This window comes from Paenibacillus sp. YIM B09110, from assembly GCF_037167145.1.
In the GTDB taxonomy this organism is placed as follows: Bacteria; Bacillota; Bacilli; order Paenibacillales; family Paenibacillaceae; genus Pristimantibacillus.
Window position 1 is genome coordinate 57,672 of sequence record NZ_JBANSP010000012.1, and the last position, 57,671, is coordinate 115,342.

General features: G+C 46.9%; 38 protein-coding genes and 1 pseudogene (1 of these 39 only partly in view). 30 read left to right on the forward strand and 9 right to left on the reverse strand.

Features of this window, described 5'->3' with window-relative positions:
• From V8F51_RS18460 to V8F51_RS18480, 5 genes are all read left to right on the forward strand, one after another.
• Positions 1-913: the 3' portion of a hypothetical protein gene (locus V8F51_RS18460; protein ID WP_337101836.1), read on the forward strand. The gene continues 176 nt to the left of window position 1, outside the view; 913 of the gene's 1,089 nt are visible here — the last part of the coding sequence; the start codon falls outside the window, past its left edge; its stop codon occupies positions 911-913.
• A gap of 15 nt (positions 914-928) precedes the next feature.
• On the forward strand, positions 929-4,129 hold the full coding sequence (locus V8F51_RS18465) for a glycoside hydrolase family 2 TIM barrel-domain containing protein (protein WP_337101837.1): 3,201 nt from the start codon (positions 929-931) through the stop codon (positions 4,127-4,129).
• A 161-nt stretch (positions 4,130-4,290) separates the two neighbouring features.
• Complete coding sequence (locus tag V8F51_RS18470) at positions 4,291-4,707, forward strand: MarR family winged helix-turn-helix transcriptional regulator (RefSeq protein WP_337101838.1); 417 nt, start codon at positions 4,291-4,293, stop codon at positions 4,705-4,707.
• Between the two features lie 43 nt (positions 4,708-4,750).
• On the forward strand, positions 4,751-6,967 hold the full coding sequence (locus tag V8F51_RS18475; protein WP_337101839.1) for an ABC transporter ATP-binding protein: 2,217 nt from the start codon (positions 4,751-4,753) through the stop codon (positions 6,965-6,967).
• The gene (locus V8F51_RS18480; RefSeq protein ID WP_337101840.1) at positions 6,964-8,778 is read left to right on the forward strand and encodes an ABC transporter ATP-binding protein; all 1,815 of its coding nucleotides are present in this window, start codon (positions 6,964-6,966) and stop codon (positions 8,776-8,778) included. The genes V8F51_RS18475 and V8F51_RS18480 overlap by 4 nt, the downstream gene beginning before the upstream one ends.
• A 14-nt stretch (positions 8,779-8,792) precedes the next feature.
• Here the strand turns inward: V8F51_RS18480 and V8F51_RS18485 are convergent, their stop codons facing one another.
• Positions 8,793-9,308 (reverse strand): TetR/AcrR family transcriptional regulator, encoded by a 516-nt coding sequence (locus tag V8F51_RS18485; RefSeq protein WP_337101841.1) that lies wholly within the window; start codon positions 9,306-9,308, stop codon positions 8,793-8,795.
• A gap of 158 nt (positions 9,309-9,466) precedes the next feature.
• On the opposite strand from V8F51_RS18485, the gene V8F51_RS18490 reads away from it, so the two are divergent.
• A complete protein-coding gene (locus V8F51_RS18490; protein WP_337101842.1) occupies positions 9,467-10,963 on the forward strand; it encodes a carboxylesterase/lipase family protein in 1,497 nt (498 codons plus the stop codon).
• A gap of 68 nt (positions 10,964-11,031) precedes the next feature.
• On the opposite strand, the gene V8F51_RS18495 is transcribed toward V8F51_RS18490, so the two are convergent.
• On the reverse strand, positions 11,032-13,116 hold the full coding sequence (locus V8F51_RS18495; RefSeq protein ID WP_337101843.1) for a glycoside hydrolase family 65: 2,085 nt from the start codon (positions 13,114-13,116) through the stop codon (positions 11,032-11,034).
• 268 nt (positions 13,117-13,384) lie between these two features.
• Between V8F51_RS18495 and V8F51_RS18500 the strand changes: the two are divergent.
• From V8F51_RS18500 to V8F51_RS18525, 6 genes and pseudogenes are all read left to right on the forward strand, one after another.
• A pseudogene (locus tag V8F51_RS18500) lies at positions 13,385-15,193 on the forward strand (beta-galactosidase); the annotation flags it as partial.
• Between the two features lie 357 nt (positions 15,194-15,550).
• The gene (locus V8F51_RS18505; protein WP_337101845.1) at positions 15,551-17,140 is read left to right on the forward strand and encodes an ABC transporter substrate-binding protein; all 1,590 of its coding nucleotides are present in this window, start codon (positions 15,551-15,553) and stop codon (positions 17,138-17,140) included.
• 91 nt (positions 17,141-17,231) lie between these two features.
• Positions 17,232-18,152 carry an ABC transporter permease gene (locus V8F51_RS18510; protein WP_337101846.1) on the forward strand — a complete coding sequence of 307 codons (921 nt, stop codon included), beginning with the start codon at positions 17,232-17,234 and terminating at the stop codon, positions 18,150-18,152.
• A 28-nt stretch (positions 18,153-18,180) separates the two neighbouring features.
• Complete coding sequence (locus V8F51_RS18515; protein WP_337101847.1) at positions 18,181-19,023, forward strand: carbohydrate ABC transporter permease; 843 nt, start codon at positions 18,181-18,183, stop codon at positions 19,021-19,023.
• Positions 19,024-19,196: 173 nt separating this feature from the next.
• Positions 19,197-20,930 (forward strand): sensor histidine kinase, encoded by a 1,734-nt coding sequence (locus tag V8F51_RS18520; RefSeq protein WP_337101848.1) that lies wholly within the window; start codon positions 19,197-19,199, stop codon positions 20,928-20,930.
• Between the two features lie 29 nt (positions 20,931-20,959).
• Entirely contained in the window at positions 20,960-21,739 is a 780-nt protein-coding gene (locus tag V8F51_RS18525) for a response regulator transcription factor (protein ID WP_337101849.1), read from the forward strand.
• Positions 21,740-21,835: 96 nt separating this feature from the next.
• Here the strand turns inward: V8F51_RS18525 and V8F51_RS18530 are convergent, their stop codons facing one another.
• A complete protein-coding gene (locus V8F51_RS18530; protein WP_337101850.1) occupies positions 21,836-23,506 on the reverse strand; it encodes a hypothetical protein in 1,671 nt (556 codons plus the stop codon).
• A gap of 332 nt (positions 23,507-23,838) precedes the next feature.
• Here V8F51_RS18530 and V8F51_RS18535 point away from each other — a divergent pair, with 332 nt between their 5' ends.
• The 12 genes from V8F51_RS18535 to V8F51_RS18590 all read left to right on the forward strand — a co-directional run bounded on the left by V8F51_RS18535 (position 23,839) and on the right by V8F51_RS18590 (position 42,932).
• On the forward strand, positions 23,839-26,286 hold the full coding sequence (locus V8F51_RS18535; RefSeq protein WP_337101851.1) for a glycoside hydrolase family 2 TIM barrel-domain containing protein: 2,448 nt from the start codon (positions 23,839-23,841) through the stop codon (positions 26,284-26,286).
• A 73-nt stretch (positions 26,287-26,359) separates the two neighbouring features.
• Positions 26,360-29,233 (forward strand): family 78 glycoside hydrolase catalytic domain, encoded by a 2,874-nt coding sequence (locus V8F51_RS18540; protein WP_442956454.1) that lies wholly within the window; start codon positions 26,360-26,362, stop codon positions 29,231-29,233.
• Between the two features lie 120 nt (positions 29,234-29,353).
• The gene (locus V8F51_RS18545; RefSeq protein WP_337101853.1) at positions 29,354-30,910 is read left to right on the forward strand and encodes an ABC transporter substrate-binding protein; all 1,557 of its coding nucleotides are present in this window, start codon (positions 29,354-29,356) and stop codon (positions 30,908-30,910) included.
• A gap of 202 nt (positions 30,911-31,112) precedes the next feature.
• Positions 31,113-32,078, forward strand: coding sequence for an ABC transporter permease (locus tag V8F51_RS18550; RefSeq protein ID WP_337101854.1), 966 nt, complete (start codon positions 31,113-31,115; stop codon positions 32,076-32,078).
• Positions 32,079-32,090: 12 nt separating this feature from the next.
• Complete coding sequence (locus V8F51_RS18555) at positions 32,091-32,975, forward strand: carbohydrate ABC transporter permease (RefSeq protein WP_442956455.1); 885 nt, start codon at positions 32,091-32,093, stop codon at positions 32,973-32,975.
• Between the two features lie 106 nt (positions 32,976-33,081).
• Entirely contained in the window at positions 33,082-34,839 is a 1,758-nt protein-coding gene (locus V8F51_RS18560; protein WP_337101856.1) for a sensor histidine kinase, read from the forward strand.
• Entirely contained in the window at positions 34,836-36,440 is a 1,605-nt protein-coding gene (locus V8F51_RS18565; RefSeq protein WP_337101857.1) for a response regulator transcription factor, read from the forward strand. Before V8F51_RS18560 ends, V8F51_RS18565 begins: the two co-directional genes overlap by 4 nt.
• Before the next feature lie 180 nt (positions 36,441-36,620).
• Positions 36,621-37,175 carry a GDSL-type esterase/lipase family protein gene (locus V8F51_RS18570; protein WP_337101858.1) on the forward strand — a complete coding sequence of 185 codons (555 nt, stop codon included), beginning with the start codon at positions 36,621-36,623 and terminating at the stop codon, positions 37,173-37,175.
• Between the two features lie 185 nt (positions 37,176-37,360).
• Positions 37,361-38,647: a glycoside hydrolase family 1 protein gene (locus tag V8F51_RS18575; RefSeq protein ID WP_337101859.1), complete on the forward strand. Its 1,287-nt coding sequence runs from the start codon at positions 37,361-37,363 to the stop codon at positions 38,645-38,647.
• A 2-nt stretch (positions 38,648-38,649) separates the two neighbouring features.
• The gene (gene uidA, locus V8F51_RS18580) at positions 38,650-40,452 is read left to right on the forward strand and encodes a beta-glucuronidase (RefSeq protein WP_337101860.1); all 1,803 of its coding nucleotides are present in this window, start codon (positions 38,650-38,652) and stop codon (positions 40,450-40,452) included.
• Positions 40,453-40,478: 26 nt separating this feature from the next.
• The gene (locus V8F51_RS18585) at positions 40,479-41,240 is read left to right on the forward strand and encodes an SDR family oxidoreductase (protein ID WP_337101861.1); all 762 of its coding nucleotides are present in this window, start codon (positions 40,479-40,481) and stop codon (positions 41,238-41,240) included.
• 237 nt (positions 41,241-41,477) lie between these two features.
• Positions 41,478-42,932: a DHA2 family efflux MFS transporter permease subunit gene (locus V8F51_RS18590; protein ID WP_442956458.1), complete on the forward strand. Its 1,455-nt coding sequence runs from the start codon at positions 41,478-41,480 to the stop codon at positions 42,930-42,932.
• Positions 42,933-43,020: 88 nt separating this feature from the next.
• Here the strand turns inward: V8F51_RS18590 and V8F51_RS18595 are convergent, their stop codons facing one another.
• Entirely contained in the window at positions 43,021-43,683 is a 663-nt protein-coding gene (locus V8F51_RS18595; RefSeq protein WP_337101864.1) for a response regulator transcription factor, read from the reverse strand.
• Complete coding sequence (locus V8F51_RS18600) at positions 43,680-44,876, reverse strand: sensor histidine kinase (RefSeq protein ID WP_337101865.1); 1,197 nt, start codon at positions 44,874-44,876, stop codon at positions 43,680-43,682. The genes V8F51_RS18595 and V8F51_RS18600 overlap by 4 nt, the downstream gene beginning before the upstream one ends.
• A 176-nt stretch (positions 44,877-45,052) precedes the next feature.
• Here V8F51_RS18600 and V8F51_RS18605 point away from each other — a divergent pair, with 176 nt between their 5' ends.
• The gene (locus V8F51_RS18605) at positions 45,053-47,278 is read left to right on the forward strand and encodes an MMPL family transporter (protein ID WP_337101866.1); all 2,226 of its coding nucleotides are present in this window, start codon (positions 45,053-45,055) and stop codon (positions 47,276-47,278) included.
• Positions 47,279-47,330: 52 nt separating this feature from the next.
• Here the strand turns inward: V8F51_RS18605 and V8F51_RS18610 are convergent, their stop codons facing one another.
• The gene (locus V8F51_RS18610) at positions 47,331-48,056 is read right to left on the reverse strand and encodes a helix-turn-helix domain-containing protein (RefSeq protein WP_337101867.1); all 726 of its coding nucleotides are present in this window, start codon (positions 48,054-48,056) and stop codon (positions 47,331-47,333) included.
• A 121-nt stretch (positions 48,057-48,177) separates the two neighbouring features.
• Between V8F51_RS18610 and V8F51_RS18615 the strand changes: the two genes are divergently transcribed.
• The gene (locus tag V8F51_RS18615; protein WP_337101868.1) at positions 48,178-50,646 is read left to right on the forward strand and encodes a glycoside hydrolase family 3 N-terminal domain-containing protein; all 2,469 of its coding nucleotides are present in this window, start codon (positions 48,178-48,180) and stop codon (positions 50,644-50,646) included.
• Between the two features lie 271 nt (positions 50,647-50,917).
• Positions 50,918-52,369, forward strand: coding sequence for a DHA2 family efflux MFS transporter permease subunit (locus V8F51_RS18620; protein ID WP_442956459.1), 1,452 nt, complete (start codon positions 50,918-50,920; stop codon positions 52,367-52,369).
• Positions 52,370-52,440: 71 nt separating this feature from the next.
• On the opposite strand, the gene V8F51_RS18625 is transcribed toward V8F51_RS18620, so the two are convergent.
• Together V8F51_RS18625 and V8F51_RS18630 are read right to left on the reverse strand one after the other, a co-directional pair.
• On the reverse strand, positions 52,441-53,217 hold the full coding sequence (locus V8F51_RS18625) for an AraC family transcriptional regulator (RefSeq protein ID WP_337101870.1): 777 nt from the start codon (positions 53,215-53,217) through the stop codon (positions 52,441-52,443).
• A 28-nt stretch (positions 53,218-53,245) separates the two neighbouring features.
• Entirely contained in the window at positions 53,246-53,821 is a 576-nt protein-coding gene (locus V8F51_RS18630) for a LysE family translocator (RefSeq protein ID WP_337101871.1), read from the reverse strand.
• A 255-nt stretch (positions 53,822-54,076) separates the two neighbouring features.
• Here V8F51_RS18630 and V8F51_RS18635 point away from each other — a divergent pair, with 255 nt between their 5' ends.
• Both V8F51_RS18635 and V8F51_RS18640 read left to right on the forward strand, forming a co-directional pair.
• Positions 54,077-54,853: a DeoR/GlpR family DNA-binding transcription regulator gene (locus V8F51_RS18635; RefSeq protein ID WP_337101873.1), complete on the forward strand. Its 777-nt coding sequence runs from the start codon at positions 54,077-54,079 to the stop codon at positions 54,851-54,853.
• Positions 54,846-55,685, forward strand: a complete 840-nt coding sequence (locus V8F51_RS18640) for an HAD family hydrolase (protein WP_337101874.1) — start codon at positions 54,846-54,848, stop codon at positions 55,683-55,685. Before V8F51_RS18635 ends, V8F51_RS18640 begins: the two co-directional genes overlap by 8 nt.
• 17 nt (positions 55,686-55,702) lie before the next feature.
• Here the strand turns inward: V8F51_RS18640 and V8F51_RS18645 are convergent, their stop codons facing one another.
• The gene (locus V8F51_RS18645) at positions 55,703-56,851 is read right to left on the reverse strand and encodes a hypothetical protein (protein ID WP_337101876.1); all 1,149 of its coding nucleotides are present in this window, start codon (positions 56,849-56,851) and stop codon (positions 55,703-55,705) included.
• 117 nt (positions 56,852-56,968) lie between these two features.
• Here V8F51_RS18645 and V8F51_RS18650 point away from each other — a divergent pair, with 117 nt between their 5' ends.
• Positions 56,969-57,619 (forward strand): M48 family metallopeptidase, encoded by a 651-nt coding sequence (locus V8F51_RS18650; protein WP_337101877.1) that lies wholly within the window; start codon positions 56,969-56,971, stop codon positions 57,617-57,619.
• The last annotated feature ends 52 nt before the right edge of the window (positions 57,620-57,671 follow it).

Here is a 57,671-nt window from a genome sequence, read left to right on the forward strand (position 1 = left end):
AAGGCAGGGAATGTCCATTTTTTCGGATGATTGTTCATTGGCCGGGGATATTGATTTCGCGGTCGCCGAGTTCAATGCTTTTAAAATGATTGGAGGAAAGGCTGTCGTCGATGCATCTCCAATAGGAATGAGAGCTCCTGCTGAACAGTTAAAAGAAGCCGCCCAAAAAAGCGGAATTCACCTTATTACCTGTACCGGTATTTATTACGCTGCCGCCCGTCCGGATGAATATATCGGAAGAGACGACAGGTTTATGTATGAGGTATTCAAAAAAGAAGTGGAAGAAGGAATCGATGGCAGCGATGTGTTGCCTGGTTTCTTAAAATGTGCGGTGAATACCATTCACGATGACGGTTCCATCGATAAGAGTGAGTTAGATGCGCTTCGCGCACAAGCAAGACTTTCGAATGAGACAGGTCTCTCTGTTCATGTTCATTCCGGCTACCCTATGACGAATGACCATATTTATGAGGTTGTAGACGTGGCTCTAAAAGAATGCGGTATGAATCCTGATCGATTGTTAATGATGCACCAGGATCAGTTTTTACGCAGAGGCTGCGAGAATCAAGCTTACCTTTACAATCCGGAAATCGGAAGAAACGTGAATACGGATTATATCGAGAAGATTTTGGACCAAGGTGTGTACGTCGGTTTCGATTCCTGGGGTTCATTGGTCTCAACACTTCCGGATGACTACGATAGATTGAAAGGTCTAGTTGCTTTATTGAAAAAAGGGTATGGATCACAGATTGTATGTGGCCATGATAGCACATCGAAGGCACATGGAAAGACGGCTGGCTCATATGGATATACTCGTTTCCCAGAAATGTTGGGACAGTTGCAGCAGTTCGGTCTTGGCGAGGAAATTGTGAAGCTTACTGTCGAGAATCCTGCAAAACTTCTAGCCTATTGATTGAAGGAGGACAACATGGGGATATTGGAATGGGAAAACCTTGAAGTATTGCATGTCAACAAAGAAGACGGATCCGCAACATCGATACCATACGATAACGAACGCGGTGCCCTGCTGGGTGAACCGTCCAAGTGGAAGCTTTGTTTAAACGGAGAATGGAAATTTCATTTTTCGAAAAATCCGAAAGAACGTCCCACAGATTTTTATCGAGACGATTATCCTACGGATCATTGGAGCACCTTGGTTGTGCCATCCTGTTGGGAGATCAAAGGATATGGTTTCCCGATATACACTAACGTTGCTTATCCGAATCCGGTAAAAACAGATTCGCTGGAAGCGATCCCGAGCATTGATCATGACGATAATCCGGTTGGAAGCTACAAACGTGATTTCGAGCTGCCGTATTGGTACGACAAGGAAGTATTTATTCATTTTGCGGGCGTAAAGTCGGCATTTTACTTATGGATAAACGGGGAAAAGGTCGGATATAGTCAGGGTTCTATGACACCGGCGGAATTCAACATCACGCCTTATGTCAAGAGCGGCAAAAATAACGTGGCAGTAGAAGTCTATAAATATTCAGATGGAAGTTATTTGGAAGATCAAGACATGTGGCGTCTTGCCGGTATTTTCAGGGACGTCTTCGTGACTGGGAAGCCGAAGGTGGATATTCGCGATCATTTTATTTATTGTGACTTCGACGATAACTATGAAGATGCCTTTTTGAATGTCAGGGCAAAAATTACCAATTATCACGGTACGGATGTCAGCGGATATCGGATTATCGTTGGATTAACCGATGAAAATGGCGTTCCTGTCGGAGAGAGGGAGCTTGCGTCCAAGGAGATTTCTATCGGTGCAAGACAGGAAACGACCGTCAAACTGGAACATCAGATTCTGAATCCGCGAAAATGGTCTGCGGAAACGCCGAATCTATATAAAGTTCTATTGACGCTAATGGACGACAATCAGGAAGTCGTGGAAGTTCGTGCGACGAGTTTCGGATTCAGAAAAGTAGAAATAAAGGATGCTCAGTTGTTCGTGAACGGCAAACCGATCATGATTCGCGGAGTAAACAGACATGAGTTCGGTCCCGAGTATGGGCATTCGATTTCGGTAGAACTGATGGAGAAAGACGTACGATTAATGAAAGCCTACAACATGAACGCGGTTCGGACAAGCCATTATCCGAATGCGACGGCATTTTACGATCTGTGCGACCGGTACGGCATATACGTGATGGACGAAGCGGATGTGGAGACTCACGGACTGCGGGAGAGCATACCTGGCAGCGATGCGAGATGGACGAAGCCTTGCGTGGACAGAGTCGTACGAATGGTGGAAAGGGACAAGAATCATCCGTCCATTATCATATGGTCGCTTGCGAATGAATCGGGCGACGGCGATAACTTTAAGCTCATGAAGCAAGCCGCGCTCGACTTGGACCGTACTAGACCGATTATTTATGAAGGAGATCGACACGTAGCCTATTCGGACATGTTTGCGCAGATGTATGCGCCGCCTGAGAGAGTAGAAGCCGTGGGGCGCGGAGAAAGAGTGCTTTCGGAAGGCGATCCGACGTATAAGGAGAAGGAAATTTATGTGACGGAGACGGAATACGGTGACAAACCGTATCTGCTTGTGGAATATGCCCATATCGTAGGGAATAGCTTGGGGAATTTCCAAAAATATATGGATGCTTTCGAAAAATATCCAAGAAACATCGGCGGCTATATTTGGGATTTCGTTGACCAAAGCATCCTGAGAAAAACAGAAACGGGCGAAGATTTTTGGACCTACGGAGGCGATTTCGGAGATGAACCAAATGACGGTAACTTCTGCGGAAACGGTGTGTTTGCAGCCGATCGCACCCCTCGTCCCGCTGCTTATGAAGTGAAAAAAGTGTATCAGGAAATTAAGGTCCACGATTTGGATGTGGCCAATGGCCGAATCGCCGTCGAAAACAAGTACCGCTTCCTGTCGCTGGACTTTGTGGAATTGAATTGGACCTTGCTGGAAGAAGGCTTGCCTATTGCACACAATACAATAAGCCATATTTCCGTGGATCCTATGGATACGTCAGAGGTTACTCTTCCTTATTTGAATGTTGAATATAAGGCCAATAAGGAATATCATCTTTCCGTTGAATTTGTCCTGAAGGAGTCTCTGCCTTGGGCGCCCAAAGGTCACATTGTCGCGTGGGATCAGTTTGAATTGCCATTATCTCTCCGGGTTATGCCTGAAGCCTACGAGGGGAGAGGGCAGCTGGCGGTTATCGAAAATGAGGGTGAAATCGAGATTGCGTCCGATAACTTCTCTATCACCATCAGCAAGGAAAGAGGCGTCATTGAGAAGTACGTATATAAAGGCATTCCAATGCTTAGCGCTCCCATCGCGCCTAACTTTTACCGCCCGACCATCGACAATGATAACGGCGTTGTTCGCATCGTTACGAAAATGATTCAAAGGCTGGAGAAACAGAACGACCCGGCGAACCAGGGCCAACTGGAACATATGAGGAATGCACTGCATGGGGTTAGTGACCGGGTGTGGAAGGAAGCTGAAGCGACTCGTAACGTACAAGAAGTTCATTGGAGCAAAGAACATGAAGCGAAAGTAATCGTCCATGTTACGTCCGAGGTCAATATCGGTCAAGAACCTCTTGAACTGGAGTACACGATTTATGGCAATGGGGAAATCGATGTGCAGCAGACGTTGACGCCAAACAAAGAACTCATTCGCTTCGGAATGCAAATGCAGATCCCAAGCCGGTTCGATCAGATGACATGGTTTGGCAAAGGTCCGCACGAAACGATGTTGGACCGACAAACCGGGGCAGCCGTTGGCCAGTACTCGTTGAAAGTTTGCGATTCGATTCATACGTATTTAAAGCCGCAGGAAAACGGTAACCGGACGGATGTGAGATGGGTCTCTTTTACTGATTATGGGGGGCAAGGATTGCGGTTCATGGATATGACCGGTACCCTGCTGTACGTAAGTGCGTGGCCCTATACGATGGAAGAACTCGATAAGGCCACTCATGTTCATGAATTGCCGATTCGAGACGATATCATTACGTTGAACATCGATTACAGACAACGCGGGGTAGGCGGCGATTTGCCTGGAATCGCCAGCACGCATGAGGAGTTTACGTTAAAGGAAAATAGGCTATATCGATATGCTTACAGAATTACCCCTTTGATCAAGGGTTATTAAGCAGGGGTGAAGGAGCTGTTCCTTATGGGACGGCTTCTTTTTGTTTTCCTGGAAACCAATAAAGTCGTAAAAGTGCTACTTCCAAGGTCGGCAAAGTGTTAGTTAGCTTTTGTAGGAAGGATTATTATGATGTTAGCATCCTAACATTGAGAGGTGAGAGTATGAAACTGCCCAGTGCGATCAGCTTTGAAATTAAAATACTGGCCAATATGATCAAGCGGAAGTTGGACGACGGCGAAAAAGGGCTGACGGGTATGCAGGGCTGGGTGATTGGCTACCTCCGGTCAAATGCGGACCGCGCGGTGTTCCAGCGCGATTTGGAACGAGATTTCAATATCCGCCGCGCAACGGTAACGGGCGTTCTGCAGCTGATGGAACGGGACGGCCTTATCGTGAGGGAAGCCGTAGAACACGATGCCAGACTGAAGAAGATTACCCTGACGCCGAAAGCAATTACGCTCCATGAGCAAGTCATCAGGCGGTTCAATGCGTTCGAGATTGATCTGCGCAGCGGATTAACGGAAGAAGAGATCGCAACGTTCTTCACGATCTCGGAGAAGCTAAAGAAAAACTTTTAAGCGTGCCGTTATGGTTAGGACGCTGATAGTAAGGGGGGTTGTTATGAAATTGATTTTTCGTTATTTAAAACCGTTTGCGCTATCGATTGCGGCATGCATCGTATTTCTGTTCATTCAAGTATCGAGCGATTTAGGGCTGCCCAAACTTATGAGCGATATGGTCGATACCGGCATTCAAGCAGGGGGAATTGAGTCGGGAGCACCTGTTGCGATTAGCGATAACGGGATGGAGTTGCTGAAGACGTTTGCGGGCGAACAGGACGCAACTGTGCTCGATGCGGGCTACGTCTTGATTCGTGCTGGAACAGACGAAGATATCTCGGAACGGTACCCGATATCCGAAGCGAAGGATATTTATAGGCTAGTCGGCGATCCGATCAAGGGGCTTGGAGATGCTTACACTCGCGCGGTCTATGCATTAGTCCTTACTTTGCAAGACATGCCAGGAGGCGAGACGGTGAATGCCGAAACGGCGAAAGAGAGGACAACGAACTTGGAGTTGGAGCCGCTGTACGCCATGGCGCCGCGGTTAACGGAGCGCCAATTATCCGGAGAGCTTGACGCCTATATCTCGGCGGCCGCGGAGGACGAATCCATGGCAGGCTCGCAAGTCGCGTTAATGTTTACTCGTCTATTCTACGAAGAGATGGGCGTCGACCTGAAGCAGTATCAGCGCGAATCCATTATCGGAACGGGACTGAAAATGATCGGGGTTGCGCTGCTCGGCGGTTTCTCGGCAATTGTCGTGGGATGGTTCTCATCCAAGATTGGCACGTCCGTCGCCATGCGGATGCGACGTGACATCTTCGAGAAGGTTAGCCGTTTCTCGAGCGCCGAGTACGACAGTTTCTCGACGGCTTCGCTAATTACCAGGACTACAAACGACGTACAGCAGATCCAGCAGCTTATCATGATGGGACTGCGGCTTATGTTACTCGCGCCGATCATGGGCATCGGCGGCGTAATCCTTGCCATACGCAGCAGTGTGTCAATGAGCTGGATCATCGCGGTGGCGGTCGTCTCCATCGTAGGCATGATTCTTGTCTTGTTCTCCTTGTCCGTACCGAAATTCAAAATTCTGCAGACGCTGATCGACAAGCTGAATCTGGTCAGCCGGGAAAGTTTATCCGGCATAATGGTTATCCGGGCGTTCGGTAACGAGCGTTATGAGGAGACTCGGTTCGAGCAGGCTAACGAGAACTTAAGAAAGACGAATCGGTTCGTTCAGCGAACGATGGTTTTCATGCTTCCCGCGATGACATTGGTAATGAATCTGGTTACGCTGCTTATCATTTGGGTTGGAGCGAAGTCGATTGCGGCATCGGAGCTGCAGATCGGCAATATGATGGCGTTCATGCAGTATGCCATGCAGATCATCGTGTCGTTCCTGTTCTTATCGATGATGTTTATGATGATCCCCCGGGCGATTGCTTCCGCCGAGCGGATTCAAGAAGTGCTGGGTACGGAGCTGTCCGTCCGTGATCCTGAAGAACCGAAGACGCTAACGGATAGTGTTGGGCTAACCGTTGCATTCAAGGGCGTTTCTTTCAGCTATCGGGATGCGGAGAAGCCCGTCCTGGAAGACGTCAGCTTCACGGCAAAGCCAGGCGAGACGACGGCCTTTATTGGAACGACGGGATCGGGGAAATCCACGCTAGTGAGCCTTCTTCCCCGCTTTCACGACGTGACGGTAGGGCAAATTACGTTGAACGGCATCGATATTCGAGACATCTCTCAGCATGAGCTGCGCGAAAGCATCGGTTACGTGCCGCAGAAAGGTATTCTATTCTCGGGGGATATCGCTTCCAATGTTCGGTACGGCAAGGAGGCAGCCGATGAATCCGAAGTCGTGGTAGCATTGGAAGTTGCGCAAGCGATAGGCTTCGTCGAAAAGCTGGAGGAGGGGATCGCGACCAAGGTCGCTCAGGGAGGGACGAACGTGAGCGGAGGGCAGCGGCAGCGTCTGGCCATCGCTCGTGCTCTCATCAGGAAGGCGCCAATCTACATTTTCGATGACAGCTTCTCGGCATTGGATCTGAAGACGGATGCAGCGCTTAGAAGGGCGCTGAAGTCCTTCACGGCGAACGCTGCCGTCCTGGTCGTGGCGCAGCGCGTGAGCACGATCAAGAACGCGGAGCAGATTATCGTTCTGGATAAGGGACGTATAGTCGGAATAGGCACACATCAGGAACTGCTGGAGAACTGCGCGGAGTATCGGGACATTGCGGAGTCGCAGCTTTCGAAGGAGGAGTTGGCATGAGGAATTCCAAGAGCACGGCGAAGGATTTCAAAGGCGGGATGAAGACGCTATTGTCTTATCTGACGCCATTCCGATGGCGGCTGGCGGCGGTAGCTTTCCTTGCCGTGGGCGCTACTCTATTCGGCATCGTCGGGCCCAAGATCATGGCAATGGCGACCGACGAGCTGGTGGCGGGCATCTCCCGTATGATGAAAGGAGAATCGGCAGAGATCGACTTCGGTCTTATTGGCATGATCGTTCTTTGGTTAACGGCACTCTATTTGCTAGGAGCGCTTTTTAGTTACATGCAGGGTCATGTAATGGCGGAAGTCGCGACGAAGATTTCGTACAATCTTCGGAATGCCGTCATGGGCAAAATCAATCGGCTGCCGCTCGGCTATTTCCATCGGAACAGTCAGGGCGATGTTTTGTCCCGGATGACAAACGATGTCGATACGCTGGAACAGTCTCTTAGCCAAAGCATTACGCAGCTGCTCGGTTCTTTGGCCATGGTCATCGGCGTTACGGCGATGATGCTGACGATCAGCTGGCAGCTTACGTTGATCGCCATCGTGATGGTACCGATCTCGATGTTATTCGTCATCGGTTTAGTGAAATCGTCTCAGAAGCATTTCCGCCATCAACAGCAATATCTGGGTCGCGTGAACGGTCATGTGGAGGAAATGTACGGCGGCCATGTCGTTATGAAAGCATTCAACGGGGAGAAGAAAGCACTCGGGCAATTCGACGCTGAGAATGAAAAGCTTTCCGAAAGCGCGAGGAAAGCCGAATTTTTCTCTGGTTTAATGATGCCGCTTATGATGTTCGTAGGCAATCTTGGCTTTGTCGTCATTAGCATTATAGGGGCAACGATGGCGGCCCAAGGTCGGATCAGCATCGGCGATATTCAAGCGTTTATCCAATATGTTCGGAACTTTACCCAGCCGATCACGCAGATCGCGAACTTGTCGAGCCAGCTTCAGCGTATGATAGCGGCGTCGGAGCGGGTGTTCGAGTTCCTTGGCGAACAGGAGGAAGAGGAAGGTGAGGTCGTAGCGTTAGCAGATCAAGCCGCCATCCGTGGCCATATCCGTTTCGAACACGTGAAGTTTGGCTATGAGGCGGGGAAGCCGATTATCAAAGACTTCTCCTTGGATGTGCTGCCAGGTCAACGTGTGGCGATCGTCGGTCCGACGGGTGCAGGCAAAACGACGATCGTCAAGCTGCTGATGCGCTTCCACGATCTTGACGGCGGAGCTATATTCATTGACGGCCATGACCTTACGTCGTTCGAACGGCACGATATTCGCGCGAAGTTCGGTATGGTGCTGCAGGATACATGGCTGTTCAACGGCTCCATCATGGACAATATCCGTTACGGCAGCTTGAGCGCGACAGACAAACAGGTTGTTGAGGCAGCGAAGGAGGCGCAGGTAGATCATTTCGTCCGTACGCTACCCGAGGGGTACCGGATGGAACTGAACGAGGAGACGAGCAACGTATCGCAAGGGCAGAAGCAATTGCTGACCATTGCGAGGGCGATTCTCGCCGACCCGAAGGTGCTTATTCTGGATGAAGCGACCAGCTCCGTCGATACCCGGACTGAGATTCTGATTCAGAAGGCAATGGATAAGCTGATGGAGGGACGAACCAGCTTTATTATCGCGCATCGGCTGTCCACGATTCGAAACGCGGATCTCATTCTGTGCATGAACGAAGGAGATATCGTCGAGCAAGGCTCACACGAGGAATTGATGTGGAGAGGTGGGTTCTACGCGAACCTTTATAACAGCCAGTTCGAGCATGCGGATGTCGAGGTGGCAGCGGGTTAACGGTTCTGTTCGGGTTAGGAGTGTAGTTGAACGATATAGGCAGTCAGGATTGTAGCAATTTCCTCGGGCGATTGCCTATAATCATTTAAGCTCCATTGCACAATAATGGAAGATACTCCCCCGGCTATAAAATAGGTCAAGCTACTTTCTTCGAACTCTTTCCCAGCATATGTACCAAAGATCTGCTGCATTATCACTTGAAGCGTTTGATTGAATTTCAAATACATTTTCATAACCGCCTGGTTGTCATTGTAAATCTCACATATCTCCAATAGGCTTTCAAAGAGTTGGATTTCTGAAGATGGATCAATTATTTGTTTTATCGATTGCAACGCTTCCTTACTGATTTCATCCACATACTCACTCAAGATATCCAGCGGAATCGAAAAGTATTTATAAAAAGTCGTACGGTTAATATCCGCCTTGCGGCATACTTCCGCAACGGTGATCTCATGAATGTCCTTGGATTCCATAAGGGAGATTAGCGCATGCCTGAGCGCCTGTTTGGATTGAATGATTTTTTTGTTCATGTTTGCAATCCCTTTCTGAGCAACGATTTTTAGTAATTCTGTCTATTTCAGGCGTGGATTGAGCTTTAAGCGTTGACTGCATCTGATAGAAATTATAGATTAGTTGCATAACGAAATCAACATATGTTGATTTCGATTACATTCTTAGGAGGTTTATCATGAATCTGATCATTCAAACGAATACGGGTCAAGTAAAAGGCGTTGAAACTGAGGGTATACGTGCCTGGTACGGCATACCGTTTGCGAAGCCTCCTGTTGGCGATCTGCGATTTAAGCGGGCGCAGCCAGTTGATTCGTGGGAAGGAGTAATGGAATGCACGAATTATGGCAATGACCCCATTCAGTATGTCGGCCAGCGCGAGAAGGAAGCCGAGGACTGCTTAAATCTGAACATATGGGCTTCCAAAGACGCCAAGAAGCTGCCCGTCTTGGTATGGATATACGGCGGAGGTTTTCATTTCGGTTACAATAGTGATTTAAGTTACGATGGAGCGCAAATGGCGGCAAGCGGCGAAGTTGTACGCGTCAATATCAACTTCCGCTTAGGACCGCTCGGATATTACGATTTCAATCAATACGATAACGAGTTATTCGATACGAACTGCGGCTTATCCGATCAGATAGAGGCTTTGAAGTGGGTGAAGGAGAACATAGAAGCATTCGGCGGAGATCCGGACAACATTACCATTGCGGGCGAAAGCGGCGGAGGCTGCGCCGTGTTCAATTTACTCGCGAGCCCTGCAGCTAAGGGCTTGTACCATAAGGCGATCGCGCAAAGCGGCCTTCCTCGTGCCAGCGGCGGCAGAGCGTTCACGAAGATCAGCATTCCCCAATACCTGAAGCATCTTGGCGTACAGCCTGATGACATCTCGAAGCTTAAATCGATGGATGTCGCCAAAATCAGGGAAGCGGGAGCAGCTTTCTACAACGAGTTCACGAAAGAGTACAGCGGAATGTTTATGCCGGGTCCCTTCTTCGGCGACGATCTGCTGCCCGAACGTCATTGGACGGCGTTAAAGAACGGCAGCGCGGACGGGGTTCCTGTTATAATCGGGTATAATCGCGATGAAGGAGACACGTTTGTTACGGATTCAGAATTCAATAAAGCTTGGTTCCCGTCATGGAATGATGTAGAAACCATGTTGAGAAACAACGGCAAGGAACATTATTTCAACGAGCTGAGAGCAGCCTATGTTCGTTTCGCCGAACCGAAAGGGCTAAGTGAATTTGTGAAAGATTATCTGTTCGCCATGGACGCTCACCGCTGTGCAGATGAGCAGTCGAAACACGGCAACGTATGGATGTACCGCTTCGACTTTGTGCCGGTTGCTTACAAGCATATGAAAATGGGCGCGGTTCATGCGGTTGAAGTTCCGTTCTCGTTGAATACGATCGATCGAGGCTACTTCTCCTATGCATTGAGAGGTACGCCACAGGAGCAGTTGGATGCTGTACGTAATCATATGAACGATTCATGGTTGAACTTCATGAGGACGGGCAATCCGAGCGGCGGAGAAGTGAACTGGACGAAATACGAGAGTGAAACCAGTATGCTGCATCTCTTCGATGGGGAGTCATCGAATCAGTCGATAAGAATCGATGATAAGGTAGTCAAGGTTTGGGAGAAAATCGGCTTGTTGTACGACAAAGAATAGAGCAAAAGCAGCCGCATCGAACCTTCGGGTTCGATGCGGCCACTGACGTCTAAGGGGATGGATAGGGATCACAGCATTTTGTTCAAACCTTCGTGCCGTACGATCCAAGTACCGTCCTGAGGAAAACCGGGAGCGAATGTATCAGGACTTCCCAGCCAGCCGCCTGCCATCATGGCGACCGCCGCCAATAAGCCCCCGTTGCCGGGCAGATAAATCGGCAGTCTGTTGGTCTGGTAATTGTGGCCGTTCGGCAGATAGATATTCTTAACCGCGTCCATCATGAGAAGATCAACAGCTAATTCGCCTTCGCCGAGTCGCGCTGCCGTCATGGCCATCATGGGATAGTCCCAGCCCCAGGTCGTATCCCAATTCCATACTCGGATGACTTCGTGCAGCGTCCGGCGCATCGTATGAGGATCCGTCATTAATCCCGGCAGTAAACCTAGTGCGGCGAGCATGGTAGGGTGGTCGTTTACGCCAGTCAGGCCGCTGAATGTGTCAGGAACCGTCTCGGCAGCAACATAAAGCCCGTCCACTACAGGTAGAGGAGACAAATTTTTTAGTACGTGATCCCAAATGTCCACTCGCGTTAAACCAAGCCGCTCTCTCCATTGGTTTGCTACGGACAAGCCGAAAGTCCAATAAGCAAGCTCGAAGGTTGGGTTCATAGTGACCGAATGATCGTAAATTTCCTGCGCCGGAGCAACAGGAGGTCCTAAAACATAACGTTTTTTCACGTCATCCCATTCCGCAAAGGAGGCCATGAAATCCGCGCTTTGAAAAACGATATCTGCATAACGTTCCAATGTGTCTTGATCGTTTCGTATGGAATACAGCAGTTCGGCGAAATAGATCGGATGGGGCTGCTGCCAAATCAGAAACGGCTCGATATAGCAGGGGGATTGAATGCCCTCCGCTGCAATGCACTTTGGCCAACGGGCACCTGTATATCCTTGTGATTGCGCGGTATCCATGGCTCTAGGAAGCATTTTTTGGTACCAATTCATATTATTTTCAAGCAATTCAGGACGATTCCATAAGGCAAAATGAACAGAGTGCCACCAATGCATCTCCAAGTGAAACTTACCGGCCCAGCTATTCATCGTCAGACCTGTTTCCTGTGGGGGAAGCGATCCGGATGACTGCACGGCAGTCAAATATTGTGAAAGCACGATCCGCCGTTCCAGCTCATGGGCGCGCTTGTCCTTGCTTCCTTCAAGTTCTATGGCTGCGCCGTTGTCCCAAAAAGCAGGCCAAAAGTTCTTTGTGCGTGCTAACACTTGATCAAATTCTGGAAGAGCAACGGTCGATGTTTCCTGAGAGAATCGAATAACGAATTCTAACTCATCAGTTGACGGACGTAACACAAGATGATGAGGATCGGCGGAATCACATTCAAGCGCGCCGTTTGACCATTGTGCTGTGACAAAATACCCGTTTTGATCCAATATTCGCCGGAGTCTGACAGATCGGTTTGTTGACGCATCGATCTCGGTCCTGTGTTCCTCCGGGCGATCCCATACCGCGCCTGATCCTCCAAAAGCTTCACTCCCGTAAGGAAATTGCAACGCCAGCTTGAGCTGACCTTTTGAAAGGAGATCTGATGTCACCTTAACGGCAAGAATGTCTTCTTCCGGATGGCAACACGTCAACACAGAAACAGCTTCGTCTGACAAATTGAAGTTGCTTGAGATGACGCCTGTCCATAGATCCAGCGATTGCTTGATATTTAGCAGGTTTTCTGGCAGTGCCGGTTCACCTGAAGGGAGTGTAAGAAGAAATTTGACCGCTCCAAGATGCAGACGATGCGGATTAAGTCGCAGCCATCTATATTCTTCACTAGTCTCATTATGCGGCATATAGGGATAACCAACTGTTCTACCGTTATATGTCGTGTAATTGGTTTTGGGGAATTTTTCTGTTTCATAGCCCTTTGGATTAGGTGAAGTGTGCCAACCCCAATTCGACATATGCCCAAGCGCGACACCGCCATTCTCGTACATCTCGGGAAAGGTTTGCAAACCCGTTGCGTCGACGGTGAAAGCGTAATTCCCGTTTCCCACAGTAAGTGAAGAAAAAGGATTAAAGCCTTGGATTATGGGATTATGGCGACGTACGAGTGATTTCCTATTTATGGTATACATATGTTTCATCCTTTCAAATTCCACTATAGAGATGTATCCGCTTACAACTAATATACGTTGGTTGAGAGTGCCCATAAAGAGTGGTTTTTAAGTTTCCACTAGGTCATTTTTTTGTTTTTTCTTCCACCGACCCTAACATGGAATGCCCCAAAAAATGCCCTAGTAAATCCTTAAATCCGCCTGTTTAAGAGAAGAACTGGTTGGGATATCGTTAATAAATATTCAGTGATTTTATTTTCTTGGATTGATATCCAAATAAATGATGAGGTGCTTAGATATGATCTATGTAGGGACCAACTACCATCCTCATGATTGGCCAAAGAGTCGTTGGCCAGAGGATATTCGCTTGATGAAGAAAGCCGGATTCAACCTGGTCCGGCTCGGTCATCTCTGCTGGGACAGCTTTGAGCCTTCGGAAGGTTACTATACCTTTGAGTGGTTTGACGAGGTAATGCAATTATTTAATGTCGCGGGGATGAAGGTCGTTCTCGATATTGCGACGCGTCCATCCCCAACATGGCTTCATAAGAAATACCCAGAGATAGACCTTGTGGACCGTAATGGGAATCGGCTGCCTGCGGTTCACCGTTATATGGAAGACGTAGGGAATCCTATGTTTCAGGAGTATGCGTTCCGATTCGCCGAAATCATTACCAAGCGGTACGCCGATCATCCCGCGTTGCATGCATTTGGCTTATGCAATGAGGTTGGCAGCGGTATGCCCAGCTTTTCTAAAGAGGCACGCAGGCGGTATGTTCAATGGCTAAGGCAAAAATATGACAGTATTGAGCAGTTAAATCAGGCATGGGCGGCGCAAAGATGGTCCCGGTGTCTGAACAGCTTCGAAGATGCCGAGTTTCCTGTAGCCGGTGCTCTGAACGGAGCGCCGGAGAGAATGCTGGATATGTGGAGGTTCTTCTCGGACGAGCAACTCTCTTATCTTCATGGTTTAAGCCGTATTGTCAGAACAAACGCACCGAATGCCAAAGAATCGACTAACCACTGGAGTGAACATCCTGGGTATGGTTTCGATTATTTAAAGGAATACGGCAACATATTTGATCTGCCGGGAATAGGGTTTTACCCTGGTGTTAATCCGGAGGACCGCAATGCGCTTTTTGGCGCTTGCTTTGGGATGATTCATCGGATAGGCGAGTTGGACAAGCCGATATGGTGCCTGGAATTCCAGACGGGTTCCTTTGGGGCCTACGGACCTCCGAAGGGTAGTCTCAGGATGTACGCCTATCTGTCTTTACTTTTCCGGGCAGAAGCGGTATGCGCCTGGACGTGGAGATCAATGCTAGGCGGTGAAGAGCAGTATTTGTTTGGTCTGCTCGATCATGACGGACGAACAGGAAGGAAATGGGATGAATATCGTCAATTTGCTCATGAGATGGAGAAGCTGAAGGATGTTGGTCTTCCCTACATGCCGCAGCCAGAAGTGGCTCTTGCTTACTCTTTTGAGTCGTTTAAAGTATCCGAAAACCAGAAAGGGTATTACAAAACAGCATATATCGATCAGATGATGCAAACCTTTTTGGCTATTAACTCGGATAATGTTGACTGCAATATGGTGAATCTTCGCAATATCGAGAAGAATTATAAGCTTCTCATCGTTCCTGGACATTGCTTGATGGACGAAGCCTCTGCCCAGTCAATCAGACAATTCGTGGAGCAGGGAGGGACAGTCGTTATGACGGCTTATTCTGCCAAAGTGGATGAGTACAATCGTGTATTCGACACGTCATTGCCAGGCAGGCTTAGCGATGTATTCGGAATTCGCGCGAATGCTTTTGAACGTCCGGTTTACCATCATTCTGATGCCAATGAAGGTGGACTTCAAAAGAAAAAAATGGACCTTCGACGCGAACATCCAAATATAAGGATTGGAAATCAGGATTTGGATATAACTATTGATTATTATGAAATACTGGAGCCAAATACGGCAGAAATATTGGCCGCCTTTTCTAATTTGGAGAGGGAATTGCCTGCGATTACTGTGAATGCATACGGTAAGGGGAAAGCGGTTTACGTAGCCGTTCCGGCTCAGATTGACCTTATGAAAATACTGTTAAACCAATATTACGTACAGCTTAATATACAGAAAGGACCGGAAACGCCAATTGGCGTGGTTGCAAGGCGGATTGGAGAACATGTAATGTTTGTGAACACGACTTCTCTGGAACAATCCGTATCCCTTTCTCGAGGTGGCAAAGGCTTAACGACAAATCGGATTTACGAAGATAGGTTGCAATTAGCACCGTATGAAGTCGAAGTCTGTCAATTTGATACACTTTGAACGAATCTAAAAAATGCCCTAGTTTCTCCCCAAATCTGCCTGTTTAATATGAAAGCGCTATAATCTATTCTGTTTGTAAGCGCACACAGTGAATCAACATGAACATGATAGCGCTTGAAAATCAAATGAATGAGGGGGAAAGACATGTTTAGAAAAAAGAGTGTTGTTTTGCTCATGATCGCAGTGATCATGATAAGTATTATCGCAGGCTGTTCGTCGAACTCATCGAATAACGAGCCTTCGCCATCTGGATCGAGTAATAATTCTGGTCAGCCGCAAGCGGAGAATGAAATCGTTGATATCGAAGTATGGACTTCAAATACGGGATTCAAGGGCGTGGATAAAGGAAGCCCTTTGTACAATTTATACGTGAAACTGTTAGGAGTAGGTACGATTAGCCCCTATGTCGAATGGAACGGCGGAACGGACTATTTGAATACCTTAAACACGAAGATCGCTGCCGGCGAGATGCCGAATGTGTTTCTGCCTTTCAATGGAAATGAAGCCGATCTTGCAAGGAGCGGCGCGATAACCGATTTGACTGATTTATTGCCTAAGCATGCTCCGAAACTATGGGAACGTATCCCCAAAGAAGTATGGGATATCGTGAAAGCCAACGATCCGACAGGTCAAGGGCGCATCTACTGGGTGCCGGAGATGAAAACTTACGAGAAGACGACAGGGTTGATTCGTAAGGATTGGCTTGAGAAGGTTGGGCTGGAGATGCCAAAAACGCAGGCGGAATACGTCAATGTCCTGAAAGCGTTTAAGGAGAAAGATCCGAATGGCAATAACTTGGCTGATGAGATCCCGACCGGGGGCCGAGAAAATGCCCGTTGGATGGACCATCTCTTTAACCAATATGGTATTGCAATGGTGGAAGGCTTCCCTGACTGGGATGTATACGATGGCGAGTTAACCTTCTCTGCAGTAACGCCGAACATGAAGGATGCCTTGGCGTTTATCTCTACTTTGTACAAAGAAAAATTAATGGACCCAGAAACATTCCTAAACGATAAAGCGGCATGGGATGGCAAAATCGACAATAATACGGTAGGGAATTACTACCACTGGGGTCAAGGTGCTTTTGAACATCTAGAGAAACTTGAGATGGCGGCTGGCGTGAAGGCCGACATTGCAGTACTACCTGTAATTGAAGCACCGGGGTATGAAGGAAAAGGATATATTTCTACGAAACAAGTGGGCTCACCTGCATGGGTCGTTAGCGCGCAACAAGACGAGCAACATCTGATGGCGAGCTTGAAATTCCTGAATGAATATGCCGATGACTCCAAGTGGGTAGACATGTATATGGGAGTCGAGGGAATGCATCATGAGGTAGTTGATGGTAAGAGAGTGAGATTGCCAGAAGACAAGAGCACGCAACAAAATATGCTTGCTCCCTTCTATCAGTTCGGTTCGATGGAATTCCAAGAGAATCTGCTATTGGAGAGCGCAACACCAGAGAACAAGTGGCGATATGAACAGAGCATCACTAACATGAAAGAACTTCAGCAATTTGTGAAAGTAATTGGAGGGGATGGTTTGCCTTCCAGTATTTATGAGAATTATCCTGACATTAGGAATAACACGCTTTGGTTCGAATACGCGACTAAGATTATTATCGGCACGTATCCGATCGAGAAATTCGACGAGTTTGTCGAGAAGTGGAACAAATCCGGTGGAGAGGAAGTGACTAAGAAAGCTAGAGAATGGTATGCCAAAGTGAAGTAATCATCATATAAGCCGTAAGACTGTTGAAGAGGGCAATCTGCATTAAGGGGTTGCCCTTTCATTATAAAGAGAAGGAGTGGAGGGGCTACCAATGAACACAGCATCTTCTTCGAAAGGACTGGTTCACAATGTTCGGCGTCATTGGCCATTGTATGTCATGGCAATTCCGGGCATTGTCTTTTTCATCATTTTTAAGTTCATTCCCATGGGAGGATCCATCATAGCATTCCAAGAGTATTCCGTGTTTAAAGGGATGCTCGAAAGCACTTGGGTCGGTTTCAAGCATTTTGAGATACTGTTTAAGTCGCCCGATTTTTATCGAATATTCACGAATACTTTAATTCTGGGGTTTCTAAAAATCGCTATCGTCTTCCCGGTACCGATCGCGCTGGCTTTGTTTCTCAATGAAGTTAGATTAGCGCTACTGAAAAAAACCATTCAAACGGCGCTCTATATCCCGCATTTTCTGTCATGGGTTATTATCGCGGGTATTGCGTTCGATGTGTTCTCGCTCAGCGGGATGTTCAACACGATTCGAGATTGGTTCGGCATGGAGCCTATCTTGCTTATGCAGCAAGAAGAGTCCTTTCGTTGGATTTATGTTTTAACAGGCATATGGCGGGATGCGGGTTGGGGAACAATCGTCTACCTCGCCGCGATTAGCTCCATCGATGCCCAGGTTTATGAGGCGGCTGTTATCGACGGGGCATCCCGATTCAAACAAATGTTGCATATCACTCTGCCGCTGCTGATTCCAACCATTCTAGTACTCTTCCTGCTCGATCTAGGGAATTTTATGGAACTTGGATTCGACCATGTCTACAACTTGCTAACTCCTATGACATATTCAGTGGGTGATATCATCGACACTTATGTTTTCAGGACAGGCATTCAGGAAGCGCGATACAGTTTTGCCACAGCGGTAGGTCTCTTCCAAGCCATCATAGGCTTTATATTGGTCTTGATATTCAATCGAATATCCAAAAAAGTTTCGGGCGGGGGGTTATGGTAAGATGATATCTCTGTCCTTTGGAGAAAGAGTGCTACAAACCATTATAGTCATTTTACTTTGCGTCGTTGCGGCGATCGCTCTCGTTCCGCTCCTCTCGGTGCTTTCCGTATCGTTCAGCTCCAGGTTGCCGGTTGAACTGAATTCGGTTTCCTTTTGGCCGAAAGGCTTCACTTTGGAATCATGGAAATATGTGCTGGACCGACCGGATCTTTGGAGATCCTTCACAATTACATTAGTTTCGACGGTCATCGGTACCGTATTGAGCTTGCTCATTACAGCTTTGACCGCTTACCCTTTAACGAAGAAAGAATTTAAGCTTGGAAAGTTAGTGATGATTGCTGCCGTCATCACGATGGTCTTTAAGGCACCGCTTATTCCATACTTTCTTACTGTGAAAGAAATCGGGCTTTACAACAATCCATTGGTACTGTTTATTCCACATATCCTGACAGCGTTCAATCTTGTAATTATGAGAACTTTCTTTCAACAATTTCCTGCAGAATTGGAGGAGGCAGCCGTTGTAGAGGGGGCAGGCTACTTTAGAACGTTGTTTAGTCTTGTCCTTCCGTTGTCCAAGGCTGTACTAGCTACACTAGGGCTGTTCTACGCAGTTGTGATTTGGAATCAATTCCAGCATCCATTACTTTTCATCAATGATCCGGATTGGTTCCCGTTGCAGCTCAAGATCAGACAATTCATTACAAGTGACAACGAATTCCCGATCATTGGAGATATATCGCAATTGAACTATAATGCTAGAACATTACGATCTGTTACTATAGCGTTCTCCATCATCCCGATTATCATTATCTATCCGTTCCTGCAAAAGTATTTTGTAAAAGGCGCTATGCTTGGTTCGGTAAAGGGTTAATATTCGCTCCTGCTGACTGCATCGTGTACAATTTAATGGGCCGGCATTAGTTCCACCAAGCGTAGTAATACGATGCAGGAAGCAGGGGATACTACTTGGTAAAGAGATCCATAGGCATAGGTAAGCGAGTAAGAGAATGGAGGCTGCGAAATAAACTGTTAATCAGTTATTTCGTGGCTTCTATTGTTCCGATATTTATCATTAGTGTTACTGTTTATCAGATATCTTCGAAGAGTGTGGAGGAGGCTTCTCAGGAGTTTGCTTCCCTATATATTTCGCAGGCTACGACAAACCTAGAACTTTTTTTGGACCAGCACAACAAATCAACAAGGTCTGTCTTGCTTGAGAGGGACATTATGAAAATCTTGGGTAACGAGACTCCCTTTACAATGGATCAAACTATTGAGAACAAGGAAGTTCTTCAGAGATTCTTCGGGCGATTGTCGGCAGTATATCAGGAAATCGAAACGATCATGCTTGTTGACGTGCGAGGTGAAATTCACCATTACACCAAAGCTGCGGATAAGGTTAACACGACAATCCTGCGGGAGCAATCTTGGTACAGCCATATTCGAGAGTCGAAACAAGCAATGTTTGTTACCGCTGTACATGATAAATCTTATTACAGCATTGACAAGAGCGGGGCTGCGTTCACCGTAGGGCGGGTATTATGGGATTACGACGGTTCCTATGCGGGAATCATTTTACTTGATATGAATCCTGCTAATCTTATACAACTGAGTAAAGATTTTTTGTCAATCGGAAACCGGTACGGCATTCGTCTGATGATTACGGGCGAACATAACCAATTGATCTATCATTCGGATGCGGCGACCGGGAAAATTCCATGGCAACAAGTCATCGGCGCTGCCTACCATCCAGACGGTGATGGAGATAAAAGCGACCGGATTGTTCTTTCGCAAGAAACGGGCGGAGGGGGATATCTGATTAGTACGGAAATTCCTCTGGACAAACTGTTGGCGGGAATCAAAACCATTGAACATGTCACTTCATTGGCAATCGTCGTATGTTTGCTGTTCATTATCATGATTTCAACCATTTTCAGTTACCGCATTACCAGACCGATTCTGGATTTGCGAAGGAGCATGAAGCAAGTGGAGTTGGGAAACTACTCTGTATTAAGTCAGGTCCCATCGTCCAATGATGAAATTAGCGGTTTGATCAAGAGTTACAACAATATGATTCAGAAAAATAAAGAGTTAATCGAAGATGTTTACATCGCAGGGATAAAGCGCAAACAAGCCCAATTTCTTGCCCTTCAAGCTCAGATTAATCCTCATATGTTATACAACACGTTGGAGTCGATACGCATGAAGGCCGTTGTGAAGCGCCAGGACGATATAGCAGAAATGATCAAAAGGTTGGCGAGAATGTTCAAGCATTCGCTAGGCATGCAAATCGATCACAATCGGGTACGCAACGAAGTGGAATATGCTGCTAATTATTTATTCCTCCAAAACATTCGATATGATAACCGATTTACCTTGGAAGTGAATCTGAGCGATCAAGTATTAGACGCACAGATTATTCCGATTTCTTTTCAGCCGATCGTAGAAAATAGCATTAAGCATGGATTTCGAGATTATTCCAAACCATTAATTATTAAAATCGAGGAATCTCGTATCACTCCAAACGATGTTTTGATTCGAATCGTGGATAACGGAAAGGTGTTGACCGACGAGAAAATACGCCAAATCAATGCTAATCTGCATCAAGCTGTTGATGTGGGAGCAAGCGCGTTCGTGGACGCAGATACGCTTGAAGGTATTGGCCTGCGCAATATAGCAGAGCGTCTCAAAATCCAATATGGAGAACATTATTATATAAGAATTGGATCGGAAGAAGGAACGGGTACTTTTGTTGAATTATTGATTCCGCTCCAATAAATGACTAGCGAACAAGGAGGGCGGGGTCTGTGTACACAGTGATGCTGGTTGATGACGAGAAAGGGATCATAGACGGCTTGAAAGTGATTATCCCCCGATATTTACCGGAATGCAAAGTGGTCGGATACGCACATGACGGGATCGATGGTGTTAATATGGTGCGCGAGCTACATCCAGATATAGTGATAACAGATATCCGAATGTTAAGGAAAGACGGTCTGGAAATGGTTCAAACGCTTGTAAGCGAAGGTGTTGATTCCAAATTCATAATCCTAAGCGGTTATTCGGAATTTGAGTACGCTAGGAAAGGCATGCACTTAGGCGTCAAATTTTATTTGAATAAACCCATTGAAGAAGAGGAACTGCAGCATTGCGTTAGAAGTATCATTCGCGAGATCGAGAAAGAAAGGGATAAAGAAAAGACTCCTGAACAAGTAGCTAGTCCAGATATCCGTGTGGAGGAAGACGATACTGTCTTGAAGAAGAAGGATGTGATCGTGGAAATCAAACAGTACATCTTCGAAAATTTTGACAAAAACATTAGTTTAGCAGATTTATCGAATCGTTTCTTTATCAACTTACATTATCTAAGTCAACTGTTTAAAGAGAAGACGGGTCAGACGTATCTGGAGTATTTAACGCAAGTCAGAATCGAGCGCTCGAAGGAGCTACTGGAGAAGACCGAACTAAGGATTTATGAGATATGCCAAATGGTAGGTTATACAGATACGACTCATTTTTCGAAGCTGTTCGAAAAAGCGGTAGGTTGCAAGCCGAGCGAGTACAAAAGAATGAGAATTAGAAAATAACAAACCTGCTCTGTGGAGCAGGTTTGTTTTATCCTACACTCTAGATCACACCCATTATGACGACGAATGTCTTACAAAGCCTTACACACAGATGGATTATTCAATAAGATCTTCGATATTTAGAGTAGTACCATAATAAGTAGCGTACCCATAGCTCTTAGGTAAGCCGTCAACATCGATATCAAACAATAGATTTGTAGGTGACAAATAGGAGCCGCCTGACGCGAAAGTCGCTCTGATATTCATTTCCCCCTGTCTTAGGCCTGTTGCTTGTAAGTTAGCTTCATATCGAGTTACGCCTAAGAAGTTAAGTTTCATCGTTTCAGTCCCATTGTAATAACTTAACCCATCATCACTATAGTTTACGTACTCAATTTTCGATGATGTAGTGTAGTCTGGATTAAGCGTGTTTTTATATGACATTTGTCCAGAATGATTGCCTTTAATTTTCACATCCATATTAAGATTCATATTTGTGCTATCTAGTACGGTTAGGTCTGAAATGCCATAGGGAATATTTTCAGTCGTTGTTTGAGCAGGCACAGGGGCATGCGGTTGATAATCAAGAAGCGTCACTCTTTGAAGACGTTTTGTATTCGTGCCTTTGTACATTTCCTGCCACAATGCGTGCTTACCATCTGGATGCCACGACATCGGAGAGGTGAAAACCCAATCCTCATCCGTATTCAGCGGAACTCCCTTATATCCTGGTTGGTACTTAGAACGATTAATGTCAATTAGAACCGGCCCAATGCTGCCTTCCCTAAACTGACGAACGTTCGAAATGGAGTACGTATAAAGAATTCCATTTAATTGCCCTAGGTTTAGTGCACCGTGAGGTCTAGGAAGTAATCCGAATATAGCAGGATCAGTTTGTTCGGAGAATCTGGTACTCATCACGATACCTAGACGTTCATCTGGGGAGAATATAGTCGTTTCGTCGTAGCCTGGGGTATACGTAATTTGCGTCAAGTTACCAGAATCTAGGTGTTGGACAATGGAATCCGTTGTACTTCTTCCAAGTGCGCCTACAAGTGATATTGCGTTTCCTCCCTTTACAAACTGTTTTACTTCTCCTCCTCGTATCGTATTCGGAATAACAAAGCCTGGGTTATTCGGATCATTCCTAAAGGCTTCTACCGTACTAATAATCTGAGGGTTATTTACTACATATTTATCTGTATCACGTACCAGAGAACCGAACAGAACTGCAGATCCAGTCGCACGGAGTGTCGTCCAACTAATATGCGTATTGTCAGGTGCAACAATGACTTCAGACCACGTTTTGACTGTCATTGGGTTATTTTCGATGATGGATGGGTATTCGATAGGAATTAATTGCGTGCTAGAGCAATTGTCTAAACTCTGTGCACACTCCAGAACATAATCCCCAATTAATACGCGCGTGTTATCACGAAACGGAATATATCGGAGTCCGCCTGACTTCGGTCCTACGGGGATCAATCCGGAGAAAATGGTCTGGAAATTCGTTCCGTCATGATTAAGAGTAGCGATGTTTGTATAGTCAGGTACAGTGAGATCAGCCGCCGTCTTGTATGCAATTATAATTTTTCCTGAGAAAGTGTAATAAGCTTCCCGGAGGATTACATGACTAGGTAATGGAATAGTATTTATTTCAATATCTCCGATCCCATCTGAATGGGGGAGGAATAGGCTGTTTGTTGATTCGCTGGTGGCTGATGCACTTGTGGCCAGTGATAAAATAAGAAATATCATTAGCATGACAGTGAATAATTTTTTCTTCATCATATTCGCCTCCGATTGTTAATAGCTCTTACCTAAGAGTAGACCAGTCGAGTGAGTATAATCCAGTTTGCCCCCCTTTCGCTGCGTATTAGGATAGAAAAATCTTTATGTCCAGTTATGAATCCGCTTTCACAAGCATACGTGTCACTCTTTAATCGTTCAATGGGTCAATTTTAAGCGTTTACATGTCATTTTTTAGGTATTTTAACTGGTAATTAATCTCGAAACAAAGGAAGTCGTCAAAACGGTATTCAAAATGTCGTGAGAGTGTTAGTGCCCTAACGAATTTATCTTTATTATTGGAGGTATCAAGGAATAAAGGGGAGTTTTTCATGATTAGAGAAAACCTCAACCGTTCTTGGGAGTTCGTAAACGGGAAACCGTCCTCGATTCCAGGATTCGGAACCAATCAATCTAAAACGGTTAACTTGCCGCATGACTTCATCATCGAGACTGAAACATCTCCGGAGGTACCTGGTGGTTCGTTAACGGGCTATTACGGAGGAGGCGTTGGCACGTACACCAAGTTGCTGGACATTCCCGAAGATTATGATGGTAAGCGGGTTCTTGTGGAATTCGACGGCTCTTACATGAACACAACCGTCACCTTGAACGGACATACTGTCACAAAGCAGCACTACGGCTATTCGCCGTTCCACGCGGATCTTACGCAATATATGAAGCTGGGGAAAACGAATCGTCTGGCGGTTACCGTCAACAACGGAGCGCAGCCGAACGCAAGATGGTATACCGGGGCAGGTCTTTACCGCCATGTAGATCTTCTGTGCGCGCCGAAGATCCACATTGCGCCGTGGGGTATTTATGCCCATACTTCACATATTGTAAACGGCACCGCGTTTGTTACTGTAGAGACGACCGTCGAGAACCATACGGCCAATAACGTAAACGTATGGGTGGATCTTAAGATCGAGAAGGAGAATGGTGGTCAAGTAGGAGGCACAGGCAAAATCAAAGTTCACATTCCCGCAGGCGAGAAGGGAATCGGCCGTGTGCTGGTCGCGGTGGAGAACGCCGATCTGTGGGATATTGATTCGCCGAACTTGTACCGCATAACAGCTCAATTATCCGATCGCGAGTCAGTGCTTGATCAAGACAACACGCTTTTCGGAATCCGAACGATTTCCGTCGACGTTAAGAATGGTTTCATGTTGAACGGGCGCACGATTAAACTAAAGGGCGGCTGCGTGCATCACGACAACGGCATCCTTGGCGCAGCGTCGTTCTATGACAGCGAATACCGCAAGATGAAGGTCCATAAGGACAACGGATATAATGCGATTCGTTTCGCCCACAATCCGATGGCGAGAGATATGCTGGAAGCATGCGACCGATTAGGCTTGCTCGTCATTAATGAAGCGTTCGATGTCTGGGTCATGGAGAAGAACACGCATGATTACAGCCAATACTTTGAGACCGATTGGAAAGCGGATATGGAAGCCTTCATTCTGCGAGACCGCAATCACCCTTGTGTCATTATGTGGTCGACCGGCAACGAGGTTCCAGAGCGCGGGGGCATGTCGGATGGCGCTGTATGGGCAACGAAGCTAGCGGCTTACGTGCGTGAGCTTGACCCGACACGTCCGATTATCAATTCGCTATGCTCTTTCTTTAACGGACTTGACGATGAAGATCAAGCTAATTTTTTCGAAGGGCTAAGACAACAGACGATGAAAGTCGGGGGAGTGCAAAATCTGGATTCGGAATTCGGCAGAAGCGTGTGGCCCGATTATACCGAAGCCTTCTGCGCCCCATTGGATGTCGTTGGATATAACTATTTGAATTATCATTTTGAAGATGCAATCACAAGATTTCCGAACCGGGTCATCTGCAGCACCGAAAGCAAGCCGATGGAGATGGATATTTACTGGCAAGATGTTGAGCGCTTCTCTCACGTCATCGGCGATTTCAATTGGACGAGCCACGACTATCTTGGCGAAGCTGGGATCGGCAAACAATTGTACGTGAATCCGGATGAGGTTGCACAGGCCGCTATGCGGGTTCATATGTCTCCTTATCCGTGGCGTACTGCCTACGACGCCGATTTCGACCTTTGCGGTTTCGAGCGACCGCAGCTTGCTTATCGCAGAATCGTATGGGGTTCGAGCGAGACTTTTATCGCTTCGCATAACCCGGCTAACCACGGTAAGATTGAACTTCTAGGCAGGTGGGGATGGCCGGATTGCGAGAACGCGTGGAGCTGGGTCGGCTACGAAGGAAAATCGGCGAAGGTTGACGTCTACTCGTCAGCCGAGGAAGTGGAATTGAGTCTGAACGGCAAGAGTCTCGGAAGAAAACCAGCTGGTCGAGACAATAGGTATACGGCTCAGTTCGAGCTTGCTTTCGAGCCGGGAATCTTGGAAGCCGTAAGTTATATAGGCGGCGAGAAAGTCTCGTCTGACCTGCTGAAATCCGCTGGTAAGCCTGCTGGCATCAGAATTAGCCCTGATAAGACGGAGCTCGCAGCAGACGGGAAGTCGCTAGTTCATGCAATCGTGGAGATTGTCGATGTAGAAGGCAACCTCGTTCCGACAGCCGAATTCAAGGCAACTGCGGGCGTGGAAGGAGTGGCTACGCTTGCTGCGTTCGGCACTGGTAAACCGCAGACGACCGAGAATTATACTAAAGGCGAGTTTACGTCCTATAAGGGCAGCTTGCTTGCGATTGTCCGTGCGGGTTACGAAGCAGGTACAGCCGTACTGACGATCAGTATGGACGGACTTAATGCTGTCTCTGTAGAGATTCCAGTACAAAGCATTTAATAAGCAGCTGAGACAGCCGCCAAACGATATGATCATCAGGACGGCCATCTTGCTTACAGAGAGGAAGATTGCAATGAAAATTATTCGACTTAAAACAAACCGTATGACGAACCCGTTAGGCTTCACGCTCGACAAGACGCGGTTCTCCTATGTTGTTACGGAGACAGAGGCCAAGAATCAAACCGCCGCGCGGTACGAAGTATCCTTGGATGAAGCATTCTCTAACGTCATTTATGATAGCGGCAAACGCGACGATATTGATAGTCTCGCGTTCGAGCTCCCGACCGAATTGCAGCCAAGAACACGCTACTACTGGCATGTTGAGGTTTGGGCAGACAATGGTGACCATGCCGTCAGTGAAACCGCCTGGTTCGAGACGGCCAAACTAGACGAACCCTGGAACGGATTATGGATCGTCCCCGATCTGGATAAGGATGTGCATCCGGTGCTCGGACGTACATTCGAGTTAACCGGAGAGGTGGCTTCCGCTCGTGCCTATGTCTGCGGGCTTGGTCTTTACGAAATGCAAGTTAATGGGGTGAAAGCCGGCGATGAGTATTTTGCTCCTCACTTTAATGCTTATCAAAAATGGCTGCAATATCAAACCTATGATGTGACCGAAATGCTGTTCAATGGTGAGAATCAGGTGTCGATAAGTCTTGGAAATGGGCTGTATAAGGGAAGGTTTGGTTTTGATGGTCATGCGGCTGAATTATACGGTTCAGAATTTGCTCTGTTATGTGATATCGTAGTAACCTACATCGATGGCTCAACGGTTGTCATTTCTTCGGATCGTTCCTGGACGGCAACGAAGAGTAAAGTAATGAGCGGCAATCTGTATGACGGGGAAGTGTACGACGCGACCTTCGAGTCCTCAGAATCCTTCGCAGTACGGGAAGGGAATCTGGGATATGAGCGGCTGAAAGCGCGTCTTAGCTTACCGGTCGTTGTTAAACAAGAGATTACGCCAATCGAGGTCATTCATACCCCGGCAGGAGAGACCGTGCTTGATATGGGGCAGAACATGGTCGGCTGGCTTCGTTTCCGAACCTATGCACCTAATGGCACCGTTATTCGGCTGCAGCATGGCGAAGTGCTGCAAGACGGCAACTTCTATCGGGAGAACTTGCGAACGGCCAAAGCGGAATATATATATAAAGCTGACGGACAAGAAGCAGTTGTACGCCCCTACTTCACGTTCTACGGGTTCAGATACGTTAAAGTCGAAGGTTGGCCGGGTGAGCTGAGCATCGAAGATTTCACCGGCTGCGTCATCTATTCGGATCTCGAGGAGATCGGGACGATCGAAACGAGCGACCCGAATGTGAATCGACTGTTCCAGAATGCGTTATGGGGTCAAAGAGGTAATTTCCTTGATCTTCCTACAGATTGCAATCAGCGAGATGAGAAGATGGGATGGACAGGGGATGCGCAAGTATTCTCCGGAACGGCATGCTTCAATATGGATTCCTATGGTTTCTACAGGAAATATGGGTATGATATGGGCAAGGAGCAGGAAGACCGCGGCGGATGGGTTCCGAGTGTCGTTCCTGCCGTTAATGTAAAAACAGGCGGTTCCAGCGCATGGGCTGACGCGGCTACCATAATTCCTTGGAACGTGTATCTCCACTACGGGGACAAAGCCATCCTGGAACAGCAATTCGATAGCATGAAGGGCTGGGTCGATTATATTATCCGGTCCGATGAGCAAGCAGGAAGCAGGAGATTGTGGACGACTGGATTCCACTTCGGCGATTGGCTAGCCCTTGATGGAAGCGATCCGGGCTCTTCGATGGGTGGTACCGATATCGACTTTATCGCTTCCGCCTACTACCGGCATTCTTCGCAGTTGGTGGCGAAGGCGGCGCGAATTCTTGGAAAATCCGAGCTTGCGGAGTATTACGGACGAATTTCTGATGAAGTGAAGGCAGCGATCGAAGACGAATTTTTCTCGAAGAACGGTCGATTGACGATTAATACGCAAACCGCATTTACCATCGCGTTACACATGGACCTCGTCCCGGATGCTTTCCGAGCAAGGATCGTTGAAGGTTTGCGCAATCGGCTTCATTTGGATAGGAAGCATCTTAAGACCGGCTTTGTCGGCACGCCTTACCTAAGCCGCGTCTTATCAGAGAATGGATTCAGCGACCTTGCTTACACGCTGCTGCTTAACGATGATTATCCAAGTTGGCTTTATGCCGTGAAGCTGGGAGCCACTACGATCTGGGAACGTTGGAATTCGATCCTGCCAGACGGTAAAATCAATCCTATGGGCATGAACTCGCTCAATCATTATGCGTACGGTTCGATTGCAGAATGGATGTACCGTTCTATTGCCGGCATCAATCCGACGGAAGATGCGCCAGGCTTCCGCCGTGTCTTATTGTCGCCTCAACCCGATCTGAGGCTGAAGTGGGCCAAAGCCCAAATCCAATCTGCCGTAGGACTTTATGAGAGTGAATGGAGCATCAGCGGTGAAGGTCATCTTTCCTATCGATTCGTCATTCCGTTTGGCGCCACGGCCTCAGTCAAGCTTCCTGATTCGGACATCACGACGATGATTATTAACGGTCAAGAAATTGGGGAGAGCGGAATTGAGGGCATGCAAGAAGGAGACAAGTCCCTCTTGGAATTGACCAGTGGAGTCTATGAAATCAAATATGTTCCAACTAAAGAATATATGAAGCGTTTCAGCTCAAAGACACCTTTGGCTGAGCTTATGCGCAACGAGGCGGTTCTTCGGAACGAATCGTTGATGGATCTGATGAAGAAGGTTCTCCCACGCCGTATGGAGCATAATCCGGATGAGTTCCTCACGGCCATAGGAGATGCATCGCTCCGTAGTTTGTCGGGGCACTTCCAAATGGATACAGGGGTTCTCGATCAGTTGGATGAGCGATTGAATGCTTTACCGTTGAATGAGGTTAATAATATTGAAAAATAAGATGGAAATTGGTCGTGAAAGCGTTATCTAAAAAGTCGTCAAAGTGTTAGTTGAGGTTTCAAGCCAAAAGCTATACTAAGAGAGCAAACCAAGATAACCAAATACACGGGGGGGAAGAAAATGAATCGGAAATTCAAAGCATTCAAGATTTTGCTAGTCACGGCTCTCTTGACGGTTATACTAGCTGCTTGTTCGTCTAACAATGGCAATAATGAAAGCAACAGCAGCAATGCAGGCAACGGGGGCAATCCGACAAACGATGCGGGACAAACAACAGAAGGTTCGAATGAGGCCATCAAAGATCCATACGATCTCACACTTGCGCTTCCTATATTCGGGGCTGTTCCAGCAGATATTGCGGAGGTTCAAGCGGAAGTCAACAAAATTACGCAAGCGGAAATCAACACAACGGTTACACTGCTTCCGATCAGCATCGGTGCTTGGGGTCAGCAGCTTAATCTCATGAACTCTGGCGGAGAAAAGTTGGATTTATACTTTACTTTTGGGCAAGGTTATTCTTATGCAGTGGCACAAGGGACAGTCAAGGAACTTGACGAGCTGCTTGCGAAATACGGGCAGGGAATTGTTGAGGCTGTTGGTGAAGACAATATGAAGGCTGCCGTAATTAATGGAAAAATATATAGCGTGCCTGTCACCGGTGTTTATGCGTCGGTACCTGGGATCGCGATGAGAAAAGACCTAATCGAGAAGTACAATATTGATATTACTTCCATCAAGTCTTTGCAAGACCTGGACAGCATCTTCCAGACGATCAAGGACAACGAGCCGAACATAGCGCCGCTCGCGAGCGGTCTATCTTCGCCGCTGGAATTCTACCGTTCATTCGACCGCCTTGGAGACCGCTATGGCGTACTGCCGGGATATGATAATGGATTTAAGATCGAGAACTATTATGAGTCTGCGGAGTATGCAGATCTGTTGAATATGGCACATAAATGGTATAAAGCCGGCTATATCAACAAGGATGCTGCTACAACTCAGACAAATCCCGTCGATCTAGTTAAAGCTGGAAAGGCTTTCTCTTATATGATTAAGAGCGAGCCGGGAACAGAAGCAGGAAATAGCCGACAAGCAGGGACAGAAGTGGTTGTAGTCAACTTGATGCCTAATGCCTACTCGACGACCAGTGACCTCCTTACTGGATTGTATTCGATCGCCCAGCATTCAGAGAATCCTGAACGTGCGATGATGATGCTCAATCTAATGTATACGAACAGCAAACTCGCTAACCTGTTGGTGTGGGGAATCGAGGGCAAGCACTACGTTAAGACATCGGAAACACAGATTGAGTATCCAGAAGGCATTAATCCGTCAAACGTAGGGTATAACATGCAAGCTTGGCTCCTTGGCAACCCGCTCATTACCTATGTTAATAGTTCACAAGCAGCGGATCATTGGGAACAAGTGAAGGAATTTAATGCGAATGCTGTTAAATCGAAAGCGCTTGGATTTGCTTTCAACCAGGACCCTGTCAAGAACGAAATAACGGCTTTGAATAACGTCGTTGAACAATATCGTAAAGTGCTTGAGTCGGGGACTGTTGATCCTGCCGATAAGCTCAAAGAGTTCAACGATAAGTTGAAGGCTGCAGGACTTGATAAAGTCATGACCGAGAAGCAGAAGCAACTGGATGAATGGGTAACTGCTAATCAATAATGAACGAAAAGCGCCGGATCTCTAGTAGCAGAGATCCGGTTTTTTTTATTTATATGAATACCGTAAAAGAAACTTCAAACCGTCCCTAAAGTCGTGAAACCGTCATTGAAGAAGTCGGCATACCGTTAGTTGCACCAATACCAATCCCTTATGATTAGGTTAATGAAGACATCATTAGACATAAGAAAGAAGGGACTAAAAGATGGAACAAGCCGCAGCAGCGGCGGCCGTGCAAGCGGAGCCGAACAAGAAGAAAAAGAAGACCATTCACAAAAAACATTTGCCATTGTTAATTATGATGATCCCAGGTCTTCTCTATTTGCTCTTCAATAACTTTCTCCCCATGCTGGGAATCGTCATCGCCTTCAAGGATATCAACTTCGCCAAAGGTATCCTTCAGAGCGATTGGGTAGGTTTTGACAACTTTGAATATCTGTTCAAAACGTCGGATGCGTACATCATTACGCGCAACACGATTCTCTACAATCTCGTATTCATCATTCTAGGGACCGTTTTGGCCCTTGGCTGTGCGATCTTGTTGAATGAGATCAAGAATAAAGTGCTGCTTAAGACATACCAGAGTCTTATTACATTGCCGCATCTCATCTCCATGGTCATCGTCAGCTACCTTGTGTACGCGATGCTAAGCGGAGAGGTAGGCTTTATCAATCGAACAGTGCTTCCATGGCTGGGTATTGAAGAAGGCATCTCTTGGTACAGTGAGGCGAAGTACTGGCCCGTCATATTGACTTTAGTCCATTTCTGGAAGGGTGTCGGTTATTCCAGCATTGTCTTCTTCGCGGCGCTGCTGGGCATCGACGAAGAATACTACGAAGCGGCAAGACTGGACGGTGCGAGCCGTTGGAAGCAGATTACCCACATCACTCTGCCGTCGATAATGCCGATCATCATCTTGATGTCGCTACTTAGCGTAGGGCGGATCTTCTACTCGGATTTCGGTTTGTTTTACCAGGTGCCGATGAACGCCGGAGCATTGTTCGAGACGACGGCGACGATCGATACGTACGTGTTCAGAGGGCTCTCTGGCGGGGGCGACATGGGAATGTCTACCGCGGCGGGTGTTTATCAGTCCATCGTCGGATTTATTCTCGTCGTGCTGGCGAACTATTCGGTGCGTCGTTACAGCAAAGACAACGCATTATTCTAAGGAGGCGTCATGTTGAAAACGGAAAGCAAATCCATAACCTTAATAAGTCATATCGTTATTTTCCTGTTCGCAGCAATTTGTATTATACCGCTCATTCTGCTGATTTCAGCTTCCTTCACGGATCAGAACGCGATCGTGGCGCACGGTTATTCGTTCTTCCCGCAAGTGTTCAGCACGGCGGCATACGATTATTTATTTGCAAGAGGCGCGGATATCGTAAGGGCGTACGGCGTCTCGGTATTCGTAACGGTGTTCGGAACAGCCGTCGGGGTAGCGATCACAACACTCATTGCCTATCCGCTCTCGAGAAAAGAGACACCGTATCGGAACTTGATTATGTTTCTTGTATTCTTCACCATGCTGTTCAACGGCGGGCTTGTGCCTACGTACCTCGTGTACACGCAGCTCTTTGAGATTAAGAACACAATCTGGGCGCTGATTGTTCCTGGATTGCTGACAAACGGATATTACATGATGATGATGCGGACTTTCTTCCAAACGACAGTACCATCGCCCTTGATTGAGTCCGCGCAGTTGGATGGCGCAAGCGAGTACCGAATCCTTTGGTCGGTGGTGCTTCCGCTCTCGACACCCGTTGTGGCGACGATGGGAATGTTCACGTCCATCATGTACTGGAATGATTGGCAGAACGGCATGGTCTATATTACAAAACCTGAATTTTTCAGCATTCAGAATTTGCTGAACCGCATTATGCAGGACATCCAGTTTATTACAACTAACATGCAGGCGGGCCAAGGCGAAGCGATGGCGATCATGCCGACCGATTCGGTCAAGATGGCAATGGCGGTCATGGGGGCGCTGCCGATTCTAATCGCGTACCCGTTCTTCCAAAAGTATTTTATTAAGGGGATCATGGTCGGCGCAGTAAAGGGTTAATTAATATTAGCGTAGCTACGCCACAACTTTCATCTCGAGGTTGTGGCGTTTTGACCTTATTTGCTTGTATGATGGAACGGTAAATCCATTCAAAGGAGCAGATGCATTGAATATTCGTAGTTGGGGACAAAGGCGAGGTTCCTTGAGGCGGAAGCTGATCTTAAGTGTGCTGCTCATGACGATTCCGCTAGTTGGAATGCTCTTGTACAATAATTTTTATGCCATTCATGTTGTTCGCGGTCAAGTCGCCGATTCGTATAATAAGATGCTGACGCTCTATATGAACCAGATCGACACCGGTTTGAACGATGCCGATGCTTATATGAATACGATCGGCGGCAGCTCAAGCTCCGACTTGGTGTCGCTTGGCCAGGCGAAGACGGATACGGAATACTTCAGCGCGAAGGTCTATTTGTATAATAAGTTGACCAAGGAGATCGTGCTTTACGATTCGATTAATTCTTATTTCGTATACCAGGCTGATCGTCAGGATTTTATGGTTGTATCGCAAGGAAATATTCCTTATGAAGAAATTGATCGAGTCGAGAGTCATGTCGTAGCGTTGATGCAAGAGGGACGAATTGCTAAAGGAACGTCTGTGAAGAGATGGCAGCACCATCATATCGGACAAGATGACTATCTAATCGACATTATTCAGTCGGGCAATGTTTTTATGGGTGCTTTGGTGAGAACTGATCGGTTGTTAAAACCTCTCAATTCCCTTCAGATCGGCGTTGGGGGCTCCGTCCTGCTCGCAAGTTCGATAGGCGATCCCATTACGGGAATGGATAAGAATACATTTCAAGGAATCGAACTGCAACAGCAGAAGAAAGACTATTACCTATCCGGCTCCAAGGAAAAGTATCTGGTGGTAGGTGCTCCTTCCATGCGGGGTGATTTTAGTTTGATTGCGCTCATTCCTGATCAGCATATATTGGCTAAGCTTCCGTATCTTCAGTGGATTATATGGCTGATTACGGCTGTCACTTTGCTATTTGTTCCAATCGGTTTATACGCTATGAGACAGTCTATCTTGGTGCCATTAACCCGGATATTGCTGGCCATGAAGAAAGTCAGAAGCGGTGATTGGAGCAAACGCGTGGACTTGCATCAGACTTCGGAAGAATTCAGGCTGTTAGGTGAATCGTTTAATGCAATGATGACGGAAGTTGAGATGCTTCGCGTTAACGTTTACGAAGAGCAGCTTAACAAGCAGAGGGAAGAGCTGCAGAGGCTTCAACTTCAAGTGAACCCGCATTTCTTCTTAAACGCGCTTAATATCGTTTATAACCTTGCTAAAGTTAAAAATTTCGAACTGATTATGCAAATGACGATGGCTCTGATTCAATATTTCCGTTTTCTGTTCCGCAGCAACACGTCCTTCGTGAAACTTAAAGATGAGCTTGAACATACACGAAATTATTTGAGCATTCAGATGTTGCGATTCCCTGGGCAATTAACATGGCAAGTCGATTCCCCTGACTATTTATCGGATGTGCCGGTGCCACCGCTTTCCATACAGTCATTCGTCGAGAATTCGATCAAATATGCGGTTACAATGGAAAAAACCATTCACATAGCTGTTCGCATCCGATTTGCTGACGAAGAAAGCGGTTCTCATATCATCATTCGAATCGAGGATTCGGGTAAAGGATTCGCCGACGACATCCTAATTGAACTGCAGGCTGGACGAAGTGTTCAGAATGAGCTGGGCGAACATACGGGGATATGGAATGTGCAAAGGCGTCTAAGGCTGTTATACGGTGAACAGATGACCATTCGCTTCTTTAACCATGGAGAAACAGGAGGCGCGGTAGTGGAATTAATCCTTCCTACTCGCGCGGAGATGGAGGAAACGACATGACCTATCAGATGCTGCTGGTTGACGACGAAGTTCATGCCATCGAAGGTGTGAAAGCCGATCTGGATCTTGCGAAGTTAGATATCACAAATTTGTTTACGGCATACAGCATGCGGCAAGCCATGGACATTTTCGAGAAGGAAGTCATAGATATCATGCTTTGCGATATTGAAATGCCGCAAGGCAGCGGGATGGAACTGGTTGCCTGGGTGAGAGAACATTATCCGGATACGGTAACAATCTTCCTGACAAGTCATGCCGACTTTAAGTATGCCAAGGAAGCGCTGAAATTAGGAAGTCTCGATTATCTGCTCAAGCCTGTTCTTGCGGATGACTTGGAACTTGCAATTCGGGAAGCGCAAAGCGTCATTGACCTTAAAACCGAAACAACCCGGCATACCCACTCCCATCAATTGTGGACGAAGCATCATGCCTATATCATTGAGCGTTTCTGGCTCGATCTGATCAACCAGTCGACGCCAAGCCATGCTGACGCGGTTCGGGAGCAGGTGGAGCGGCATCATATCCCGATTACGGAAGGATCTGTCTTTGTTCCGATTCTAATCGCGGTTCAACGTTGGAACAAACCTTTAAATCGCAGGGATGAGAAGATACTCGAATACGCCCTCAAAAACTCCGCCGATGAAATCATCAAAGGCAGCCATTCCAATGGAATATGCTTCCCTCTCGAACGGGGGATGCTGCTTGTTGTCTTGGCTGTCGGTGGAGATCCCGAAGAGGATACCACTTCATTCGTCGATGCATGCAGTAACTACATTGAATCTTGCCATCAATATTTTTACTGCGATTTATCTTGTTATGTGGGTGGAGGAGTTCAAGCGCATGAAATGGCCGAAATGGTGATGCGTTTAAGACAACGCAATACCAACAACGTAGCATTCGTTAATCAGGTATTTGCCGACCCCTATTCATGGCAGACGATTCAACCTGTCAATTTGCCAGCGCTAAGTAACATCGCTTCCTTGTTAAAGACGGGAACACAGGAAGCCGTCCTGCGCGAAGTCGATAAGGTTCTTGGCGATCTCGTTCGCAACCAGGAGATGGATGCTGAAGTTCTTCATCAATTTCATCAAGATTTTATGCAAGTGCTTTACTCGTTCCTGAACTTTAAAGGGGTTCAAGCGCATCAATTGTTTGGTGACGTAATATCAAGACGGTTATCCGAAAAAGCAGGGCGGTCCGTAACCGACATGATGGGTTGGGTTCATCATGTCGTGAGCAAGGCCATGAAACAAGCGGATGTGGTTAACGAGACCGATACCGTCATCGAAACCGTTAAACGCTATATTGCGCATAACATGGATCAAGACATTTCGCGGGAGCAGGTGGCAGAACAGGTTTTCCTAAATCCCGACTACCTGTCAAGAATATTCAAGAAGGAAACGGGATCTTCTATTTCGGACTATATTCTTCTGGAACGAATTAAGCATGCGAAGTCGTTATTATCCGAGACGAACATTCCGATCAGTTCGATCGCTTCCGCGATCGGGTATACGAACTTCTCTCATTTCGCTAAAATATTCAAAAAATATGTTGGAATCGGACCAACGGAGTACCGAAGCCAACACGGGAATACAAAATAAAAAAGTCGTTAAAGTTCCATCAATATAGTCGTCAAAGCGTTAGACGTTCACAACGTAATTTCTTACGATTGTATAAAAGATGGGAGTGATCTTATGCAACAACTACCGGACAATGTTAGTCAAGTTCTAATACATCTCCAACAAAGGCATCGGACACAGCGATTAGCCAATTTTGTTGAATTGAACAAGAGCGTGGAAAAAGGCGGTATCTTGTTTATCGGCGATTCGATTACGGAAGGTTTCCCGATTCATGAGATGTTAAAGTGCGGCAAGGCGATGTACAATCGCGGTATCGGAGGCGACAAAACGCAGGATGTGTTGAATCTCATGAAGGATATCGTATACGATTTAGAGCCTGCGAAAGTATTTTTGCTAATCGGAACGAATGACCTGGGTTTTGACATTAAACCGCCTGTAATCGTTGAGAGTATTAAAAAAATCGTTACGAACATTCAGCAACACTTGCCGGCAACCAAGCTCTATTTGCAATCGATCTACCCTGTTAATCAGTTATTCCCTGCATCGCAGGCGGGATTGCGGAACAACCATGATATTCAGCGAATAAATATTGAAATTCTTGAAATCGCATCAAATGATCAGATCTCTTATATCGATCTTTATCCAAAGTTAATAGATGGGGAAGGCTTGCTTCACGAAGAATATACGTATGACGGTCTTCATCTAACCATCAAGGGGTATGAAGTTGTAAGGGAAGAAATTCAAAAGTATCTATAAGAAAAGGCAACTCGGGAAAATGACCTGAGTTGCCTTCTTCGTTATGCAGTGAGTTGTTCGTATCGCGTTTAATAAGTCGTGAAAGCGACAGTCATGTAGTCGTCAAAACGTTAGTTTGCAAGAAGGGCAATAGCTAAAATGATAATAGGGACTTAAAACCGAACTACTATAGGGGGAAATCCACAATGACGCTTCAATTTCCTAATGGATTCTTGTGGGGAGCATCAACTGCTGCCCATCAGGTAGAAGGCAATAATATACACTCTGATTTTTGGGTTATGGAGAATTTGGAAGGATCTATGTTTAAAGAACGCTCGGGTGATGCTGTCAAGCACTACCGCCTCTTCCGCGAGGATATCGCCATGATGGCTGAACTGGGGCTGAATGCATACCGATTCTCGATCGAGTGGGCAAGAATCGAGCCTGAAGAAGGCGTCTATGACGAATTGGCTATCGAGCATTACCGGAACGTTTTGAAGGCTTGCCATGACAACAATATTACGCCGATCGTGACGCTTCATCATTTCACGACTCCGGTATGGGCCATTCGCTCGGGAGGTTGGGAATCTGAGGAGACACCTGCACGTTTCGCTCGTTATTGCGGTAAGGTTATGAGCGAGCTTGGTGAATATATTCCTTACGTATGCACGATCAATGAAGCGAATATCTCAATTGGCATTGCCAAGATCATGAAACGCCACCAATCGGGAGGCACAGCCCAAGTCGGCATCAACACGGATATGGCAGCTCGTATGCAGACGTATATGGTGGAAGTAAGCAAAGCCTTTGGAGTACCACCACAAGAAGTACACTCCTTCCTCGGTCCGCGTACAGAGAAGGGATTGGAAGTCATCTTTCAGGCGCATACAGAGGCAAGATCGATTATTCGGCAGATCAGTCCGCATACGCAAGTCGGCATCACCATGTCCTTGTACGACATTCAGAGTATACCTGGCGGTGAAGAGAATGCAGCGCATGCCTTGCAGGAGGAATTACTGCAATTCAAGGAGTATCTGAAGGACGACGATTTCTTCGGCTTGCAGAACTATACTCGTTCGGTATATGGACCAGATGGCATGCTACCGGTTCCGGATGATGCGGAGAAGACCCAAATGGGAAATGAGTTCTACCCGCAAGGGCTGGAGGCAGTTATCCGATGCATCTCGAAGCATCTGGATAAGCCGATCTTCGTCACGGAGAACGGAGTGGCTACAGAAAATGACGAACGACGCATCGCTTTTATTGATCGTGCCCTAAGAGGTGTTCATGCATGTATCGCTGATGGAATTCCGGTAAATGGTTACATGCACTGGTCGTTGCTTGATAATTTCGAATGGCAGCTTGGATTTTCTAAGCGTTTTGGACTTATTGCTGTTGACCGCGCGACACAGGTGAGGTATCCGAAGCCAAGCGCCAAACATTATGGAAATATCGCCTCAGCGAATGAGCTGGCAGACAAAGGAGCTAGATAAACATGTTATATCCTATCGTAACGGAAACTCGCAGCATTATAGATTTAAGCGGTATTTGGAATTTTAGTCTCGATTCAGGAAATGGCTTTCAAGAAGAATGGTATAACGACTACCTGAAGGATCCGATAAGCATGTCCGTTCCGTCTTCTTATAACGATGCAGGGGTTACCGCTGACATCCGCAACCATGTAGGATGGGTCTGGTATGAAAGAGACTTTACGGTGCCGAACCTATTGTTCACTGAACGAATCGTTCTTAGATTTGGTTCAGCCACTCATAAGGCACAGGTATATGTGAACGGGAAGCTTGTCGTCGAACATATCGGCGGATTCACGCCCTTCGAAGCTGAGATCAATGCATACCTTCAAGCAAGCAAGAATCGTCTAACAGTCGCGGTAAACAACATCGTAGACGAAACCACGCTGCCAATGGGAAGCTATAGCGAGATGGAAATGCCTGGTGTGGGCAAGATCGTCAAAAACAATCCATACTTTGACTTCTTCAACTATGGAGGCCTTCATAGACCCGTCAAGATCTATACGACCTCTAAGGCGGCCTATGTTAAGGATGTAAGTATCGTAACGGATCTGAATGCGTCGACCGGGACTGTTCGTTATGAAGCGGCCATCGAGGGTCATGCACAAGTCAAAGTGACCTGTATTGATCAATCCGGTGCAATCGTCACAGAAACGCAAGGGGAGTCCGGAACGATCACGATCGATAACGTGAAGACATGGGAACCGCTGAATGCCTATTTGTATCAACTTAAGCTTGAAATCATCGAAGATGGACAAGTCATCGACGTTTATGAGCAGCCTTTTGGAGTCAGGACGGTACAAGTTAAGGACGGTCAATTCCTGATTAACAACAAGCCGTTCTACTTTAAAGGCTTTGGGAAGCACGAGGATACCCCGCTCAATGGCAGAGGTCTGAATGAGGCCGCGAACGTCATGGATTTCCGTTTGATGAAATGGATGGGCGCCAATTCCTTCCGCACGGCGCATTATCCATATTCAGAAGAAGTTATGCGGCTGGCGGACAAAGAGGGAATCGTGGTCATAGACGAGACCCCTGCCGTCGGGTTGCATCTTAACTTTAATGTGGCTCCCACGCAAGGACCCAAGAGGAAAACATGGGAAGTATTGAACACCCAAGAAACGCATCAGGAAGTGGTGCGGGAGCTTATCGCTCGCGACAAGAATCATCCAAGCGTAGTCTTGTGGTGTATCGCCAACGAGCCGGCATCCGAGGAAGACGGAGCAGAAGAGTACTTCCGTCCTCTTGTGGAATTAGCTAAGGAGCTTGATCCGCAGAAGCGTCCCGTAACGATCGTCAATATTATGATGGCCACCCCGGATAAGGATAAAGTAGCTGAACTAATCGATGTGCTGTGTCTTAACCGGTATTATGGCTGGTACGCGTTCGGAGGAGACTTCGACACGGCCAAGGCTTTGCTGCGGCAAGAATTGAACGGCTGGCTCAAGCGTTGTCCTGGTAAACCCATTATGATGACGGAATATGGCGCAGATACAATTGCAGGTCTGCATGATGTAGATCCTGTTATGTTTACCGAAGAGTATCAGGTTGAGTATTTGCGTGCGAATCACGAGGTGTTTGATGAATTCGAGCATTTTGTTGGGGAGCATGTATGGAATTTTTCCGATTTCCAAACGAGCCAAGGTATTATTAGGGTTCAGGGGAATAAGAAAGGTATATTTACGCGTGAGCGCAAGCCGAAGGCTGCCGCCCATGAACTGCGCAGCAGATGGCAAGCGATCCCGGATTACGGCTATAAATCAGAATAGAGACTTCGGAAAATGGAGGTTTTAACATGGTGAAATTAAATGGCAAAGTAGCAATTGTGACCGGAGCAGCATCGGGCATGGGAAAAGCCATTGCCGAGCTCTTCGCTGTAGAAGGAGCAAAGGTCGTCGTATCTGATTTGAATCTTGAGAATGCGAATAAGGTTGTACAAGGAATCAGTGAGAAGGGTGGCAAAGCGATTGCGGTAGCTGCCAACGTTGCTGCTGAAGACGATGTTCAGCGGCTGATCGATACTGCGGTAGACGAATTTGGATCTGTTGATATCTTGGTAAACAACGCAGGGATCATGGACAATTTCGTTCCAGCAGGAGACCTCACGGATGAACTTTGGGAGAAAGTATTTGCTGTCAATTCTACGGGGCCAATGCGGACGATTCGCAAAGTTCTTCCGATCTTCACGGAAAAGAATGCGGGAGTTATCGTTAATATCGCATCTGCTGGGGGGCTGTTTGGTTCGCGCGCAGGCGCCGCGTATACGGCTTCGAAGCATGCCGTTGTCGGGTTAACGAAGAACGTAGGCTTTCAATATGCCAAACTGGGAGTTCGATGTAACGCGATCGCTCCTGGTGCTGTGAATACAAATATTTCCGCATCCCTTACCGCCCCGAACCCGTTCGGTGCAGAGCGTGCGATGGCAGGGATGGGCATCAATCCAGGACTGGGTGAACCGGAAGATATAGCTAAGGTTGCACTGTTCCTAGCCTCCGACGAATCTAAATTCGTCAATGGCACGGTCATTACGGCAGATGCCGGCTGGACGGCTTATTAATAAAGTATGGTAACAAAAGACGCTGGACTCAACGAGTCCGGCGTCATTATTTGAAGAAAAGTCATATCAATCCTTATAGAGGAAGAACACAGTTTAACTCCCGATATCTGTCTTTCGTTTTGGCGAGGTTCATAAGAATCGTTAAAATTGGACTAGGCATGATAAATAATTGGATAGATAAAGCAGAAGGAGGAGTTTGGAGTGAATATCGGTAGTGGAGAGAGCCATGCTGCGAATATTGATTTGGGCAACATCAAGCGTGGGCCGATCGTCGCAGCGCTTATTATTGGGGCTTTCGTCGCGATTTTGAATGAAACGCTGCTCAATATCGCATTTCCTGATCTGATGGAAGAATTCAATATTGCGGATTCGACTGTGCAATGGTTGGCAACGGCCTACATGCTGGTCGTCGGCATGCTTGTGCCGGTTACAGCGCTATTGCAGCAGTGGTTTACAACAAGACAAATGTTTATTGGGGCAATGGTGCTATTTTTGACTGGTACAGTCATCAGCGCGATTGCACCGATATTCGATGTGCTGCTCGCCGGACGCGTTGTCCAAGCGTTAGGCACTGGATTGATGATGCCGGTCATGATGAATGTTATCTTGACCATCTTCCCGCCGGAGAAACGCGGCGGCGCTATGGGCATGATCGGTCTCGTCATCATGACGGCGCCTGTTATTGGCCCCACATTGTCGGGACTAATTGTTGAGCATCTGTCCTGGCGCTGGCTGTTTTATATGGTCATTCCGCTCGCCGTGTTTTCGGTAGTGTTTGGTTTGGTATTTATGAAGAACGTAACGACCCTTACGAAACCACGGATTGATATTTTATCGATCCTGCTGTCCTGCGTCGGCTTCGGAGGCATTGTATACGGATTCAGCAGTGCAGGCGAACGCGGTTCGTGGTCGGATCCGATTGTCGTGTGGAGCTTGGTTGCCGGCGGCATCAGTCTTGTATGCTTCGTATGGAGGCAGCTTGTTTCGAAGGAGCCGATCATGGATCTTCGGGCTTTCAAGTACCCGATGTTCTCGCTCGTTACCGTATTGATGCTCGTCATGATGATGTCGCTCTTCTCGACGATGATTATGCTGCCGCTCTTCATGCAGCAGGTATTGCTGCTAACCGCATTCGCATCGGGATTGGCGTTAATGCCCGGAGGCATTATTAACGGGATTATGGCGCCGGTGTCTGGCCTCTTGTTCGACAAATTCGGTCCTAGAGTGCTGGTCATTCCCGGCATCGCGCTTATGTGTATCGCGTTATGGCTGTTTATGGGCATTGAAGCGGATTGGACGCAGGGCCGGATTGTTTTCATTCATGTCATTATGATGCTCGGCATGTCTTTGGTCATGATGCCGGCGCAAACGACCGGCTTGAATCAGCTCCCTCGTCATCTATATCCGCACGGGACCGCGATTCTGAATACGCTGCAGCAGGTGGCAGGCGCGATTGGCGTAGCCTTGTTCATCAGCATCATGTCGTCGGGAGCCAAAGATTACATGAAAACATCGCCCGACCCGACCTCGCCGCTCGAAGGCATTCAATCGATGGTGGCGGGTCTGCACAACGCCTTCTTCATTGGATTATGCTTAGCCATTCTGGCGCTCGTGATCAGCTTCTTCATTAAGCGTACCTTCGCACCGAAGGAAGGGAATACGGTACACGTAGCAGTCGAGAAGGATAAGTAGAATAAGAGCAGTGGATATGAACTAACTGAGAAGTGAAATAGACGTCGACCAGATCATGGTCGACGTTTTATATATGTTGTGATTTATACTACATATGCAATATCCCTCGCTCCATAGCCGTAACGACTGCCTGCGATCTGGAATCCACTCCCAGTTTGTTATAAATATTCGTGAGATGGGCTTTGACGGTGCGTTCGGTAATGCCAACGTCATAGGCGATTTCCTTGCTTTTGAATCCTCGGGCGACACACTTCAAAATATAGATTTCTTTCTCCGTCAGCTGCGGTTCTTCCTTATTATGCGGAGCTTGGGAGACTAGAGAGGATTGCTGTTCACGGACGGCAAGCACTCGTGCCATAATGTCTGACGACAGTAGAGCTTCTCCGCGTACGGCCGATTCGATATGGCGAAACAAGGTATCCCGATCGGTATCTTTCAATAAATAGCCTTTGGCTCCTAGTGCCAAGCCATTGATCATCAGATCGTCTTCGTTGTACGTCGTCAATATAATAATGGGAACAGAACAGTTGTTGTCTTTCAAAGCCCGCATGGCTTCCAGACCGCTCATGACGGGCATGTTCAAGTCCATCAGGACAACATCAGGGTGAACCTCCTCGATCAGGCTGATCGCCTCTTGGCCGTTCTTTGCTTCACCGACAACCTGAAACTGCTCGCTCGTTTCCAAGATCAGCTTCAAGCCTTCCCGGACAACGAAATGGTCGTCAACAATTAAAATGTTATAAGGGGTCATTTGGAGTCTCCTTCATGAATGGCGGTCTCAACTTTAATGCTCGTTCCCTCGGCGTTGCTATGTATTTTCATCTTCCCCCCAATTAACCGTACTCGTTCTTGGATGCCTAACAAGCCGTAATGACCCAGTTCATTACCGATTGCACCGGCATGGAATCCGATCCCGTTGTCTCTGACCTCCATGTTTAACTGCCCATGTTCATCCGATAGGCTTACCCATACCTTGTCCGCCTGGGCATGCTTGGCGATATTGGTGAGACATTCCTTCACAATGTGCTGACTGTGCTCCATTAATGTCCTGGATAGACGTTTAGTTAGTTTAAGATGGAGAAACACCAGGATACCCGTAGCATCTTTGAAATGTTGTACTTCGCTTTGAATGGCGTCTTTCAAATCAATCTCCGATGCGGATTTGGCCCGGAGATTGTCAATTGCCAGCCGTGCCTCTGCTAAAGTTCTGCGAGCCTGGGCCATAGACTGCTTGATGATTTCATGGGCACGCTCTGAATGATTTTTGTCCATGTGGGCATTTGCAGCCTCTAAGCGCATAATCAAACCGGCCACGCCTTGTGCAAGCGTATCGTGTAGATCTCGGGCCATGCGCTGCCGTTCATTGGACAATGTTAACTCCTCAACCTTCTGGTGAGCCGCCTCCAGATCCCGCAGGAAGCTCTGGGTTCTAAGCCGTTCGTGAACCTGTTGGAAGAACAATAGCCCATATGCCAATACAATGACAAGCATAAGAACGAATAGAGGCAATAAGAGGATAAGGCCATCCAGATCATCAACGCTAAGCGCGGCATCAAAGAAGAGAACCAAACTGATCAGAACGACAAAGCCCATTCTTTTTAACCGATAGGAGAACCCCAAGCTTTGGGTGATCAGTACCGGAAGCAGCCCGAACAGGACAGCTTGGTAACCGTCGGGCATCAGTATCGCGCAAAAATAGATCAAGAGGCCTTGTCCGGAAAAATAAAACCAAAAGTATTTATCCTTAATTCGATACGAATTCCAATGGAGCCACACATGAATCGCAAAAAGGGCGGAAAATACCATGCTTGACAATATGAGAACTTCTGTATAAAACTGCATCACGACTGTCGCTGCATAAACGATCAATATCCAAATGAATATCGGCAATCGGGAAGCGAATAATTCATTGGTTAGCCGTAGTCCTTCTTTCTTCTCCATCATTTAACGACGCCTCCTTATCTTCTATTATAAAGAACTGCGCTCCGATCTGGAAATGTACGAAGGTACATGTACTTTCGTGCATGGAAGCTCCCACCCGTTAGGACGATGTTGCCTCTCTGCATAAATCATACAATTAACGCAGAAACAGATAAGTTGTGATGGGAGTGGAAAGTGTTATGGCAAAATATTTATATCGGTTAGGTTTATGGGCGGTTAGCAACCGGATCAAGGTTATGGTTGGGGGCTTGCTCGTTCTGCTGCTTACAGCCGGAATGGCATTGACGATTGGCCCGGCATTTAATGAAGCAACATCAATCCCGGGGCTCAAATCGCAAGAGGCCTTAGAGCTTCTGAGTCAGGAATTTCCGTCGCCGAAGGAAGATGGCGGCCAGATTCAGATGGTGTTCAAGGCACCCGATGAAGAGAGCTTGTCTTCAGAGTCCGCACAGCAGTTCGTAACGAAAAACTTGGCGCAGGTTGCAACGGATGCGCAAATCAAATCAATCGTAAGTCCGTATGAGAATAATTCGATAAGTTCTGACGGGAAAATAGGATATGCCACCATTACTTATAAGGTACCAGGAGCAGACGTATCCGATGATTCGAAGAATCATGCCGCTAGAGTTGCGGAGTCGATGCGAGGTGAAGGCTGGCAAGCGGAATTAACAGGCTCGGGTTATGTGAAGATGGCAGCAGGGGGTTCGACGGAAGGTTTAGGCATACTCATCGCTTTTATTATATTATCCGTTATGTTTGCTTCTTTTCTGACGGGAATTCTGCCGATTATATCGGCAATCATTGGACTGATCATCGGTCTAATGTCTGTGCTGCTCGGCTCGAACGTTATGGATATGTCCTCAAGCTCCTTATCGATGGCCGCTATGCTCGGCTTGGCCGTTGGCATCGACTATGCGCTCTTCATTATATCCCGATATCGTCAGCAGCTTGCTGAAGGGTACAGCGTAAGCGAGTCCGTTGCGATCGCGAACGCGACAGCCGGCAGCTCTGTTGTATTCGCTGGAGTGACCGTTATTATCGGGCTTGCGGGACTGGCGGTTGCGCAGCTTCCATTCCTTACTGCAATGGGCATTGCAGGCGCCTTATGCGTATTTATGGCTGTTCTGACGGCGGTTATGATTATGCCGGCACTGCTTGGCATTCTCGGAGAGAGGGTAGGACCTAAGAAACAGAATCGACTGTTCAACCTATTCAAAGTTAAATCCAAATATAAGAACGAGGAAAGTCGCTGGGGCAACTTCGTAACCGGCCGTCCATGGATCATTGTCATTGCTTGCGTTGCCTTGCTCGGTACGCTCGCCGTTCCGTTCTTCCACATCAATCTCGGAATGCCGGATGACGCGCAGAAGTCGACAGAGAAGACGGAGCGACGCGCCTATGATTTGCTTTCCGAGGCTTATGGAGTAGGTTATCACAGTCCGCTTGTTATACTGGCAAAGACGGATGGGGGAGACGAATCTTCGGAACAATTGGCGAGTGTCAATGAATGGTTGAATGCTTTCCCTAACATAGGGACCGTTGCCCCTGCCGTACTTGGTCCGTCCGGGAAAGTAGCTTTGATAAGTGTCGTTCCTGCTACCGGAGCACATGATGTGAAGACGAAGGAGTTGGTGCAACAGATTCGAGACGCGGCTTCTGACATTCAAGTACAAAATGATGTCGAGGTTCTTGTGACAGGCAGTACAGCGGTTAGCATCGATATTTCCCAAAAGCTGAATGATGCGCTGCCGAAGTTCGCGATCGTTGTTGTGGGACTAGCCTTTGTCCTGCTGGTTGTGGTGTTCCGTTCCTTGCTCGTGCCTATCAAAGCGGTTTTGGGCTTTGTCCTTTCACTGGCAGCTACACTTGGATTCGTTGTATACGTCGTCCAAGACGGAAATATGGGCAATTTGTTCGGCTTCCACGCTTCGGGTCCGATTCTGAATTTCCTCCCGATTATCGTAGTGGGTATCTTGTTCGGACTAGCCATGGACTATGAGGTATTCCTGCTTAGCCGAATGCGCGAAGAGTACAAGCATACCGGAAATGCCCGTCGTGCTGTTCTAGCCGGCATCAAGCATAGCGGCGCGGTTGTTACCGCGGCAGGATTGATTATGGTTTCCGTATTTATGGGCTTCATGTTGTCCGAAGAAGCTATCGTAAAGTCGATGGGCTTCGCGCTCGCCTTTGGGATTCTATTTGATGCTTTTGTCGTGAGGATGATGCTTGTGCCGGCCGTTATGACGATATTGGGCAAGTCGGCTTGGTATTTGCCGCGATGGCTTGATCGCATACTCCCTAATTTGGACATTGAAGGCGAGTCCGTAATGGAAGAAATGAAAATGAAGAAACAGGCGGATCATCCTATGCTTGAGCAAGTAAAGGTATCGATCGAGCGGACTTAGCACATGCAGACAAGGCATCTGAACTTACGGATGCCTTGTTTGCATGTGCTCGCTACCTCTCTCTCATATAGGCATGAGGGGTTTTGGAGTAAAACTTCTTAAACACTTTATTAAAGTATGGATAGTTGGCGTATCCCAATAGTTCGGCAATTTCATTGTAACGGTAGAGATTGCTTCCCATCAATTCAATGGCTAGTTCCATTTTAACCAGGTGGATATAGCCGGTAATGGTCTGACCTACCTCTTCACTGAACCTTTTCGAGAGATAACTTCGATTTACTTTTGTTGCGACAGCAACATCCTTGGAATAGATAAATCTAAACTTGTTGTTATGAATATATTCAATCGCCATCTTAACAATAGGAGAGTAGCGCTTGATGGAATATTGATTAATGGCTTCAATAAGCTCCTCTACAAATTGAATATGACAATTGGTTAACTCTGCATTGTCATGGCAATGCGCAATCTGCTTGTAAATTGTTTTCTTCTTTATTTCCGCTACATCTTTGGGTAATCCGTTTTGAATCGATATGGAGACAAAAGAAGTGATCGTTGAAGCCATATAAAGTTTTAAAATATTCACATCTTCTTCTTCAACTAAGATTTTAATATCTTTGATCTGTTCCGCATTGGAAGCTACCCGCCGTACTGCTTCGATATTTAATGTTAGAAGCGCATCTTGCAGGTTTATCATGAGCAGCGTAATTTTTTCGGAATAATCAGTTGCATATTCGGAACGAATGGAATGTTCTCGTAATAAATCTGAACTATTTTTCATGTTTCAATTGTACCATATCAAGCAACAATTTATCTTGAAAAACAACAATAGTGTAAGAGTTGTAACTATAATTTTTCTAGAATAGTAGTGTAAGTATTATATCTTGATGGAGGAATTCATGATGATTTATAAAGATGCTAGCAAGCCTATTCAAGAAAGAGTCGAAGACCTGCTTGGGAGAATGAAGCTGCAAGAAAAAGTAGCTCAGCTGTATTGTACATTGGCGATGGGCGGGGCTGAGAATCTGGATGGTATGAAAGAAAGCATACCGAACGGTATCGGCACCTTAAGTTATTTGAATCTCTCTTTGACCGGTAACACTCTTAAGGATATGGATACATTAAAAGGAATACAAAGGTATCTTGTCGAGGAAACCAGATTGGGGATTCCGGCGCTTGTTCATAACGAAGGGATAGCCGGTGCTCAAATACCGAGTGCCACGACTTTCCCGCAGTCCCTTAATGTTGCTTCAACATGGGAACCGGAATTAGCTAATAAAATGGGTGATGTCGTTAAAAAGCAGTTAATGGCCTTCGGCATCAGGGGCGTACATTCGCCCCTGTTTGATTTGGGAAGAGACCCGCGATGGGGCAGAATAGGTGAAACTTACGGAGAAGATCCTTATTTGGTTGCCCAAATGGGAGTAGCTTACGTCAATGGTGTTCAAGGTGACAGTGAGCTTATGGCTGCGGCAAAACATTTCGTAGGTTATGGAAATACGGAAGGAGGACGAAATGGCGGCGAGCAGCAAATAGCGGAAAGAAAGCTGCTGGATACGTATTGTTTTCCATTTGAGGCAGCCATTCATGAATCAAACGTGATGGGGATTATGAATAGCTACGGCATATTGAACGATCAAGCCGTTTCTACATCAAAGTGGCTGCTGACCGATATCCTAAGAAATAAATTAGGATTTAACGGCCTGGTAGTAGCTGATTATGGCAGCATTAGCCATGCACATGCACGGTATAAGGTAGCTCAAGACAAGAAAGAAACAGCAGTATTGGCTCTCCAAGCTGGAATGGACGTCGAGCAGCCGAGTAATACATGCTATCAATATTTGGTTGAAGCCGTTGAACAGGGAGAATTGGAAGAAGCCTATATCGACCGTTCGGTGAAACGCGTTCTTGAGACCAAATTTATGCTCGGCTTATTTGAAAATCCTTATGAAACAGGCGATTTCGTTGAAGAAGTTAATAAACCGGAGTACGCAGAGCTGTCACAAGAAATTGCCGAGAAATCGATTGTTTTGGTGAAAAACGAAGATCAAATTTTGCCGCTGAAAAAGAAGGTGAAGATTGCTCTAATTGGCCCGAGTGCGGATAGCAAAATCAATATGTTTGGAGGGTACTCCTCTGTAGGTACAGCCAGTACTACCAGTGGCGACTTTGACCGTTCGGAAGAGGATAATTTTCTGAAAACCGCATATGACGCCATGATTACAGAATACAAGGATGTGTTAAAGAAAAGAGGCATCGTGTTTGAAGATCAGCCTTCACCGGAGCAGAAAGAAATGATTTTGGCAGGCTTGAGGAACAGTACTGCAAAGTCGAATAAAGAATATACGACCGCAGAAAACTTTGTTGAAACCTATTATCCGAATTGCAAATCAGTGAAAGATGTGCTGGAGGAAGCGTTTGGAGAGGAAAATGTTTTGTTTGCCAAAGGTTGCGACATCATGACGGTCATTGATGGCGGCATTGAAGAGGTCAGGAATACTGTCCAACAAGCCGATCTCGTCATCGCTGTATTAGGCGGCAAAGAAAGCATGAGAGCAACGGATGCAACCGCAGGAGAAAATAAGGACAATCTTAACATCGATCTGGAACAACCGCAGCTAGAGATGATGGAAGAGGTATTTAAGCTGGGTAAGCCTGTCGTTTCCGTTATTATTGACGGCAGACCGTTAGCTTTGCCTCTGATCAACGCGAATAGTAAAGCATTGCTGTACGCGTGGCTTCCGGCACAAACCGGGGCGCAGGCTATCGTCAACATTCTTACAGGTGAATGCAACCCAAGCGGCAAGCTGCCAGTGACGATCTTAAAGGATAAAGGCCAAATTCCTATGTATCATAGCAGACTGCCGTTTTTCGTGGAAATCAATGATTGGGCTGAATACATTGATCATGACATGAACAAGCCGATGTACCCTTTTGGACACGGACTAAGCTACACCCAATTCGAATACAGCGATCTAAGTTTGGATTCAACGGTTCGTCCGGACGGAGCAATGAAGGTGTGCTTTAAAGTCAAAAATAGCGGGCAGTACCGAGGAGACGAGGTTGTTCAGATTTATATCAGAGATAGTATTAGTAGTGTTGTAAGGCCTGTTAAGCAACTGGTTGGATTTGCTAGGGTAAGCTTGGGTGTGAATGAAATGAAAGAAGTAACATGCGAGGTGGACATGAGGCAGTTAGCTTTCCATGACTTGAATATGGAACAGGTTGTGGAGCCTGGGAAAATGGAAGTGTTCATCGGCGCTTCATCCCAGGACATTCGATTGCAAGGTGCATTTGAAATCGTTGGCGAGAAAATGATTGTGGAAAGAAAAGTGTTCTCGTCCAACGTATCCGCAATCAATCTTTCTTAAGCAAAAAGCTCCGGCAAGCATCATTCAAGCTTGCCGGAAAGCCGATTCAGGCGACCGTGACGAAGCCCTTCAGCAGTACTATTGCGCATATTATCAATTCTATATCTCATGCGGCTATAAACGTGCGCAGGACATTTTAGACAATCAGAAGATAACGCGAAGTTCATGCTGATGGTGAAATTTGGACAAGGTTTGATATATAATTAGACAGATAAAGATGAAGGGGGAGTTAGGAGTGAATGTAGGTAGTACAGAGAACAATGCTGCGAATATCGATTTGGGCAACATCAAGCGGGGGCCGATCGTTGCAGCACTTATTATCGGGGCTTTCGTTGCGATCTTGAACGAAACGCTGCTCAATATCGCGTTTCCCGATCTGATGGAAGAATTCAATATCGCGGATTCGACCGTGCAATGGCTGGCAACCGCGTATATGCTTGTCGTCGGCATGCTCGTGCCGGTTACCGCTCTATTGCAGCAGTGGTTTACGACAAGACAAATGTTTATTGGGGCAATGGTGCTGTTTTTGGCGGGTACCGTCATCAGCGCGGTTGCGCCGATATTCGATATATTGCTTGTCGGACGCGTCGTTCAGGCGTTAGGCACCGGATTAATGATGCCGGTCATGATGAACGTCATCTTGATTATCTTCCCGCCTGAAAAACGCGGCGGCGCTATGGGCATGATTGGTCTCGTCATCATGACGGCACCTGTTATCGGACCGACCTTGTCGGGACTAATCGTTGAGCATCTGTCTTGGCGCTGGTTGTTCTATATGGTCATTCCGCTTGCCGTGTTCTCGGTAGCGTTCGGATGGGTGTTCATGAAGAACGTATCGACCCTTACGAAACCGCGGATTGATGTTTTATCGATTCTTCTGTCCAGCGTCGGCTTCGGCGGCATCGTATACGGATTCAGCAGCGCGGGCGAACGCGGTTCATGGTCGGATCCGGTCGTTGTATGGAGCTTGGTCGCCGGAGGCATCAGTCTTATATCCTTCGTGTGGAGACAGCTCGTAACGAAGGAACCGATCATGGATCTTCGGGCCTTCAAGTATCCGATGTTTTCACTCGTCACCGTATTGATGCTGGTCATGATGATGTCGCTCTTCTCCACGATGATCATGCTGCCGCTCTTCATGCAGCAGGTGCTGCTCTTGAGCGCATTCGCATCGGGATTGGCATTAATGCCCGGAGGCATTATTAACGGAATCATGGCGCCGGTATCTGGCGTTTTGTTCGATAAATTCGGCCCGAAAGTACTGGTTATTCCCGGTCTCGTACTCATGTGCGTTGCGATATGGATGTTTATGGGCATTGAGACGGATTGGACGCAGGGCCGCATCGTTACCATTCACATCATCATGATGCTGGGTATGTCTATGGTCATGATGCCGGCGCAGACGACCGGTTTGAATCAGTTGCCGCGCCATCTCTACCCGCACGGGACTGCGATTATGAATACATTGCAGCAGGTGGCAGGAGCGATCGGTGTGGCGTTGTTCATCAGCATCATGTCGTCGGGAGCCAAAGATTACATGATTACATCGGCCGACCCCACTTCGCCGCTAGAAGTGCGTCAATCGATGGTTGCTGGTCTGCATGACGCCTTCTTCATTGGTCTATGCTTAGCTATACTGGCGCTTGTAATCGGCCTCTTCATTAAACGTACCTACGCACCGAAGGAAGAGAATGCGGAACAGTCTTCAACAGCGAAGGTTTAGTTGCAAGGAACACAGCCAAAAAGCCTCGGCAAGCATCATTCATGCTTGTCGGGGCTTTTTTTCACTATTCCTCAAGTCATTAGTGACAGATATTCGAATGCCGTTGTTCCATAAACGCTTTTAAAGTGTTTATTTAAATGGGTTAAATCAACAAAACCGCATGCAGCTACTGCTGAATATACATCTCTATTTGCGACGATTATCTGTTTTGCGCGTTCGATCTTGCAGTTAAGAAAGTATTGGTAGGGCGAAATTCCGGTATGAGCCTTGAACAATCGGATAAACTGAAATTTCGACAAATGTAGCTCTCTACAGATATCGTCAAGTTTAAGAACCTGTTCCAAGTTGGCATGAAGCATGTCCTTTGCACTTCTAATGAGAGTGCTATCTCTCTTGCCGTCTGTAGAAAAATTCGTTTGCATAAGGTTATCCGTGAGGGACAAGAGCAATTCGCTGCATAAAGCCTCATCTTTTTCGCTTAATATCGCATGAGAAAGACGTAATATCCGTTGTTCAAGCCTATGATCATACACAATAGGAGTTGAGAAACGTACAATCTCTTTCTTGTCTGTAGCCTCTAAAAGTAATTTTGGCTCGATATATAACATGATATAATCAAGCCCTGTCTTATCATGAGCCATTCCGTCATGTGCTTGTTCTGGATTAAAAAGCATAATTCCATTTTGATAAGATAACTGAAGACTGCCCTCCAAGTTATAATGCTGTACGCCGCGCAAAGTTACGCCAATTGCATACTCCTGGTGAGCGTGCTTTTTATACTTGAAGTCAGAAATGCTTGCTGACAACGCGGTAACGCCTGCTGAATTTTTATAAACGAATTTGTCCATTCCAAAAAAACACCTCGCGTAAGCTTGCTTATATCCAGATCATGATGGCCGCATAAGCTAAAAATATGGCCATTATTACATTCACGAACCTATTATACTTCCGTATAAACGCTTTGAAGATGGTTCCGAATAAAACCCATGTCGTAAAAGCTGAGAATCCGATCATAGTTATCGTTATAATGCTTACCGTTATCGCTGGGAAGGTATTATAGTACGATATAATAAAACTTGGAATAACGGTTATTGCAAAAAGTACTACTTTTGGATTCAAAAACTGCATAAGGAAACCTGACATAAAGGTAGCTGACTGGTTTACGGTCCGATTTGATGTATCCGTTTTGAAAATTTGATAAGCGAGAAACAACATATAACCGCTCCCGATTATTTGTATAACAATCAAAATTTTCGGTATGATCGTTAGCAGCAAAGCATTCAATATAGCAGATATAATAAGCAATGAGCCAAATCCCGCAGTAGCTCCATACGCATATTTCATAGCTTTTTTTGCCCCGAATTTATTAACCGTGGACAATATGACGATATTAGTAGGCCCCGGCGTAAAAGTAGCAATTGTGCAATAAATCAAAAAAGATGTAACGTCCATGAGTGTGCTCCTTTCAAGCTCTTCTCATATCCTACATCTTATAATGAAATTCCATATAGTATATTATTGCAGATGTTTAGGCAGTGCTGAACTCTCGATAGCGAGAATTCGGTGCTGTCTTTTTTTGTTGATTCGTCTTCGAAATTGTATTTTATTTTGATGCACAAAAGACGATAATTAATTGCAACTTTTTAAGTAAATGATGTATAATGACTTACAACCGCTTACGGCATCATGAATAAGGAGGGAACTGGCATGTTTCAAGAAGAGCGGATTAACGCCATTATGGATCATTTGAAACAACACCAACGCATTGATATTAAGGATATTTGCCAACAATTCGACGTGTCCCGCGACACCGCCCGTCGGGATTTATTGAAGATGGAAGAGCTTGGTCTCATCATCCGTACGCACGGCGGGGCCGTATTGCCCACGAAAACGAAAGAAGTATACGAATATAAAGAACGTTTGATGAGAGAATCGGACGTGAAACGAGAGATTGGACGTTTTGCGGCTTCGCTCGTGAAAGACGGCGATTACATGATGATGGATGCTTCAACTACGGTCCAATTCGCTGCGGAACATTTATCTGCCGAAAACATCGTTGTCGTAACCAATTCGATCGATATCGCAGACGTATTGTCTAGAAAAAAAGCGATAAGAACCCATTTGTTAGGCGGCGAGCTGAATGCTCGGCATCGGTTTTTATTCGGGCAATCGACGCTTGATAAGTTATCCGATTATCAGGTCGACAAATTATTTCTTGGCGCATGCGGAATTACGGCTAATGGCTTGTCTTATCCGCATGAGGAAGATGGCGTTGTGAAGCGGGAGATGATCAAACGGGCAAGACAAGTCATTGTACTCGCCGACCATACGAAGTTCGGAGATCAGATGTTTTTCAAAATCGCCGACTTGGAATCGATTGATTTGCTGATTACCGACCAGAAGCCGAATCTCGAAATGATGGAAAAGCTTGTTGAACACCATGTTGAACTATTAGTCGTTTCGGAGGTAGATAATGATGATTAAGCTGATTGTTAGTGATTTGGATGGTACGTTGTTAGATCATGCGCGTCAGATGAATAACAGAGATAGAGAAGCCGTCAGAACCGCAGTCGACGAAGGCTTCCAATTGTGCATCGCGTCCGGAAGGATGTACTCCGAAATCAAGATCGTGATGAATGGTTTCAACCATAGGTATCACGCGGTAGGACAGAACGGCGCAACGGTGCATTCGCATGACACCGAGCTGATGGCATCCTCGGTTTTTGAGCCAGAAGTATCCTCCAGGCTCCTTCAAGCCACAAGCGGCTATAAACAATTCGTGAATTTCGTTAGCTGCAGTGATGATAGCTATTATATGAAGAAGCGTACGGACGCCGTGCTTCCTTACGAAGCGCGTATATTTACCGCTGGTACCGAGCATGGTGATTTGGAGGCAGATTTGAAAGAGGACAAAATAAGGTGCAGCAAGATTGCCTACTTTGGCGAGATTGATGAATTATACCGATTGAAGGCTGAATTGAACGATCAGTTTGCAGGTAAAATAGAAACGTTCATATCCGACAAGGATTGTCTGGACGTCATGCCTCTAAACGTATCTAAAGGGATCGGCTTATCGATTCTGATCAGCAAGCTGGGATTGCAGCCAAACGAGGTTGCTTGCATTGGGGATTCTTTTAACGATTTATCCATGTTTGCCCTAACAGAGCATAGTTACGCGATGAGCGGCAGCCACGCTGATATAAGGAACCAAGCAAGCCATATCGTAGATTGCGTAGCCGATGCGATAGATCATATCAAATCCTATAATCGTGCATTTGAAGGAAATACCGAAATGGTATTGCCTCCAAATGCGTAGAAAAACTCAGACATCATCTATTGATTCCCGAACTTGAAGTTCGAATCGTAGCCCTTCACCGTCTTCTTCGGATGTTGCCCGATCGCTTCGCGGTCCTCTTTAGGCAGATCGTCCATGTTAACGGTTGATCCGTCGGTTGTAATCAGATTGCCCTTCGCATCATATGGAAAAGCGCTGATCCGTCCGATCGACATGCGGCGAACTTGGCTGCTCATAATCGAGAGTCTGCGCGTCAGCTTCGGCGGCTTGGGCGCCTTGTCGGTCATTTCTTCCGACTCTTCTTCACCCGTATCCATCGACTTGGTCTGTGGTTCTTCGACCGTCTCCACATGCATATGCGCGTTTTCCTGCACCGGATTGTTGACGCCGAAGTGCGGGCCGACATCCGGTACGTTGGCGTGGAAGCTGTTGGCCTGCTTGATGAAAGCTTCGAACACAGCATTGTCTTTCGGGTTCGAGGCAAGTTTGTCCCTTGCGCTAATAAACATCTTTTGGGACGTTTCCATGTCGGTGATCAGCTGCTTCAATTCTTTGTCGGAAGCATCGCCGACTTGCTCCTGCTTGCGCTTGTCGATCTTCTCCTTGCCAGCCGTGATGAAACGGTCGGTCCATCTGTTGAAATCGGTGGACGTTTCTTTGCCATCCCTCAGTTTAAGAGCGTTGTTGCGAATATCGTTATAAGACATCCTGTGCGGCATCGCTCCGTTCATTTCCACTAGTCCTGGCTTACGGTAATCACCGATTTTGACCGGATAACCCGGATCGCGGTTCGTCGAAGCGAAGGCCGCCCGTTTGGAGGCGGTCGTAAAGCTAGGGCGCTTCACTTCCCATTCAGGCGACTCTTCTTGTTCAGAATCATCGGACTCCTCTTCCACATCGTTCGCAGGCGGCTGCGGCACAGGTTTGGACGATGAAGTGCTGAGTGTGTTTCTTTGCTTCTTAGTCGCCTGATCGCCTGTCACTTCTTCGTCCTCGGACTCCTCCTCGGAATAGTCAACCTGTTGGAGAGCTCGCTTCTTTGGCCCCATCAATTGCAAGACAGCTTGATTGCCGATCTGTTGCTGGAGTGCCAGCATGGAGGGCTTCATTTGCAAGGGGGATGCCCCGGTTTTATTTGTAGTCGATGTTTGCCCGCTCTTCGGGCGCTGGAACTCGGTACGCTTCAAGTTATCGAACCCTCCGTTTGGTGGCATACATTGACAATAGTGTACCTTGAGAAGCAGCAAATGGGCAACGGTCTCTAGTCCTTACCTTTCGTTGATATTCATGGTACGATGTTGTTCATGAAATTCGAATTCGACAATCAAAAGATAACCTTTAACGTGCAGTACGGAGCTAAAGCGAAGTTTTCGATCCAAATGGATTCATTAGGGCACATAACGGTTAAGGCGCCTAATGGTACAAGTGATGAACAATTAATGCTGGCAGTGAAGCGTCATGGACGTGCGATCCTGGATAAGCTGGATGCGATAGCTGCAGCGCGGAATGTCCCTCAGACGAGAGATTATGAGGAGGGCAAGTTCCTACACCTAGGCAACTATTACGATCTGCAAGAGCTCATAGAGACGGACGGGCTGAGCGAGGAAGAGCGAAAGGTTAAGCTGAAGAAGTTCTATATGCTGAGCTGCAAGAAAGTGGTCGGCGAACGAATCAAGATTTATCAAGCCCAGTTGAAGGTAAAGCCGAAGGCATTCGACATCGTAGAGTCGGCTACCAAGTGGGGGAGCTGCAGCTCGGATCGGAACTTGACCTTCAACTACCGGCTGGCGATGGCGCCGCTCGAGGTCATCGATTATGTCGTCATCCATGAGCTATGCCATCTGTTGCATATGAACCATGATCGCTCGTTCTGGAGAAGAGTAGGAAGCATTATGCCTGATTATAAGGAGAAGGAGCAATATTTGGAGAGGCACGGGCAAGCAATGACGCTGTGACGGTTGTCGGTATCATGCAAAAAAGGCAGCCAAGGCTGCCTTTTTAGTTGCT

Bases quoted from the DNA above. Each gene is read 5' to 3' on its own strand.
- V8F51_RS18465 (WP_337101837.1), top strand. From the start codon at position 929: ATGGGGATATTGGAATGGGAAAACCTTGAAGTATTGCATGTCAACAAA.
- V8F51_RS18470 (WP_337101838.1), top strand. From the start codon at position 4,291: ATGAAACTGCCCAGTGCGATCAGCTTTGAAATTAAAATACTGGCCAAT.
- V8F51_RS18475 (WP_337101839.1), top strand. From the start codon at position 4,751: ATGAAATTGATTTTTCGTTATTTAAAACCGTTTGCGCTATCGATTGCG.
- V8F51_RS18480 (WP_337101840.1), top strand. From the start codon at position 6,964: ATGAGGAATTCCAAGAGCACGGCGAAGGATTTCAAAGGCGGGATGAAG.
- V8F51_RS18485 (WP_337101841.1), bottom strand. From the start codon at position 9,308: ATGAACAAAAAAATCATTCAATCCAAACAGGCGCTCAGGCATGCGCTA.
- V8F51_RS18490 (WP_337101842.1), top strand. From the start codon at position 9,467: ATGAATCTGATCATTCAAACGAATACGGGTCAAGTAAAAGGCGTTGAA.
- V8F51_RS18495 (WP_337101843.1), bottom strand. From the start codon at position 13,116: ATGAAACATATGTATACCATAAATAGGAAATCACTCGTACGTCGCCAT.
- V8F51_RS18505 (WP_337101845.1), top strand. From the start codon at position 15,551: ATGTTTAGAAAAAAGAGTGTTGTTTTGCTCATGATCGCAGTGATCATG.
- V8F51_RS18510 (WP_337101846.1), top strand. From the start codon at position 17,232: ATGAACACAGCATCTTCTTCGAAAGGACTGGTTCACAATGTTCGGCGT.
- V8F51_RS18530 (WP_337101850.1), bottom strand. From the start codon at position 23,506: ATGAAGAAAAAATTATTCACTGTCATGCTAATGATATTTCTTATTTTA.
- V8F51_RS18535 (WP_337101851.1), top strand. From the start codon at position 23,839: ATGATTAGAGAAAACCTCAACCGTTCTTGGGAGTTCGTAAACGGGAAA.
- V8F51_RS18540 (WP_442956454.1), top strand. From the start codon at position 26,360: ATGAAAATTATTCGACTTAAAACAAACCGTATGACGAACCCGTTAGGC.
- V8F51_RS18545 (WP_337101853.1), top strand. From the start codon at position 29,354: ATGAATCGGAAATTCAAAGCATTCAAGATTTTGCTAGTCACGGCTCTC.
- V8F51_RS18550 (WP_337101854.1), top strand. From the start codon at position 31,113: ATGGAACAAGCCGCAGCAGCGGCGGCCGTGCAAGCGGAGCCGAACAAG.
- V8F51_RS18565 (WP_337101857.1), top strand. From the start codon at position 34,836: ATGACCTATCAGATGCTGCTGGTTGACGACGAAGTTCATGCCATCGAA.
- V8F51_RS18575 (WP_337101859.1), top strand. From the start codon at position 37,361: ATGACGCTTCAATTTCCTAATGGATTCTTGTGGGGAGCATCAACTGCT.
- uidA (WP_337101860.1), top strand. From the start codon at position 38,650: ATGTTATATCCTATCGTAACGGAAACTCGCAGCATTATAGATTTAAGC.
- V8F51_RS18585 (WP_337101861.1), top strand. From the start codon at position 40,479: ATGGTGAAATTAAATGGCAAAGTAGCAATTGTGACCGGAGCAGCATCG.
- V8F51_RS18595 (WP_337101864.1), bottom strand. From the start codon at position 43,683: ATGACCCCTTATAACATTTTAATTGTTGACGACCATTTCGTTGTCCGG.
- V8F51_RS18600 (WP_337101865.1), bottom strand. From the start codon at position 44,876: ATGATGGAGAAGAAAGAAGGACTACGGCTAACCAATGAATTATTCGCT.
- V8F51_RS18605 (WP_337101866.1), top strand. From the start codon at position 45,053: ATGGCAAAATATTTATATCGGTTAGGTTTATGGGCGGTTAGCAACCGG.
- V8F51_RS18610 (WP_337101867.1), bottom strand. From the start codon at position 48,056: ATGAAAAATAGTTCAGATTTATTACGAGAACATTCCATTCGTTCCGAA.
- V8F51_RS18615 (WP_337101868.1), top strand. From the start codon at position 48,178: ATGATTTATAAAGATGCTAGCAAGCCTATTCAAGAAAGAGTCGAAGAC.
- V8F51_RS18625 (WP_337101870.1), bottom strand. From the start codon at position 53,217: ATGGACAAATTCGTTTATAAAAATTCAGCAGGCGTTACCGCGTTGTCA.
- V8F51_RS18630 (WP_337101871.1), bottom strand. From the start codon at position 53,821: ATGGACGTTACATCTTTTTTGATTTATTGCACAATTGCTACTTTTACG.
- V8F51_RS18635 (WP_337101873.1), top strand. From the start codon at position 54,077: ATGTTTCAAGAAGAGCGGATTAACGCCATTATGGATCATTTGAAACAA.
- V8F51_RS18640 (WP_337101874.1), top strand. From the start codon at position 54,846: ATGATTAAGCTGATTGTTAGTGATTTGGATGGTACGTTGTTAGATCAT.
- V8F51_RS18650 (WP_337101877.1), top strand. From the start codon at position 56,969: ATGAAATTCGAATTCGACAATCAAAAGATAACCTTTAACGTGCAGTAC.